Genomic DNA, 50,625 nt, shown 5'->3' with positions numbered 1-50,625 from the left:
GTAATAAAACCAAAAATCGTACGCGCTGTCAATCAATATGTCTATGAACTTCTTTAGATTCAAATGCCACTATTAATAGCATCCTAAAACTTCGTTATTACTAAGGGAATCGAACCCTATCTCAGCTAGCAAAAACTAACCCTAAACCATTGTAATCTTTCTTATGAACTTCGCTTCTCTCTCAAAGCGGGTGCAAATATACAACCCCTTTTTTATCCACCAAAACTTTTTTGAAATATTTTTAAAAAGTTTTTCCGAAGCTGTCAATGAACATTGCTAAACCACATCTACCCTCAATTCTCTTCCCCGTTTAGCGGCTGCAAACCTAAGCATACTTTCTTAATCAACAATGAATTTTTTGAAGATTTTTTTAAAGAAATTTCGAACAGGCTGATTTTAAAAAAGATAGAAAGCGAAGATAATAAAATTTATGAAAACGGAGATGTATTTTTTTAGAATTTTCGAACTTCTTAAAAACTCAAAGGGTAAGAATTGTACACTACTTTCTTAGATTATTGTTTTGCAGTCTTACTATCGCCGGGATCAGACCATTTATTCCTCAAATCATAAAAACTAAAATCCAGCGCTGTTTTTTGCTCCTTTAGTACATTAGCTTGAAAGCTTCGCTGTAAAATATCCTCAATCCAATAGTCTTCTTCTACATTTATAGGGTCATAGACTTCCTTGAGTGATATATCAAAAAGACGAGCAGTATTATTATACCAAAAGGCTCTCCAACCACTTCGGTATTCTTTGATCAACTCAAACATAGTCTTACCTGTTTGTCGATTAACCAACTTTACCAAAATCTGACCTTCTGTACGCGTAAGTTTTTTTAATTCTTTGGTAAACTCCTCCTCCATATATTTCTGAAGTCTTTTTACATATTTTTTACGTGCTCTTTTGGAATCAATTGACTCTAATCGCTCATTGAGTGTTGTTAGTCGATCTGCGGCCAACTTTGCGTAAGGATATACCTTTCTGGTTTTACGTCGTAAAATCAAATACTTTCTTCTGGACAGATTATCTTTAAACTTTAACCGACCAAGAATTACTACTTCATCCAGATCTATGGCTTCATGAGGAATGGTATCTCCTTCTATAAAATAGTACTGTATGTATCGCGTAGAATCAATTTTGGAAGAATCAATAGGCGTCTTTCCCTTCTCTTGAGAAAAGAGCATACTAGTGGTACAAACCATCAATATAAAGCACAAATGTCTTAACATAGTAAATTTAGGTCTTCCAAAATTATTCCAAAATTAGTAATTAACATATTCTATAGCGTAAAATATATGTGAATATTATTAAATTCGTGAAAACTAAATTAGATTATACATAACTATGGCTAAAAAAAGCAGCATATTAAACAAAAAGTCATTGACTTTTCTTGAAAAATACTTGAACAATCCTGCTCCGACAGGATATGAATGGGAAGGACAAAAGATATGGATGGACTATCTAAAACCTTATGTAGATGATTTCATAACGGATACTTATGGAACTGCTGTAGGTGTTATCAATCCGAAAGCAAAATATAAGGTAGTTATCGAAGGTCATGCTGACGAGATTTCATGGTATGTCAATTACATTACCGACAACGGATTAATTTATGTCATTAGAAATGGAGGAAGTGATCATCAAATTGCTACTTCAAAAAGAGTCAACATACATACCAAAAAAGGGATTGTAAAAGGTGTATTTGGATGGCCGGCGATACACACCAGAAACAGAGCAAAAGAAGAACCGCCAAAATTAGACAACATTTGCATTGATGTAGGTTGCTCTACAAAAGAAGAAGTACTAAAACTGGGAGTGCATGTTGGATGTGTAATCACCTATCCCGACGAGTTTTTTATCCTTAATAAAGACAAATTTGTTTGTCGCGCGCTAGACAATCGTATGGGAGGTTTTATGATTGCTGAAGTGGCCCGACTCTTAAAAGAAAACAAAAAGAAACTTCCTTTTGGGCTTTATATCACTAACTCGGTGCAGGAAGAAATTGGATTACGCGGTGCAGAAATGATTACTCATACCATACAACCAGATGTGGCTATTGTAACCGATGTTTGTCATGACACCACTACCCCAATGATCGAGAAAAAGACTCAAGGGGAAACCAAAATTGGTGATGGTCCTGTAATCTCATATGCTCCAGCGGTACAAAACAGACTGAGAGAATTATTAATCCAAACGGCAGAAGATAAAAAAATCCCATTTCAACGAATGGCTTCTAGCAGAATGACTGGAACAGATACAGATGCTTTTGCCTACAGTAACGGAGGTGTTGCTTCAGCATTAATCTCCCTGCCATTGCGATATATGCATACTACGGTAGAGATGGTACATAAAAATGATGTAGAAAATGTAATAAAGTTGATCTATGAAAGTCTTTTGAATATAAAAGCAGGAGAAACTTTTAGTTATTTTGGAAAATAATAAGCATATAATCTAAAAATAAAAGGGTGTTTGACTGCAAATGCCCTTTTTTATTTTAATGCAAATATAATGGCTGATGAACTGATCGACATATTAAATGAGCATGGTGAAGCTACAGAAGACGTACGGCTTAAATCTGAAGCACATCGATTAGGCCTATATCATGCGAGTGTGCATATTTGGTTTTACACGCAACACAAAGAATTGTTGTTTCAAAAACGGGCGGAAAATAAGGATACCTATCCTGGTCTTTGGGATATTTCTGTAGCTGGACATATTAGCGCTGGTGAAAACCCAAAAACATCTGCTATTCGTGAAATACAAGAAGAAATAGGATTGTCAATCATGGATCACGAATTGGATTTTTTGAAAATCTATCCATCTCAAAAGAGACCCGCCCCTGGAATTATTGATAATGAATTTCATCATATCTATTTATCAGAATTAAAAACACCGATTACTGAACTTACATTACAAAAAGAAGAAGTTTCGGACATACAATTATTAAGAATTGAGGAATTCGAAGAAATTAGGAAAAGACCATTACAAAATCAAGGGTACGTACCTCACGATTCTGAGTATCTGGACTTAATTCTTAAAGAAATCACAAATCGAATTGAATAATCTTATTATCATTATTAACTATTATAAATTTGAGATAAGCAGTTGAACTATAATAATTTTGTATTGATTTTAAATAATAAATAGATAAAAACTATGGAAAATTCAAATACAATTAGCGCGCTTAACAAGCTACTAGCCGATTATCATATGCATTATCAAAAACTGAGAAACTTTCATTGGAATATTACAGGTCCTCATTTCTTTGAGCTTCATCAAAAATTTGAAGAGCTTTATGAAGATGCAAAATTAAAAATTGATGAGATTGCAGAACGAATTTTAACCCTACGAGGTAAGCCTATAAGTAACTTTACCGACTACCTTGACACCTCAAACATTAAGGAGTCAAATACAAATCTTGTTGATCAGGAAATGGTATCTGCTGTTTTGGCTGATTATCAAGTATTGCTACAACAACTTAAAGAAGTAACTGCTGCTGCAGAAAACAGTAAAGATGACGGAACGTTGGACATTACCGGAACCTATATTGGAGACCTTGAAAAATCAAGCTGGATGCTCAATGCCTGGAATCAAAGAAACTAAAATATTATTCGCATTTTATCTTATTGTTCTGGCAACTTGCACCATGAGTTGCCAGAACAATACATCTACGGATTTAATAAAAATCAATACCCTGTCTAATACTGTTCATGAAGTTTCGGGGATTACTAATTTAGGCAAGGATCATCTTTATGTTATCAATGATTCTGGTAACAAAAACATCTTATATCGATTAGACGAAAAAGGAACTATTTTGGACAAAATTAAACTTCCTGACACCCAAAATGTGGACTGGGAAGATCTTGCCTACGATACCCAAAACAATATCTATGTAGGAGATTTTGGAAATAATAACAATAAACGTAAAGACCTTGTAATCTATCGTGTCGGGGGTGTATTAAAAAAAGATATCTCTATTGAAAAAATTTGGTTTGCTCTGGAAGATCAAAAGAAATTTCCTCCTAAAAAGAAGAATTTCAATTATGACATTGAGGCTTTTATTCATCTCAATAATCACCTTTATCTTTTTACAAAAAATAGAAGCTCTAAGTTTGAAGGGACTACCAAATTATATAAGCTTCCTGCATCGCCAGGAAAACATGTGGCTAAACTTATAGGTACTTACCGCACGTGTAAAGATAATGCCGATTGTTTTGTCACAGGGGCCACTGTAAACCGAAGTGGGGACACCATTGTTTTACTCACCTACAATAAACTGTTTGTACTTTCGGACTTTAAGGGAGATGACTTATTTGGTGGATCGATTCAAAAGATAAAACTAAATCACTATTCTCAAAAGGAAGGAGTGTGTTTTAAAAATGATTCTACACTCTATATCACCAACGAAAAAACCAAGCATCACAAAGCTACGTTGTATGAATACCCTTTAAATAAGTAGTGTCTTAAAAGTCTAGCCCGAAACCAAAAGTAAATCGAAGTCCATCATCACTATTAAATAATCCGAGCTGCCCTCCTACTGCATCTACTGCATTCACCCAAAATCCACCACCAAAAGAATCATGCCATCGGTCAGAATCCTCACCATCTAACCAGACTCTTCCGATATCATATCCACCGAAAATTCCTATCTGTAATGGTAATAGGCCTGTTTTAAAACGATCAAAGCTGTATCGTAGATCTCCGCTAAATGCCAAAGCACTTTCTCCTGTAAAACGTTCTTCTCGAAACCCTCGTAATCCTTTGGTTCCTCCCAAAGTTGCAGCTTGATAAAACTCAAAATCATCTCCAATATTAACCTGCGCAAGCACATCCGTTTTAAGTACCAATTTTCTATTTCGAGAGATAGCACTATAAAAACCGAGATTGGTATTGATATATCCAAAAGTAAGATCGGTATCTTCTACATTGGTTGTTGTTCCTGTTTGTAGATCAAACTTCATTCCTCGAGTAGGATTGACTTTATTATCATAACTCTCATAAGTATAATGAAGATCAAGATTTGCAAAAAACTTACGTTCAAAAAAGTCCGGATCTCCAATAATAAATCCTAATCCTGAAGTAATAAATCTTCCTGGAGTATCCTGCACTTCTATCCCTGTGTAGTTGGCATTAATCGCAAAACGACTTCCGTAATTATTTCGTCTAGACATTCCTAAACCAAAGGACCATATACTAGTTTTTACACGATTGAAATCCAACCCAAGATCATCATCAAAGTTGGGAGTATTGTTTCCGAAACCAAAAAAGTTCTGTGCAAAATTTTCGCTGGTATATACTCCATTGATCAAAATATTCCAATTCCCAATGGCGTTCATAAACTCTCCAGAATAAGTAATATCATAACCTTCAGTAGCAAAATAGTATCCTGCATGCAATCTATGTTTACTATGATAGGGGTTGTTTTTGAAACCATTGACAGTATACACGTCTGAAATACTTACGCTCAATCCATCATCTGGGTTAAATCCAACGAGCGGTGTTATTGTATTGTTGGCACTACGCACCTTATTGTAATCGTAAATATTGTAATTATAAATATCAGTCAATCGTATTCGGGCTCCACTCTTTTTGTTTACCGTATTTGGTTTTGATCGATGATCATAAACTTTGATCTTTCTGCCATTCTCTATAGTATATTGATCATTATTTTGTCCTCCTACAATTCTAATTTTTATTGGATTACTCCCTTTTCCATTTACTACAAACTGATCATCATCATCTAAACCATAAATCCAAATTTCTTTGGTCTCTTTAGAACTGAACGTTTGCTCTAAGTACGGGGATTGAATTTCACCCTTTTTGATTCTGGAAACCTTTATGGTAGTTGCTTTATTTTTTCTTGTAATTTCGAAATAATCGTCTTTATCTGTCCCTGTAATAATTGCATGTTTTGCCAGGTACTCATGATAACGAATAGCAATATCTTCTATATTATCTCTACGACTCTTTAAAAATCGTTTTATATTTTGAATCGTTTCATCTTGTAATTCGGAAGGAATATCTTCAAATGCTTTTTCGATAGCTTCATCGGTAAGCAGGTTTTTGATATGATTTGCCTGATCGATCCAAATCTTCTCATCTGACTTTTGAATTAACGCTCGGTCTAATCGCAAGCCAGATAAATTGATCCACCTTACCTTTTTCAGTTCCTCGTCATAAGATTGAAATTTTCTTGATAATGGAGACACAAATTTGACCAATCCTAAAATGAGGCCATCATAATTACAGAACACCTGATCTCTATCTCTTGGTATAGGTCTGTATATCTTTCCGTTTTCGGTGTCAAACTCGGCCCATCTCCATTGATCAGGATGCCTATCCCAATCTCCTAAAATCATATCAAAAAGTCTAGCTCTGATATAACTTTCTTCATCCAAAGTGTACTTTTCATCTTTTCTGAGTTTCTTCAACATATCATCAGTACTCTCGATATCATCTGGGTTTCCAAAGGAAGCTACATCTTTAAACTCTTTTCCCGGACGCTCTTCCAAAAAGTACAATTCATCCCCAAAGCTTTCATTATACTTACCCAAAGCAGGGTGTTTAGGAATATAATATACCTCTGGATTTGTATGATAAACTCCTACCGCTTCTGCCAAATCATCTACCGCTAAAAAAGCATATGGATAACTTGAAGTAAAAAAGTCAGCCAATACATCTACCGTATATGTATCTTCAAAGCCATCGTCTAGATAGGTGTTTCTAAAAGCTCCTTTTTGCAAAAATTGAGTCACACTTTTTCTCAGTGCTCTTAAGCTATATTGCTTACCTTCTTTATCTATTAATCTAAGAGATCTGGTTTGCTGCCCTCCTCCTTGTCTATCAATAAGGAAACCTCCCATTAATGTATCTAAAGTTGCTACAGGAACTTTAATATCAGTACCAAATACATAACGATAGTGATCTCCCCAAAATGATTTATAGAATTTTGATTTCTTTACTTCTTCCTTATTATATATCGAAGCGGTTTTTTCTTGAGGAAAAGAAGTATCCAAACCACTAGTATCATACTCCTGGTCTTTTTCAAATACTTTTGTTTGAAATACCAGTTCTGGTTGTTCTGTTTCTCCTCCATAAAAACGAACATTGGATGAACCGTCTGTAAAAACATCCAAAATTGCAAACCCCTGACCCGGATAAGAAAACAAACCGTCTTTTCCTAGTGCCGCTGCTGATACTTTGGAACCAGAACCTGATACAATTTGCTTTAAGCCCTCCCCTTCTAAATACTGTAGTGAATGTTCATGTCCAGAAACAAAAACTACCTTATCCAATCCTTTGGCCATAGTAGCCAGTCTACGCATAAATTTATTGTACAATTCGTTTGAGGCATCTTGTGGAGAAACTCCTCCTTGTGATCTCATCATTGCAACCAAAGACGCCAGACCTGGCAGAGGTATTTTCTTTTTGGAAGGAAAAATGTGCTTATCAAAACTAAACTTCCCTCCATGTGGTCCATTGGTATACATAGGATGATGCATCGCAACGACAATCGTTTTTTCGTTATGCTTTTTAAATTCCCCTTCTAGTTCTGTAAAAAACTTTTCTCTGGTTTTAATTTCACAATCATCGTTGATGGTTGGGTTTTTATCCCAATTTGCCAAGTACCATTGCGTATCCAAAATTAGAAGATGTACATCATCATTAATTTTTATGCTTTCTAGAGGACAACCTTGATTTGGTAAGAAAGTTTTATCGTTTTTGAGTTGACCAATCACATATTTTTCTTGCCTTCTTAAACCTTCTACTCCTTTATTATACCAATCGTGATTTCCTGGTATGATAATAGACTTGCCTTGAAATTTTTTGACCACATCTATTTGCACATTAATCTTATGTTCCGCCTCATCTCTATCCTCTTCTCCTTTTTTGGGCATTCCTTTTTGGTAAATATTGTCACCCAGAAAAAGTAAGAAATCATTTTTGGTATCAGTAGTATCCAATACTTTTTCGAGAAGGGCTAAGCCTTGAGTAGTTTCACCCAATTGAGCGTTCCCAGCATCCCCAATGAGATAAAATCTCTTTTCCAGAGATTTTTGCGGTAATTTTTTTGGAAAATTTTCGACTTTATACTGAGGAGAATATGTTGCACAAGAACTGAATAACGCAACGGTATAAATAATGAGAATCTTAGTATATTTATTCATTGTTTGGAGTACAATCTCTTTTTTTTAATTATTTTGGTGATCGAAAATCTACATGTATGTCTTCTCTTTTAGAAAAAACAGATAAATTCGTTTTGGAACTTTTTGAAAAAGAACTTCCGAATTCTTGCATATATCATAATTATGATCATACCAAAAGAGTATTTAAAAGTACAAAAGAAATCCTTGATAATACCAATTTACCGAAGGAAGATCAAGAAGTTTTGTTATTAACTGCTTTGTTGCACGATACTGGATATTCTAAAAGCACAGATAATCATGAAGAACACAGTGTTACTATTGCTAAGTCTTTTTTAGGTCAACAAAATGTATCTCAGGTCGTTATCCAAAAGGTATCTGACCAAATTATGGCCACAAAAATGGAACATCATCCTACTAATTTTATGGAGGAAATCATAAGAGACGCGGATGCTTCCCATTTTGCTAAAGACTATTACGGAGAAACAAGTGAGTTGTTACGTAGAGAATTTAAGCTAAATAATGTAAAAAACCTTAGTTCTTCGGAGTGGTTAAAAGCCAATATTGAGCTATTTCAAAACAAACATCACTATTATACGGACTATGCCAAAGAACACTGGCAACCTAGAAAAGAGGCGAACCTGGCCAAAATGCTAACAGAACAGGAACGCCTAAGAAAGCAGAAAAAAAAAGAAAAAGACAAACTAAAGAAGCTTCTTAAAGAAGAAAGCCCAGAAAAAGGGATACAGACCGCATTCAGGGTAACGCTTAGAAACCATCTTAAACTTAGTGATATTGCAGATACCAAAGCCAATATTCTGCTTTCGGTGAACGCAATTATTATATCGCTGGCGTTATCTAACCTTATTCCGAAATTAGACAATCCTTCTAATCAATATCTGATTTACCCTACCTTAATTTTCTTGTTTTTCAGTATCGTCTCGATTGTTCTTTCTGTTCTAGCTACGCGACCTAATATCACTAGCGGAGAGTTTACTCAAAAAGAAATTGAGGAAAAGAAAGTGAACCTATTATTCTTTGGTAATTTCCATAAGATGCCATTGACCGATTACAAAAACGCAATGCATCAACTTATGGAAGATAAAGACTACATCTATGACACCATGATCAAGGATTTGTACTTTTTAGGCAAGGTATTGCACCGAAAATATAAAATACTTCGGGTGACGTATACCGTATTTATCATTGGAATTGTAACCTCGGTATTGAGCTTCTTTATCGCATTCAATACCCTGCAGTAAAACAAAAAGATTTTTTTATTTACTGATTTCCTTCATTAAATCTTCGTAGGTGTAATACTCTTTATCATTTTCTTTTTTATGATATAGTATATTAACTCGTAGCGCTTTCAAACCTGTAACTCCCTGAAGATCGTCTAACTCTACAATTTCGATCTCATCTTCCAGATAGTTTTTAGATTGTAAGAAATTGATATACTTGATATATTCTCTCTCGTCTGTTTTTTGCGAATAGATAACTACAAGCTTTCCTTTTTCGGTAACACGTTGATCGGTCCCTTTTATTTTGGATTTATCTACACGTTTTTTCACTACTTCATAGCGTGCATTGTAGGTGCCATCTACATCAAATCGTTTTTCGTCCATTCTAAATCTCACGGATAAAGACGTATTAAAGACAAGAACCATAGAGGCTACATCTAATGCAACTGGAAGATCTTTTTGCATTTGATAATAAGCGTTTTCCATTTCGCACATTACCTGTAACTGCCAAAGTCTTAAGTTATAGAGATAGATCTTATTAAAACTCTTTTGCTTAGTAATAGACTCGCCGATATACATATTATGCTCTACCCCATCCGATTTAAATCGTTCAAAATAATGAGGATACATTCCTTGAGCTTCATCTTGCTTCTGATCTAATAAGGATGCCATTTTTTTGTTGATCAACATCACAGATTCATCATATGCTTTACGATGTTTGTATACCGTTTTTAAGCTTCTATCCAACAGATTATCATACTCATCAATAAGATCTGACAGATCCGAATTTTTCTTTTTCAGATGCTTGAATAACGGAGTTATTTCTTTCTTAATAAAGTTGATAATGGTTTGCTCACTATCTACCTGTAATTGTTCTTGAACAACACTGATATAGCTATTTGCTCTATATTTTAACTGCTCATAGATAGGTAACGGATCCATTTCTATTACCCTATTGATTACCTTAGAGATTCCTCTTAATTGCAATACTAAATCTTTTTGTATTGCATGATTACGAGCGTCAGAAGAACCTTTGATATCAATTTGACCATACAAAGGATACACATCTTCAAAGACTACCTCTCTAAATGAAACTGGATTTTCTTCTACAATCGCACGCATAAAACGTTTTGCTTCTTGTCTAAACTTCCAGTGCACACTAGGATGGATCGACGTACATTCTTGTTGGATTACCAACTCCAATTCATTCTCAGCTTTCGACTTTGATCTCAATACAGAATCCACCAGGTATGGCATCACATCCTGTAATTTATTCGCGTTGATACTATTCAATTCATGTACGTTCGGAGATACGATTTCCAAAATCCCTAGTAATTTGCCTTCGCTTTTGATCGGAGCAATAATAGCGCTATTAATTCCTTGTGCTACCAGATTCTTATACATCTTCTCTTTGGGAGTAGACAGCTGAAATTTCTTTACATCCGAAATGGCGAAATAGGTAGACTTTTCGAACATATAGTAATAGGTACCTTTGCATAAAGCCGACTTACAACTGTCAGAAAACTTATCGTACAACACATAACTATCTATATTCTTAAAAGGTACACGTTCAAAAACTTCGTCCTCATGATTATAATTAGAAAAACCAACTTTGATTTCTTTCAGGTTAAAGATAGATCTGAAAATATCCTGAAAACTTCCAACAAAATCACCCTGGGTTTTATCGTATTTGATTAAGCTAGTTTTGAAATCAGATAAAGAAACATCTGTGGTAACATCGAACATATTCGCAATTACGATTCCTTTAAATACCCAACTACTTGGTGGAAACTTCTCTTTCCAAATTTCGATGTTATCGAAGTTATCTAACAATTCGGCCACATCGGCATCGGTGATTTCTTTGGCTTTATCAGTTTTAATAATTTCAATAAAATCTCCGTTATACATGATTCTATAATGTCTCATGATGCCTAACGCATCAGGAATATCATAAAAGAACGGTCTTCTGAAATCGATTTTATATCCGTAATAATTGTTCAAAATAATACTACAACCCATGATGTAATAATGATCCTCATCCAAATTCTTGATCTGAGGTTCAAAATCTTCTCCTGCAGTTGCTATAATATTTTGAAAGCGCTTAGTAGATTTAAGCACCGTATTATGAAAAGGAATAGTTGCGATTTTGATTTCATTCTGTTGAAGCACCTGCGCAAACGAATCCTCAAGGATCATATCGATCTGCGGAAGCAGTTCTAATACATTTTCTTCTTCCTTAATCCCCTCATCTAATTCAGGATATGCTTCTGCTAACTTCAGGATATGAGAAGCCCTCTCCCTAAGGAGTACGCTATCGCTATTCAAAAAATTTCGATATTGTTCAAAAAATTTCGAAAAGCTAATCCATATGTCTAAAGGAAAATCCTGCTCTAACACCCTCATAATTCACCAATTACGATATTTTTAACAAAAATACTACAAACTTAGCTCACTAAACAGATATTAACAATTAATTAAAATTATTCTATCCTTAAAGTTACGCTTATTTACTATATCAAACACAAAAAATTAAAAACACCCTAATTATACCTATTTCAGGCACAATTAAACGCTTTTGTTTTTATCAAGACGATCATAGTTATAAAACTTGGACTCAAAATCCAGATTTTTACTTATTGTTGATTATAGTTCAAATTTATAATGGGGTTACCCATTAGACTCTATTTATAGGCATTTTGTTACACCCTAACCTCGTTTTTTTATTAAAAAAAGACAAAAAAGACTATATGTTTTTATATCAAAAAGTTAATTTTTGGTGTTTATAGGTAGTATTCTTTATTTTTATCACCTGTAAATTAACACGTAATGAAAAGAATCGCTCTATTTGCTGCTATACTCCTACTTGTAGCTTGCCAAACCAAAGAAAAAGGATATTCAATAACTGCTGAAACGCAGGGTTTTGAAGATGGTACCGAGGTATACATCAATTCTATTAGTCAATCCGGAAGACCACTTGTGATCGATACCGCAACTATCCAAAAAGGACAATTTAAAATCGACTTACCCGCTCCTGAAGCTAATGACTTCAACTATTTGACTTTTCAAAACTTGAGAAGTAATGTATTGTATATTGCTGAAAACCATCCTTTTCATATGACAATATACAAGGATAGTTTACGATCTTCTATCATCAAAGGAGGTCCAGAGAATGAATTATTATTTAAATATATCAATAGTATCAAGACGTTTGGAGAAGAGCGTATTAATCTGAACACACAATATCAGATCGCTTCAAAATTGAAAGAAGCTGATAAAGCACTAAGAATTGCTACAAAACAGGAAGAGTTGAAAGAAAAAGAAATTCAGTTCCGTCAGGATTTTGCAGATAATAATCCAAACTCCCTAATTGGTGTAATGGCGCTTACAGATTTATTGAACCTTAAATCATTATCTGCCAAAGATGCTAAAGCCAAATTCACCAATTTACCAGATACGTTAAAAACTTCACGATTAGGTAAAAACTTAGATCGACTTATTAATAATGCTGTTGCTGTATCCATGCAAAAAAGAATAGATATCGGTACTATGGTAGATGATTTTTCTGCTCCGAATCCACAAGGAAAAACGCTCTCCTTAAAAGAGTCTATGGGTAAAATTACCATTATCGATTTTTGGGCATCCTGGTGTAAACCTTGTCGATTAGAAAACCCTAATGTAGTGCGTGTTTATAATAAGTATCATGACAAGGGCCTAAACATCATCGGAGTTTCCCTAGATAAAAAACAAGAATCATGGACGAAGGCTATTGCTGATGACAATCTGGATTGGAACCACGTATCCAACCTTAAATTCTGGCAAGATCCTATTGCAAGAGCATATGGAGTTCGATCTATACCTGCTACGTTTATTATAGACGAACAAGGACAGGTAATTGCTAAAAATTTAAGAGGTCCTGCTTTAGAACAAAAGATATCTGAACTGTTAGGAGAAAAAGCCCTATAAAGAGGTTTGGAAAATGACCGTATAAATTTAAGAGATGCCTAAAAAACTTAGGCATCTCTTATTATATTGTATCCTAAACAAACCTATTTCTAGATGCTACAATAACTATTTTTATCACTAGAGGCCAGGTTTATTGACATTTTTTTGACCTTTATTACTTTCAGCACTATTTCTTCTTGGTCTACTATTTCTAGTGTTTTCCCTTCTTACATTATCTGTAACTTTCACTTCTGCAAAAGCTCGGTAATCTACCTTTTGATTGGTATCAAGTACAGGTAATTCTTCATTTTTTTGAGGTATTTCTGATGCTTTATGTTCGGAAAAAAGTTCCTCAAAACTCTTCCCCTTCACTTCCTTTCTTAATTCTTCAGATTTAATCTCTTTTTCTGTATACTTTTCTTTTATCTTAAGATTTTCTTCTTTGGTTATAGCCTCCACTAGCTCTTGTCTATTATCAGCATTAACTTCCTTAAAGTCACTACGGCTTATATGAGGTAGGCCAAAATCATAAAATTCGGCATAAACGTTTTTAAACTCCACTACTTCTCCCGTCATCATATTTCTAAATTTATTCGGATTTTTTCTCAATCTATGGACATTTGTATTACTCTTGATTTCCTTCATGTATTGCCCCAGAGTCACATTTTTTCCTTTGATCTCTGCGGCATATGTATTGATAGCCTGATAATCAGATTCTGATCTCATTCTAACCAGCTCACGACCTTCATTTTTTGGGTCTCCGTGTTCTTGTGTAATACGGCCAAAAGTTACTTCGCCATTTTCTCTTTTCTCAAAATAGATAGTTGGGTTGTCACCAAGCTCACCTGTATACCCTATAATATTTTCTGGCACATAAAAATCGTTTCTATATCCACTCATAGTTTTTGTATTTAAATTATTAGAATTTTATTTACAACTAAAGTATATCGTAATAGTATAGGTTGTAAACACAAAGTAATAAGTGGTTCTATTCTAGTAACAAATGGTCATTTGTACAATTTTCAGCTATTCAAATAGTTAACTAAACATTGCCCAAGGATGTAAAAGATGAAATATAATCTAGATAGGCATTTACATAAACACACTAGATACTAATCATAAACTGCTTAGAAGATACAATCGGTAAATATAAGTGTATACGAAGCTTTATAGTTTCCCCAAACGCTGTAGCACAAAGAGTATGATAATCGGAATTGCCAAAAGACCAACCATCAACGTATTATCATATAATATCCAGGGAGCTAATATTAAAGTGATGACATATCCTCCAACGGCTCCTCCAAAATGGGCGTCGTGCCCAATATTACCAATTCTGTTTTTCATTCCGAATATAGAATACAACAAATATCCGATACCAAAAATATAGGCTGGTATAGGTATGGGGATAAACATCAGATACAAACTCATATCAGGTCTAAACAGTATTCCCGCATAAATGATCCCAGAAACTGCACCACTGGCCCCAACGGCACTATAGTGATATTCGTTTTTATGAAAAAACAAAGAAAACAAATTACCGAAAATAAGGCTTCCAAAGTAAACGATTAAGAACTTGACATTCCCCAAAAAACCAACCACAACCGGAGCGAAGAAATACAGCGTGAACATATTGAAGAACAAATGTGTCATGTCTACATGTAAAAAACCCGAAGTAAGCATTCTTACTTGTTCTCCTCTACGTACACCACCAATATTAAACTTATATTTTTCAAAAAAAGAAAAGTCATTAAATCCTTTTAATGACATTAATACATTTATCCCTATTATCGCTATTACTACAATATCCAGTTGCCCCATTCAATTCGAATTTTGTTCAAAGATACATATATTTTACCCTCTTTTTTAAAAGTGATCGCACATATGCTAATTGACAAAAGTTTATGATAATTTATTGCAATAATCATATCTTTGTGGGCTTTATGAATTAATTCTATGCAGTTAGTAGTCTATAGTATCGCCTACCCTTTTTTATGGATAATTTCAAAGTTACCATGGAGGTTATTTTATACCTTATCCACATTTATTTATCTTTTGGTATATCATGTTGTACGTTATAGAAGAAAGACGGTTCGTGAAAATTTGACTTTGGTTTTTCCTGAAAAAACAAATCAAGAGATTCAAAAAATTGAGAAACAGTTTTATAAGCACATGTGCGATATGTTTCTCGAGATGATTAAGACCTTATCTATCTCTGAAGAAGAATTGGTAAAACGCTTTAAAATTATAGATCCTCATACCGTTCAAGAGTTTGAAAAACGAGGACGAAGTATTATGGTGTTATTTGGTCACTATGCAAGTTACGAATGGTCTATTGCAGCCTATTTTACACTAAACCTCCCGATTGCTGGAGTGTACAAAAAGATCAAAAACAAATATTTTGATAGATTAGTACGTCGAATGAGAAACAGATTTGATGCTAAACTAATCACCAGTAGTAGAGCTATGAAAGAAATCACCCAAGATATAGAGAAAGGTAGAGTTTGCGCCTACGGTTTGGTTTCTGATCAGTCCCCAAAAATATACAATGCCACATATTGGACAGATTTTATGGGAATCAAAGTACCTGCATTTATGGGAGGAGAAGTATTGGCCAAAAGATTAGAGATGCCGGTAATGTTTTTGAAAGTAGAAAAAGTAAAGAGAGGTTATTATCAGGCTAAATTTGTCCCTATTACTGAAGATGCCTCTAAATGTGATGATTATTTTGTGATAAAAACCTATCTCAAAATGCTCGAAGAGCAAATCAAAGAACAACCAGAATACTATCTATGGACACACAAGCGTTGGAAACATAGAAACACTAAACCTCCAAAAGGAGCCACTATAGATTAATAAAAAAGCGAGATTTTTATCTAGCTTTTTTGTTGTTACTCAGGAACCTTTCTAGATTCCTGCAATTTCCTTTAATGTCTTTATAGTATCTTCAGCTAATTGATCGGCCTCGTCCTGACTTTTAGCTTCGGTATAGATTCTAATGATTGGCTCTGTATTACTTTTTCTTAAATGTACCCAGCAGTCAGCAAAATCAACTTTTACACCGTCTACGGTAGACACTTCTTCAGCTTCATGTTTTTTATGGAATCCTTTCAAAATACCGTCTACATCCAAGTCTGGAGTAAGTTGGATCTTATTTTTACTCATAAAATAAGAAGGGTAACTTTTCTTCAATTCACTAACGCTGCATTTCTTTTCTGCTAAGTGGGTTAAAAATAAAGCAATACCCACTAAGGAGTCTCTTCCGTAGTGTAGCTCTGGATAGATAATTCCACCATTTCCTTCTCCTCCGATAACAGCATTATTAGCTTTCATTTTCTCAACGACATTTACTTCTCCCACAGCACTAGCTTCATACGAACCATTAAGTTGTTCTGTAACATCTCTCAAAGCACGACTTGAAGATAAATTTGAAACCGTATTTCCCGGTGTTTTACCTAATACAAAGTCTGCACAAGCTACGAGTGTATATTCTTCTCCAAACATCTCTCCATCTTCACTCATAAAAGCTAAGCGATCTACATCTGGATCTACGGTTAATCCAAAATCAGCTTTTTCTTTTACCACCAAATCAGATAGATCTGTCAAGTGCTCTTTTAAAGGTTCTGGGTTATGCGGAAAATGTCCATTAGGCTCGCAATACAATTCGATTACATCTACTCCCATTTTTCTTAAAAGTTTAGGTACAGCAATCCCTCCTGTAGAGTTTACTGCATCTACTACTACTTTGAAGCCGGAAGCTTTAACCTTATCTGCATCCACCAAAGAAAGGTTCAACACCTCATCAATATGTTTATCGATGTAGGTATCATTTACCGTAATGCTTCCAAGATCATCAACCTCTGCAAATGTATAGTCATCGTTATCTGCAATTTCCAGTATTTTCTTTCCGTTTTCTGCATTTAGAAATTCTCCTTTCCCGTTCAGAAGCTTTAATGCATTCCATTGTTTGGGATTATGACTAGCTGTCAAAATGATTCCTCCATCTGCCTTTTCGATAGGTACTGCAACTTCGACTGTGGGGGTGGTAGAAAGCCCCAAATCAACTACATGAATACCAAGCCCAACCAAACTATTCATTACCAGTTGCTGAATCATGGATCCTGAAATACGTGCATCTCTTCCTACTACAACAATTGGGTGCTCTTTCTTGGTTTCCTTTTTTAACCAGCTCCCATATGCCGAAGCAAATTTTACAGCATCGATTGGGGTAAGATTATCACCTACTCCCCCTCCTATAGTACCACGTATTCCTGAAATTGATTTGATTAATGTCATAATGTTATATTAATTCTGTATTTGAGGGCAAATGTACATCCTAAGAAACATTACTACAACTATACTATTAAAGTTTACAAAAAAACAACACTACATTTCCAAAAAATTGTAAATTTCGATAATGAATTTCTTAGCTCATATTTATCTTTCTGGAGAAGACCCCGAACTTAAAATTGGTAATTTTATCGCTGACTCTGTCAAAGGCAAAAAATATTTAGAATATCCCGAGCAAATTAGCAAAGGTATCATCTTACATCGCAAAATCGATTCTTATACAGACACTCATCCTATTGTGAAGCAGAGCGCACAACGGTTATATCCAAAATACGGGCGTTATAGCCCCGTTATTGTTGACATTTTTTATGATCATTTTCTAGCAGCACGTTGGGGGGAGTATTCTGAAATTCCTTTGGAAACCTACACGCTTCAATTTTACGAACTACTACAAAACAACTATGACATACTACCGAAGAAAGTACAAAACTTCTTACCCTATATGATTGGTGATAACTGGTTATTAAGTTATGCTAGTATATCGGGCATTGGCAGTGTACTTTCGGGTATGAATCGCAGGACAAAAAATCGTTCTAAGATGAACCTTGCAGTCGTTGAGCTCGAGGCCTATTATGCTGATTTTGATCAAGAATTTCAAGCTTTTTTTAAAGAATTAGAGCTTTTCACCAAAAACGAAATGAAAACCTTATGAGACTACTCTTATCCTTTTGCCTTTTGATGGCGTGTTTTTCTTGCAAAGAAACACCAAAACCTATAGCTAAAAAACCCGTAAGAGGTGTAATCACTCAAAAAGCAATGGTAGTCTCGGCAAGAGAAGAAGCCTCAAAAATTGGAACCGCTATTATGCAAAAAGGAGGTAATGCTTTTGATGCCATGGTCGCTACAGAAATGGCATTGGCCGTGTCCTACCCTTATGCCGGAAATCTAGGAGGTGGAGGTTTTATGGTGTATCGTATGGCCAATGGAGATACTGGTGCTTTGGATTACAGAGAAAAAGCTCCTTTAACTTCTACAAAAGACATGTATCTTGACGAAAATGGAGATCATATTCCCGAAAAAAGCCAGCTAGGAGCATTAGCTGTTGGGGTTCCTGGTACTATAGCAGGGATTTTTGAAGTACATCAAAAGTTTGGGACACTGCCCATAAAGGATATTTTGACTCCTGTAGTAGAACTGGCAAATCAAGGATTTGTAGTGACAGAAAAACAGGAAAAACGATTTCAGCATTACAAAGAGCTATTCTTGAAAGCTAATAAAGATACCATACCTATTCTAAAAGGATATCAAGCTAACGACACCTTAAAGAATCCTGCTTTGGCAAATACCTTACAACGTATTATCGAGAATGGTAGAGATGAATTTTATAAAGGTGAAACCGGTCAGAAACTGGTTGATTTTATACAATCCTACGGAGGTATTATGACCATTGAAGATCTAAATAAATATGAAGCCAAATGGAGGGATCCGATCCAATTTAAATACAAAGATCTAGATATCATCTCGATGTCGCCTCCTTCTAGCGGTGGCATTTGTCTGGCTCAAATCATGAAAATGATAGCTCCATATGATTTAGCAGACTATGGCCATAACAGCCTAAAAGCAATACAAGTAATTACGGAAGCTGAGCGCAGAGCCTATGCAGATCGTAGTTTCTATTTGGGTGATCCAGATTTTGTAGACATACCGGTAGACACCCTTTTAGGTCCAGAATATCTAAAAAATCGAATGAGTGATTTTAGTTTTGATCGAGCGACCTCTTCGACAGCCATAAGTCACGGAGCAATCCCTGGTTATGAAAGCAGTGAAACTACGCATTACTCGATTGTGGATACTTTTGGAAATGCAATTTCTGTTACAACTACTCTAAATGGGGCCTATGGTTCTAAATTATATGTGGATGATTTAGGTTTCTTCCTCAATAATGAGATGGATGATTTTAGTGCTAAGCCTGGTGCTCCAAATATGTTTGGACTTATCGGTGCTGAAGCCAATGCCATTGCTCCCGAAAAGAGAATGCTAAGCTCTATGACACCAACTATTGTGGAGAAGGATGGAAAATTCTGGATGACCGTTGGAACTCCAGGTGGATCTACTATTATTACTTCGGTATTGCAAACTATTCTAAATGTAAAAGAATTTGGTATGACCATGCAAGATGCAGTTAATGCTCCTCGTTTTCATCATCAATGGTTACCAGATGTTGTAGTCTTTGAACCTAATTCATTTGATCCAGCTATACTGAAAAACTTAAATGCTAAAGGATATGAAATCAATGAAGAGGAATCTCGAATCATTGGTAAGGTTGATGGCATCCTGGCATTACCCGATGGAAGTTTGGAGGGCGGAGCCGATAAAAGAGGTGACGACACGGCAGTAGGGTTTTAAGCAACCTTTTGCTTTTGGAAGTATCTATAAACAAAAAGTATACTCATCACCTTTTTATCTATGAAAAAGATTATTCCAATAGTATGTGTTATTTTACTATCCAGTGTTTATGTTCATGGTTTTTCTAAAAATTCTGAATATAATCCTATATATAAATTCAACTCGGATAGCTTAGTCATTAAAAGAAATGGTTCCGATAAGGAAGTAATACTATTCCCCGGAAATACCTTAAAAGTCTGGAAATACGACGATCGTAAAAGTGTTAAAGGTGTCTTCAAAAAATTCGAGAATGGTTATTTGAGAATCGTAACTAAAGAACAAACTCCCGTATCAATACCTGTTCAGGACATCAAAAAGATCAAGTTGCTGAAGGAAAAGGGAAAAAGGATGATTCCTACCATAATAACTGTTATTGGTTATACTGCAATGATAGGAGGAATTGGTGCCGTAGGTATAGGAACCATAGCATTGTTGGTAGGGAATACAGCCATACTAGGCTATGGTGCTATGTCATATGGAGTGGGTACAATAATTACGATAACTGGTCATGCGCTATCCGGCAAAGTTTTGAATTTGGAAAAAAGATGGAGCATACAAACCGATTAAATTTACTATCATAATTTCTACATTGACCTGATTCTCCTATACCATAGAATGTGTATCTTGTTATCATGGATTTTTTGAGTACATTACAATCTAAACTACAAGAGCGATCCGATCCAAATAATGCTATTGCCATGAAAGCCTATATGAAAAACCGCTTTCGGTTTTATGGTGTAAAAGCTCCTATAAGAAAAGCGATACTGAAAGAAACACTTATCAGTTTTAAAGGATCGATAACCCCAGAAAATTGTTCGGAGTTGGTGCTACAGTTATATGCTATGGAAGAAAGAGAATTACATCTTTGTGCCATTGAACTCGTCGATCAAACGCTAAAGAAAAAATATCGAAAAGAAGATATTGTACTTATCGAGAAGCTAATTACGACCCATTCCTGGTGGGATACTGTGGATTTTATCGCAAAACATATTTTGGGGAATTATCTGCTGCAATTTCCTGATGAAATAGCCACTGTGATCCCAGAATTCGCCAGATCAGAACATATGTGGCTCAATCGAAGTGCTATTCTTTTTCAACTTGGGTATAAAGAACAAACGGATAAAACATTACTATTTTCTTTGTGTGAGGCTCATAAATCTTCGAATGAGTTTTTTATCAAAAAGGCTATTGGTTGGGCATTGCGAGAATATTCAAAAGTGAATCCAACCGATGTTCAGGATTTTGTATCCAAAACCGTATTAAAACCTTTGTCCACAAAAGAAGCACTAAGAAGAATACAGGGATAAAAAAACACGGCCGAAACCGTGCTTTTTATTTTATATGGATATTTCGATTAATAGAACTTATACCCCACTCCTAACTGGAACGTTCCTAAGTTGGTATCAAAACCATCTACATCAGAAAGATTAGCAATACCGGCATTATATCGTAGGTTGAATAACAAACCGATATCCGTTAGCTCGTAACCAGCTCCAAAAGACAATCCAAAATCAAACGATTTTGTAGTATCTTCGATTGCATTATCAGCAGAAACACGAATACCAAACTGTGGACCAGCTTCCAAACTAAAACCTTCAACTGGGTAATACTTTCCAATCCCTAATACTCTGATAAAATTCGCTTCGATATCCTCAGAACCTTCTGAAGAATACAAAAGCTCTGGTTGGATATGAAATTGTTCGTTGATGGTAAAATCGGCAAGACCTCCTATAAATAAGCTTGTTCTGCCATCGGCATCAGCATCCTTTCCAAACTTGGAAAAGTTAACCCCTGCTTTTACTCCAAAAACAACTTCTTGAGCATTCATTGTTGTTAATGCCCCCATTAAAAACAATACTAAAAAAACTTTTTTCATTTTCGATAATTTATATGATTAAGTAATATCAAAAGTAAAAAAGATCGCATGTTGGAGTACGGAGTAGCGCTGTTAAAAAAAGAATATTCTTTTGTTAATGAACTCCTAATAAAACAAAAAAAGAGAGCCAAAATAGGCTCTCTTTTTTGATATATGAATAGTTTACTATTCTTACTTTACTTCTTCGAAGTCTACATCTTCTACATCACTTCCTTCAGATCCACCTCCAGAAGAATCTCCTCCTGCACCAGCATCAGGACCAGGTTGCCCTTGTTGTGCTTCTGCTTGTGCTTTGTACATTTCTTCGCTAGCTACTTTCCAAGCTTCATTGATTGTATCAAGAGCCGGTTGGATTACCGCGATATCCTTAGACTCATACGCTTTCTTCAACTCTTCTAAAGCATCTTCAATTGGCTTCTTCTTATCATCAGATAATTTATCACCAAATTCACTAAGTTGTTTTTCAGTTTGGAAGATCATTCCATCAGCTTCGTTAAGCTTATCTGCTTTTTCTTTAGCTTCTTTATCCGCTTCAGCATTTGCTTCTGCTTCTTTCTTCATTCTTTCGATTTCTTCTTCGGTTAATCCTGAAGAAGCTTCAATACGAATATCCTGAGATTTATTAGTCGCTTTATCAGTAGCAGACACTTTGATAATACCATTGGCATCGATATCAAAAGTTACTTCAATCTGAGGTACTCCTCTAGGTGATGGTGGAATTCCATCCAGGTGGAAACGACCGATAGTTTTATTATCTGCTGCCATAGGACGCTCACCTTGTAACACATGGATTTCTACAGATGGCTGATTGTCTGCTGCTGTAGAGAACACTTGTGATTTTTTGGTAGGGATCGTTGTATTGGCATCGATTAACTTTGTCATTACATTACCCATAGTCTCAATACCAAGAGATAATGGAGTTACATCTAGTAATAATACATCTTTAACATCTCCAGTTAAAACTCCTCCTTGAATAGCCGCTCCAATAGCAACTACCTCATCTGGATTTACTCCTTTACTAGGCGCTTTTCCGAAGAATTTTTCTACTGCTTCCTGCACTGCTGGAATACGTGTAGATCCACCTACTAATATAATTTCGTCGATATCACTAGTCGATAAATCTGCATTTTTAAGTGCTGTACGACAAGGCTCAATCGTTCTCTTTACTAAATCGTCTATTAATTGATCAAACTTTGATTTTGTAAGCGAACGTACCAAGTGTTTAGGTCCACTTGCTGTTGCTGTAATATATGGAAGGTTGATTTCTGTCTGCGAAGAAGAAGATAATTCAATTTTAGCTTTTTCTGCAGCTTCTTTCAAACGTTGAAGTGCCATTGGGTCTTCACGAAGATCCATATTCTCTTCTCCTTTGAACTCTTCAGCTAACCAATCGATTATTTTTTGATCTACATCGTCTCCTCCTAAGTGTGTATCTCCATCTGTAGAAAGTACTTCAAATACACCATCACCTAATTCAAGGATAGAAACGTCATGTGTACCTCCACCAAAATCGAATACAACGATTTTTTGATCAGTACCTTTTTTATCCAAACCGTAAGCTAACGCAGCAGCTGTAGGCTCATTTATAATTCTTTCTACTTTAAGACCTGCAATCTCTCCTGCTTCTTTTGTTGCCTGACGTTGCGCATCATTAAAATATGCTGGTACAGTGATTACTGCTCTATACACATCTTGTCCTAAGTAATCCTCTGCAGTTTTCTTCATTTTCTGAAGTGTCATTGCTGATAACTCTTGCGGAGTATATAAACGTCCGTCGATATCTACTCTAGGAGTATCGTTATCACCTTTAACCACTTTATAAGCAGCTCTTTGAGCTTCTTTAGAAGACTCAGAGAACTTATTACCCATAAACCTTTTGATAGAAGAGATTGTTTTTGTTGGGTTAGTAACTGCCTGACGTTTTGCAGGATCACCTACTTTAATTTCTCCTCCTTCTACAAAAGCAATTACAGAAGGTGTTGTTCTTTTACCTTCAGCATTAGGGATTACTACAGGCTCATTACCTTCCATTACAGAAACACAAGAGTTGGTTGTCCCTAAGTCTATTCCTATTATTTTACTCATCTTTATACTAAATTGTTATACTGTTGTTCGTAATAATTCAAACCTGTAAGGTCAATCTTTGTGCCATTACGATTTATATGACAGGTTGTCACTAAACCTATATCTTGGTCCGCCAGAAGGATTTTTTAAGGATTCCAAAAACGGTATTAACTATTCTTCAAAAAACAAGTATTTTCTTTACCAAAAACCTATATTTACCCCTGTTAATATTTCAATAATTACGAATTATGGAATGCATCAGTATTTTCGACATGCTGAAAATAGGAGTTGGTCCCTCTAGTTCTCACACCTTAGGTCCATGGCGCGCTGGTCGTCGATGGATTGCAGAATTAAAAAAAGATGGTCATTTCGAAAATGTGACAGCCATCACTATTGATCTTTTTGGATCTCTATCACTTACTGGTAAAGGTCACGCTACCGATATTGCAGTGATGCTTGGACTTTGTGGATATGATCCACAGACTATAGATGTATCTTCGATACCAACCATTATCGGCCACATTAATACCGAGAAAAAAATTCATTTCAATACCGAGCTTTGGGTGACATTTGATCCTGAAACGCAAATTGTATTTAATAAAGAGTTTAAAGAGTTTCACCCCAACGCCATTACTTTTCATGCCCACTTTACTAATGGTCAAAAAATATCCTCTTCTTTTTATTCTATAGGTGGTGGTTTTGTCATCAAGGAAGAACGGAAAAGAAAAGAAAAGAAAATGGAAGAGTTCCAAGGCTTCCCATTACCCATTCAAAAAGCAACCGATCTTTTGGGGTATTGTCATGAAAAGGGCAAAAAGGTGTCTGAGATTGTATTAGAAAATGAGCGATCGCTACGAACTGACGAAGAAATCGATCAGAGAATACAAGCAGTATGGAATGTAATGCTAGAATCGATGTATACAGGTTGTCACACCGAAGGCACACTCCCTGGAGGACTTAATGTCAGACGTAGAGCTTTTGACACTCATAAAAAGCTTATCGGAGATACTAAGTATACCTCTCCTCAAGAATGGATTGAAGCTATTCGAGATACCGAAGTTAAATTTCGTCAGATATTAAAATGGGTTTCTTGTTTTGCTTTGGCAGTAAACGAAGTCAACGCTTCTTTGGGTCGTGTGGTAACAGCACCTACCAATGGAAGTGCTGGAGTAATTCCTGCAGTGATGATGTACTATATGGTGATTGAAAATCACGATGCCAATTTTGATGATGTAAAACAATTTATGCTGGTTGCAGGTGAGATCGGAAGCTTATTCAAAAAAGGAGCAACTATCTCTGCAGCTATGGGAGGGTGCCAAGCAGAAATCGGAGTTTCTTCGGCAATGGCTGCTGGTGCACTAACAGAGCTTATGGGAGGTACTCCCGAGCAAGTACTGATGGCTAGTGAAATTGCTATGGAGCATCATCTGGGACTTACCTGCGATCCAATCGCCGGATTAGTACAAGTTCCGTGCATCGAAAGAAACGCAATGGGTGCAGTAAAAGCCATTAATGCCTGCGAAATGGCATTGGATACCGATGCCGCAAATGCAAAAGTACCTCTAGACAAAGTGATAGAAACTATGTGGGAAACTGCCCAGGATATGCATACTAAATACAAAGAAACTAGTGAAGGAGGACTGGCGGTCAAAGTAAGTTTGAGTGACTGCTAATATATTTCGTTCAAAGCTTTCTTATTCCATAATCTTTTATGTATTAAATAACTAGTTGTTTTTTGTCTTCAAGTGTTTTAGCAAGACTATTTTAACGTATTTCTTGCTCTGGTTTTGTATATTCTAAGTTTAAAGACCTAAATTAGAAGAAATTATACAAACCAAAAAAGAGATAACAATAGTAAAACTTCGTTTAAACTATTGCTGACACTTATGAAAAAACCAGCCCCAAAAACCAGCCCCAAAAACACCAAACCTAAAAAAGTAACTCCTGAAAAAACAACTGTTAAAAAGTTAACTTCCAAAAAGACAAATCCTAAAAAAGCAACTCTTGAAAAAACAGCAGTTAAAAAAGCTACTCCTGAGAAATCAACTGCTAAAAACGTAGCTCCCGAAAAGGCAACCACTAAAAAGGTAACTCCTAAAAAAACAACTTTTAAAAAGTCTGTTCCTGAAAAAACATCTGCTAAAAAGATTGATCCTAAAAAAACAACCGCCAAAAAGGCAATTCCCGAAAAGACAACTGCAAAAAAGGTAGTTCCTAAAAAGACGAAAACAAGAACAACAACTAGAAAATCCGCTCAAAAAGAGTTAAATCCATCCAATAAAGCCCTTGGACTTAAAGTCAAACAACTTATTCTTTATAGCATTGTATTATTTGTTTTCACCATGTCTTGGGTGATTTTTCAAAAGATATTGAATGAGAATGTAGCAAGTATTGATTTCACGATCTATGAAAGCAAACAACAACAAAATGCTTTTCAAAAAAATCCGATCGAACTGTTTTTCTCTCTTGTACTAGTTATGCCTATTCTTGAAGAACTAGTATTCCGAACACTTATCAAACCCAATAAATCTGATCTACTATTGTTTCCATGTGGAGTTATTGGACTAGCATTGGTTCTAACATTGGGTTCGCAATTTACCTGGTATTACACGTATGCAGGAATTGGGATTTTGATGATTGGCCTATTCTTGCTATTAAAATCAAAACTGTTTGAAAAGAAGTTCTTATTACAAACCTCCAAATTTCTTCAAAAAAAGGGCATTATGATCACATTACTTATTGTCTCTTCCCTTTTATTTGGGGTATCGCATGCTTTGAATTACGGAACACTTTCAGAGATCAATTTGGTCATCCTCTTACTCACTATACCTCGTATATTTTCGGGCTCTATCTATGGAATCTTTAAGATAAAAAACGGTATTACATGGTCTATCGGCTTACATGCTCTAAGAAATCTAATCCCTTTTCTTATTAGCATCATCTAGTTGCACCCCTCTCGCTTTCTGGTATCGGCAATAGCAATAATGCGCCACGAGGAGCCATCGTGATATAGTTGAAAGACATTGACCCCACAATGACTAAAATTATCATTTAGATAAAATTCATAAGGTGTCCAGGCATTAGCAATACTACCATCAGCTTCAATGGTAAAAGAAAGTAAACGTTCATCCCATTTTTGCTCTGCAGGTCTGTTTTGAATAGCACCCAAAAATTTATCGATATCGGTTTGAGCAATCCTAATTTTTCCTACTTTATTCTTTACTACGGTTTTTAAAACCATTTGAGGATCTATGGTTTTCTTCATTTTTGCGGTATCACCTTTATGAAATCCATCAAAAAACTCTAAGATGGTTGCCTTTACCTCTTCTTTATAATCTTTAGCTTTTTTATCTTGTGCAAAGGACTGAATACTAATGAGTAAAACTGTAATAATACAAACCGTGAATTTATTCATAATGATCATTTTTTGATTCTCGTAAATGTAAGCTTTTATTCGTAGTCGGGTAAAAGATTAAGGCAGTCTTAACAAGACATTTGCCGCGATATCCCTAAATGATTACTTTTGCAGCACTAAACACACATAAATATGTCCACAGCAAAGAAAGATTATAAGAGAGTTACCGTAAAATCTCTTGTTGAGATGAAATCCAACCACGAAAAAATATCTATGCTTACCGCGTATGATTATACCATGGCCAAAATTGTTGATGGTGCCGGTGTAGATGTTATTCTAGTTGGAGACTCTGCATCTAATGTAATGGCAGGTCATGAGACGACACTTCCTATTACCTTGGATCAAATGATCTATCACGCTTCTTCGGTAATAAGAGCAATTACCAGAGCATTAATTGTTGTTGACATTCCTTTTGGTAGTTATCAAAGTGATCCAAAAGAAGCTTTACGATCTGCTATCAGAATTATGAAAGAGTCCGGAGCGCATGCAGTAAAAATGGAAGGTGGTAAAGAAGTAAAAGAATCTATCAAAAGAACATTGAATGCCGGAATTCCTGTAATGGGACATCTTGGATTGACTCCACAGTCTATCTACAAATTTGGGACCTACACGGTAAGAGCCAAAGAGGAAGAAGAAGCTAAAAAATTGAAAGAGGACGCCCTTATGCTTGAGAAAGTAGGTTGTTTTGCCGTTGTACTTGAAAAAGTTCCTGCAAAACTAGCTAAAGAAGTGGCAGAAAGTATCAGTATTCCTGTAATCGGGATTGGGGCCGGAAATGGTGTCGATGGTCAGGTACTGGTAACTCACGATATGTTAGGTATGACTCACGAGTTTAATCCTCGTTTTTTACGTCGTTATTTGGATATGTACACCGAGATGACCAATGCATTCAAACAATATGTGAGTGATGTAAAATCAGTGGATTTCCCTAACGAGAATGAGCAATACTAGTATTCGAAAAGATGACTCAGTATTCAAGTTTTAGTGACTCAGAATTAATTGAAGTTCTTCAACTATTAGATTCTCTATCTCATGTTGCCAAAGAACAGCTCTTAAAAGAAATACAGTCTAGAAAGAATCAGGAAATCCGTTCCTTCATTTCTGATTTATCAAAAATCATTTCCGAAGAGAAAGAAAATATTCAAAGCCTAACCTATATTAAAAACTTAGGCTTTGATGTTACATCTATTGATCAAAGTAATTATACCATAACGCGCTCAGGAAGGGCTATTTTAATTGACGTTATTGCGATTGTATTAGGAACCATATTATCGGTATTAGGAATTTTCGGTGTTATTTTTTTACTGAGTTTTTCATCTCCTATCAACGGAATTGTACTTTCAGTTTTTGGATATATTGGGATCAAAATGCTTATCAATGGTATCAACCGGATATTTGATTATTTTGGATTCATGCTACAAATCGAGAATAAAAATTTTACGTTCAAAAGAAAGTTTGATCTACCCTCTGGAGAACTAAAAGATAAAATCCAATCTTTAAAAATTAGCAAAAGTGAGGATCAAATCAGTTTGGTATACAAGGATACTGAAATTATAAAAGTGGGTGCCCCAAATGCTATTAATAGTAGTACACTCGAAGCCATTATATCGTTAAATTAATTACATTTCAATAGAAAATTTTGTCTAAAACGATCTCTACAAAGAACAACCTTCAGGTCTTATATGAAGACAACCATATTATAGCTATCAATAAACGGCCAGGTGACATCGTACAAGGAGATAAAACAGGTGATAAATCATTAAGTGAAGTTGTAAAAGAGTACATCGCTGAAAAATATAATAAACCTGGTAATGTGTATCTAGGGGTAGTGCATCGTTTGGATAGACCTACTAGTGGCATTGTTGTTTTTGCTAGAACCAGTAAAGCCCTTCCTAGATTAAATAAACTGTTTGCCAACAAAGAAGCGCAAAAAACATATTGGGCAGTGGTAAAAAATAAACCACCCAAAGACAGTGAAATGCTAATACATTGGCTAAAGCGTAATCCGAAGCAAAATAAATCCTATGCTCATATCAAAGAGGTTCCTGAAAGCAAAAAGGCTATTTTGGAATATCATGTACTAAAAGCGTTGGATAATTATTATCTCTTAGAAGTGCTCTTGCATACAGGAAGACACCATCAAATTAGATCTCAGTTATCTTTTATTGGATCTGTAATCAAAGGAGATTTAAAGTATGGAGCTGATAGAAGTAATAAAGATGGCAGTATACATCTGCATGCTAGAAAACTTACTTTCGTACATCCTGTAAAAAAAGAACCGTTAACTATTATCGCCCCTCCCCCTTCAGATCCTATTTGGGATCATTGTGTTGTGTAAACATCTACACTATTACTTGTAAGTCCTAACACTTTCTATCACCACGGAGGTTAAAATCAAAAGCCCACCAATAATAGTGGATAACACGGGTATTTCCTTTAAAAAAATCATACCAATAATGATTCCATACACCGGTTGTACACTACTGATGATACTCGCCGTAGTGATTGAGAACCGTTTGAAACTCCCCAAAAACAGGGTATGTCCGATTGCTGTGGTTAACAATGCCAAAGTTAAGGTAGGCAGCCATTGTTCTTTGATTCCTGAACTATCCATTAAGAAAAGGAAAGGAGACAACGCAATACTCACCACTACCAACTGGTACCACATTAACATAGATCCATTATAACTCCCTACTTTGGTTTTCATAATCAGGTTACGCAACGAATAGCACAATGCGGATAACACCCCAAAGAATACCGCTTTGGTATATGAATTTTCAAAATTAAGATCGGGAACTAAAAAATAAATTCCCAACAAGACCAAAAGTGCTAATAGAAGATGTATTTTTTGAAATTTGGTTTTTAACAATACAGGTTCCAAAAGTGCCGTGATCACTGGATAAGTAAAGATGGACAACATTCCTACCGCTACATTCGAAAGTTTAAGTGCATAGAAGTAGGTTACCCAATGCAACCCCATCAATACACCACTCAATATAATCGTTGGACGGTCTTTGCTAGAAGTACTTAGTGAGATTCCTTTCCATTTACAAAAAACAAAAAGTAAAATGCCTGCGAGTATGGCTCTAAAACCAATAATTATGGGAACAGGCATCTCTATATACCGACCCAAAGCTCCCGAAGTACTAATCAAAAGCATCGCAAGATTGAGCTCTAATATATTTTTGAAGTGTTGATTATTCTGTGACAAATTTTATAATTATCTTAATAATGTAAAACTAGATTTAAATTCTTTAAAGACACCTTGTTCTGTATATAATACTTTAAACCAGTATTCACTAGATGGTAACTGACGCCCCTGAGACGTTCCATCCCAATTGCTTTGAGATCCAAGAGTTTTTAAAAGTCGCCCAAACCTATCAAAAATCAAAACCTGGTTAATGGTAACATTCCGCGTACTTTCTATATTCCACAAATCATGAAAACCATCTCCGTTAGGAGTAAAATATTCAGGATATCCAGATGTTACATTAATAATTGCTGATTCTTCCCCGCATCTTTCTATATCTCTTACCGTAATTGTATGTTCTCCAATAGTAACACCATTAAAAATGGAGGACGTTTGCCAGTCACTATCATCAATCTGAAATTCATAATTTCCATTTCCTTCTACAAAAGCTTCGACAGTAACATTATTAGAAAATGCTCCAGATATTGCCTCTGCCCTAACTCCCTCGGGCGGATATGAATCTTCAACATTAATACTTTTGAAAATAGAACATCCATTAATTATATGGGTAACTTCTACACTATATAGGCCAGAGGCTTCAGGTATAAAAGTAGCGTTGGTTTCCCCTGCAATTTCATTACCAGATACAGGTTGGTTTCCTAGATACCACTGAAAAGTATATTGAGCAGGATCAAGGTTTACCTCTATATCTTGGGGAAATATATTGATAAGGCTTCCATCAGCATTTAGACATCTAATATATCGTTCTTCCAAAATTATCGGTTCGACAGGAATACTTTCAATTGTAAAGGAGGTTACCTTGTAGCACGTTTGTGTGGACTCCGCGATTCTTAGCCAAATTGTTTGTATTGCCGAAGTGTTCATAAAGCTACTGGGGTTAGTAATGGTATTGGTTGAACTTACCCCTGTGTAGTTTTCTGCATCTTCTTGAGTAAGGTGGTACGAAACTTCATAAATTGCAGCATCTTGGCCTCCTAGTACTAAAGCAGTATTCGCGGTCAGGTCAAATAAAGAAATACCATCATTATCCAGATCACAAGAGTTAAGATCATTGGGTAAACTAGTAATCACCGGTGGGGTTGCAAATTCAATTTCTACGGAATCTGAAGATGAACAAAGACCAGAAACATCAATATCAACGCTGTACAATCCATCTTGAGTCACTTCAAGCCTTGCTCCTCCATCTAATATTGTGGTTCCATCTCCTGGTCCGACTGGAGTTCCGTCTTTGAACCAAAAATAGCTTGAACTGCTACCAACTGTTGCATTAAGTATTATAGGAGTACCCTCACATCCTGGATTACCATTAGCAATAGTTCTATCTTCACCTAGATCTCCGCCAATGTTAAAGCTTCCTGCTGCCAAAAAAACAGCAGAATCTAATCCTGGATCTAAATTATCCGCTATAACCATTTTTATGGTATATCGTTCATTGGGAATCACACTCCCTGAAGCTTTTAATACTTTTGTATATCCATTAAAATCGATTGGCGCATCTGTACCCGGGGTAATTACTCGACCAAAAAATTCTTGGTTTCTAGGCGGACACTCGTTCTGGTCGTCGATTACATCTTCAAAGTCTCCATCATTGTTTAGGTCTACACCAGCATTTACCGTAGTAACTTTGATTGCAGTTGGTGGATTCGTTCCTGGAACAACTGCCAAATTTCTAGAATTACCGGAAGAGTCTGTAAGAATAAAAGCAAAAACATCAGAAAAAATGCAAGGAAATACACCAACGTATTCTTCTGAAGCAAATAGAAAATCAAAAGTGATAAAATCAATACTCGGAATAAAATCAAATTGAATGAAGGTAGCGTTAAACAATGGACTCGTATTAGTGATTCGGCCCAAGTCATTATCTCCTCTCCAGGTTTCACCTCCTTCACTTAAAGGTTCTATTCCGTTTGGCCCCATTGCGCTTACCGCGTTACCCGTACTCAAAACAATACCCCTTTCAATTTGAAAGCCTGAACCGTTAGCTTCGAAGTAACCAATTCCGTTAACTCCTACCGAAGTTCCCGTGGATGATATTATATTTTCTACTCTTGCACATGGACTATCAATCAAAACGTCTTCGATAAGTTGTTGATCACTAAAAGAACTATCGTCAACCCTTATCTGTGCTGTTATAGAACCCAAAGAGGGTATGAAAATAAAAGGTAATATTTTTACCAGCACATATCTGTATTTCATATTCTGCAGCTACAAATATTTTGATTCATTAGTTTATTTGATGAGTTTATTTATTGATGCGGCTAAAATAACCTAATCCTTACTAATATCATTAATTATTGACTAACATATATCATATCTATACTATCACCGGACAAGACCTTTGGCTTTCTCTTTGATAATGTCTGCTACTGGTCTTCCTTCAATATTACTTTCTAACCAAGACAATATATCTAAGTAGAGGAATGCTCTTTTTTCATATGGATGATTCTCGTATTGCTTTAACCGTTTGTGAAGTTTTCTGAATTCATCTTTGATTTGATGCGGATAAATATCTCCTAAATTTCGTAAAAACTTGATCATTTCCTTTTGGACCTCATGCAAGTCATCCATTTTGATCAAGAAACGATATGTTTCTTTTAACTGGCTTTCCAAATGATAATCCATCCCTGCTTCATAATGTGCTACCAAGCTTAGAACTCTAGAGAAACACATTAAATCTTCTCTCATTTTTAAGGATCTGTTATTGATAATTTTGGCTAGATATTCTATGCATTTTTTATGTTGCCCCATACCAAAATATAGACAGCCTATTTTGTAGTAAAACACCATGATGTGATGATCGTCTAACCTATTCTTAAAACTTTCTACTCCTTCCAGAATTTCCTTGACCAGGTACTCCCCTTCTTCAAAGGAACCTTCTAAGAAATGAATATTAAGTTTGTTATTATATATAAATTGAAACGACAGCACTTCAATATTGTCATCACTAGGAAAACTGTCTTTTGCTATGGCTTCTTCAAACTGGGTCAGCATAGACTTCAATTGTGTCTTATCTTTTATGAGATATAAGGATTCTAATAAGTAATGATTGCCACGTAAGAAAAACACTGGATTTAATCCAATCATTTTGGGATGCTCATAAAACAAATCCACCCATTTCTTAGAGTATTTGTAGCAGGACAAAAAATCCTGAACAATAAAACTATACCAAAGATGTGCTTTATATAACCAAAGTTTTTCCCTAAAGCCCAACATACTCCATTCATACTTTGGTAATTTACCATGAAAATAATTGGTAATTACATTGTGCTCTTTATCATTACGAACATAACCACTTTTTAGCATCAAACCATACAACTGAAGAGAAAGATTAGATAATCGGCTGGTCAAGACATTTTTCATACTCAGCATCTTGGCCTCTACTGTTAGCTCATCTGCTCGGTTATTGATACTTCGGGTTATATATTGAGTTTCTATAATCTTTTCCAGCTCTACAATTTCATAGGCAATATTATGCTCCTCATTCTCTTTTGCCAACGCTTTCGCTTTATCAAGAATTTTCAAACTCTGTTTGTATAACCCTTTGTGATATAGTATCGAAGCAAAGTCCAATTGTTCTCTAATTTGAGATCGTATATTTTGATGAAGTGGACTTAATCTAAGGCTAATTAAAATCTGCTTATATAAATGTGCCTTGAGATTAGAAAGCTGTTGTTTTTTTACAATTCCTTTCTTCACAATCAAATCTTCATCAAGGGCATCACTTTTATCTAAATGATTAAATAAAGCCAAAAATTTTGAATCTGTATTGACTCCCAAACGCCCTACATACACTTTAAACTGTCGCTTTTCGGATTTGGAAAGTGACTTGATTAAAACAAACAAAGGATCTTTTTGATCATTAGTCATTGTAAGAAAATATATTGTAATTAATTGATTAAAAGAAAGTTAACTTTTTATTAAAACATTTTACCATTGTAAAACCATAATCCAAATACTTCCCTTTTGAATTCCCAAAATATAAATTCGTAAGAGATTAAAGAAACATCTTTTAAGAATATTTTAAAATGATGTTGTTTTTAAAACAAAGCACATAATTTATAATTCGCGCAATTCTTATGAGTAATAACAAAGTACAAATTTTCGATACTACCCTTCGAGATGGAGAACAGGTCCCTGGATGTAAGTTAAATACAAAACAAAAACTTATTATTGCAGAACAACTTGATTTACTCGGTGTAGATATTATCGAAGCCGGATTTCCAGTGTCTAGTCCTGGAGACTTTACTTCAGTCAATGAGATTGCAAAAGTAGTAAAGAACGCTACAGTATGTGGACTTACCCGAGCTGTAGAAAACGATATTAAAGTTGCAGCCGAAGCGCTTAAACATGCAGTAAGACCAAGAATTCATACCGGGATCGGAACCTCCGATTCTCATATTAAATACAAATTCAATTCTACACAAGAGAAAGTAATAGAAAGAGGTGTTGCGGCAGTAAAATATGCCAAATCATTTGTTGAAGATGTAGAATTTTATGCAGAAGATGCTGGTCGCACCGATAATGAGTTTTTAGCACGAGTTTGTGAAGCTATGATCAAAGCTGGTGCGACCGTTCTTAATATACCAGACACTACTGGTTATTGTTTGCCAGAAGAATATGGTGCCAAAATCAAATATTTAAAGGAAAATGTAAAAGGTATTGATAATGTGGTAATTTCTTGCCATTGTCATAATGACCTTGGGTTAGCAACTGCCAATTCGATTGCTGGAGCCATTAATGGAGCTAGACAAATCGAGTGTACTATTAATGGTATTGGAGAGCGTGCTGGGAATACCTCGTTAGAAGAAGTTGTTATGATCATGAAACAACACCCTTACCTGTCTTTAAACACCGATATCAACACAAAACTGTTGTATGAGAGCAGTCAAATGGTGTCTCATCATATGGGTATGGTAGTACAACCCAACAAAGCCATTGTTGGAGCCAATGCATTTGCACATAGTTCTGGAATTCATCAAGATGGTGTTATCAAAAACAGAGAGACTTACGAAATTATAGATCCAGCTGAAGTTGGAGTCACTGAATCAGCAATTGTTCTCACTGCCAGAAGTGGTAGAGCCGCTTTAGCGTATCGAGCCAAAAAAGTTGGATACGAATTAACTAAGCTCCAGCTGGATGATGTATATAAAGAGTTTCTAAACTTTGCTGACCATAAAAAAGAAGTATTGGATGATGACATCCATTTGATCATGAAAAATTCGAATATTGCTGCTGCCGCAGTTGTATAAAAAAATATTGATGAAAAAAACATTATTCGACAAAGTATGGGACGCCCATGTTGTCAAGGAAATTGAGAACGGACCTCAAATTTTATATATCGATAAACATCTAATTCATGAAGTTACCAGTCCACAAGCATTTTCAGAACTGGAACAACGTGAAATCCCAGTTTTTAGACCTAATCAGATTGTAGCTACTGCAGATCACAATACACCAACAGTAGATCAACATCTACCAGTCAAAGATGAATTATCCAGAAATCAATTGGCTCAACTTTCTAAAAATTGTGAGAAAAACAATATTACACTTTATGGCTTAGGACATAAGTACAATGGCATTGTGCATGTTATGGCTCCTGAACTTGGGATTACTCAACCGGGAATGACTATGGTATGTGGCGATAGTCATACCTCTACTCATGGTGCTTTTGGTACCATTGCTTTTGGTATAGGAACTAGCCAGGTAGCTCAAGTATTTGCTAGTCAGTGTTTGTTACTTCAAAAACCAAAAAGTTTACGAGTAAATGTAAACGGTACCTTGAAAGCAGGTGTGCTTCCCAAAGATGTGATTTTATATGTCATTTCAAAATTAGGGACCAACGCAGGTACTGGATATTTTTGTGAATATGCAGGTAATGTTTTCGAAGAAATGTCTATGGAAGGTCGTATGACCGTTTGCAATATGAGTATAGAAATGGGAGCTCGTGGTGGAATGATTGCACCAGATCAAACTACATTTGATTACATTCAAGGAAAAGAATTTGCTCCAAAAGGAGAAGAATTTGATAAAAAAGTAGCGTATTGGAAAACATTACCTACCGATCAAGGAGCTGTATTTGATAAAGAATATCATTTTGATGCTGCAGATATTGAGCCTATGGTGACTTACGGAACCAATCCAGGAATGGGAATCAAAATATCAGAAACTATCCCTGTGCAAGACAGTGCTTCTTTCGAAAAATCATTAAATTATATGAATTTTGAAAAAGGGCAATCTCTATTGGATCAAAAAGTGAACTATGTATTCATAGGAAGCTGCACAAACAGTAGAATTGAAGATTTTAGAGTAGCTGCCAGTTATATCAAAGGAAAACAAAAAGCAGATAATGTAACTGCCTGGTTTGTTCCTGGATCGCAACAAGTAGCACAACAAATTGTAGACGAAGGATTGAATGAGATTTTTGAGGATGCTGGTTTCAAACTTCGTCAACCCGGATGTTCGGCTTGTTTGGCTATGAATGATGATAAAATTCCGGAAGGAGAATATTGTGTATCTACTTCCAATAGAAATTTTGAAGGAAGACAAGGACAAGGAGCCAGAACTATTTTGGCTAGTCCGCTGGTAGCAGCAGCAACCGCGATTGAAGGAAAGATAATTGATATTACTAAACAATTGAATTAAGATGGATAAGTTTACCAAACTAACTTCGGCGGCTATCCCATTACCTATAGAAAATATAGATACGGATCAAATTATACCAGCCCGTTTTTTGAAAGCTACTAGTCGTGATGGATTTGGAGAAAATCTATTTAGAGACTGGCGTTTTCATAAAGATGGTAGTGCCAATACAGATTTTGTACTTAACAACCCTACATACAAAGGTAGTATCCTAGTAGCAGGAGACAATTTTGGCTGTGGTTCTAGTAGAGAACATGCAGCATGGGCCATTCATGATTATGGGATTAAAGTAGTAGTATCCAGTTTTTTTGCAGATATTTTTAAAGGAAATGCATTAAATAACGGAGTATTACCCGTTCAGGTCACTCCAGAGTTTTTGCAATCCTTATTGCAGACCATTGAAAAAAATCCTGAGACTCAAATTGAAGTAGATCTTAAAGCACAAAAAATCACAGAAATCAACTCAGGAAATTCTGCAAGCTTTGAGATTAACAGTTATAAAAAAACATGCCTGATGAATGGGTATGATGATATTGATTTTTTAATTAGTAATAAATCCGAAATAGAAGCTTTTGAAGCTGCAAGAGTATTAATTTAAAGGAATAGTACACCTGTCCAAAAGACAAAACAACAGAAAAGATGAAATTAGATATTGCTGTATTATCGGGAGATGGTATTGGACCAGAAGTAACAGCTCAAGCTATCAAAGCGCTTGAGGCGGTTGCACATAGTTTTGATCATACGTTTATATTCAAAGATGCTTTGGTGGGTGCCATTGCTATCGACAAAACTGGTAATCCCCTACCCGAGGAAACTTTACAATTATGTGTGGATACAGATGCCGTATTGTTTGGGGCCATTGGAGATCCAAAATACGACAATAACCCAAGTGCTCCTGTTCGCCCAGAGCAAGGATTATTAAAGCTAAGAAAAGAACTAGGTCTGTATGCTAATATCAGACCGGTAAAAGCATATGATACTTTAATCGATAAATCTCCCTTAAAACCTGAGATTATTACAGGTACAGATATTTCTATATACAGAGAGTTAACTGGAGGAATTTATTTCGGAAAAAAAGAACTAAATGACGAGGGTACCGTTGCCTCTGATTTGTGCGAATACTCAAAAGAAGAAATTGAGCGTATTACCCACCTGGCCTTTAAGGCTGCTCAAAAAAGAAGAAATAAATTGACTTTGGTGGACAAAGCCAATGTATTAGAATCGTCCAGGTTATGGAGAAAAGTAGTGACTGAAGTTGCCAAAACATATCCGGATGTAGCGCTAGACTTTTTGTTTGTTGATAATGCTGCTATGCAAATGATACTTAATCCAAGTCAATTTGATGTCATCCTTACCGAAAACATGTTTGGAGATATCATTTCTGACGAAGCCAGTGTAATTGGCGGTTCTATCGGTTTATTAGCCTCTGCTTCTGTCGGGGATACCTGTTGTATGTTTGAGCCTATCCATGGTTCTTATCCACAAGCTACAGGAAAAGGAATTGCAAATCCAATAGCTGCTATCTTATCAGCTGCTATGCTATTAGAACATTTTGATTTATTAGGTGAGGCCAATGCCATAAGAGATGCTGTAGAAAAAGCACTAGAGCTGAATTTGACCACACCTGATCTAAATAAGGTTAATCCACTTACTACTGAAAAAGTGGGTGATTTTATTGCCGATTACATCCTGAATCCGGAAGATTCGAACATCAATTTTGAAAATATTCATGTAGGACAATCTACGATTATCTAGTTTTTAGATACTAATTTCTGTTTGTAAAGAAGCAACTACTTAAGGTAGTTGCTTTTTTTATTTAATACCAATTCTAAGGAATAATCCCAAAGTAGAAATTGCTTATAAAGCACAGAATATCAAGCTTATAAAAAAACTTAAAAAAAACTAAAAATACTATAGTAACATTTTGATTACTAAAGACACTATCTATTAGATCCCTGTTTTAAAAACAAATCTCATTCAGCAACATCCAATTACAAATCAATGAAAAAAATATCATTCGCGGTCTTCATATTGTTTACGACCATTACTTCTGCTCAAAACACCTATCCAACAACTGGAAACGTTACTATAGGTTCTAATTTTGGAGCAAGTATATCCGGCACAATGGGGGGAAATGCTGTATTCGGCACAAATTTGGCATTACAGCAAGGAGGAACCAATCATAATAAATTATATACTCCTTTTTATCATTCAAATAATTATGGATATGCAGGAGTAAGAGCAAGTTGGAGCAGAATTTTATTTTATACTGAAAAAACAAATACTACAGCGGATCAAATTATAAATCCTAGTCCAAGAATGATCATTAATGAATTAGGGAATGTGGGTATTGGAACAGAAAACCCAAAACAAAAATTAGAACTAAAAGGTAAAATTTTTTTAAATTCTGGACCCGATGATGATGGAATTTACTGGGCAAGACATAATATGACAATGGGAACTATCCCTGGTAGTTATAATCACAATAATTTTAAACTAAAGCCAGGGGGTGCTTCGCAAGGTGTATTACAATCAGTTTTGCAAATGTACACCGCTAATTCAGAAAGTAGTCATACCGAAAAAATAAGGCTACATTCCTCAGGTAATTCTTTTCTTAATGGAGGAAACATTGGTATAGGAACTACTAATCCAGTGTCAAAACTACAGGTACATGGAGACTTTTATTTATACAGTAACGATGCATATGATTCTGGATGGGGCAAAACCAATTTTTACTGGAGACGTCATTCGTTGATCATGGGTACACCTGTTGGAGCTTATGCTCACAATAAAATTGAAATGAAACCAGGAGGTTCTTCACGTGGAGAATTAATATCCACATTAGAGTTATATCAGGCATTGGGAGAAAACAATCATGAAGAGAGAGTAAGAATAACTTCGAGCAAAACACATCCTACGTATTTTAATGCCGGAAATGTAGGTATTGGAACCAATACTCCGGATGCCAAACTTACCGTAAAAGGAAAAATCCACACCCAAGAGGTAAAAGTTGACTTGGCTGGAGCAGTAGCTCCAGATTATGTATTCTTGGACGATTATAATCTTAAAACCTTGGATGAAGTCTCTCAACACATCCAAGAAAAAGGACACTTACCTAATATTCCTTCTGCCAAACAAATGGAAAAGGAAGGAGTAAATCTTAAGGAAATGAATTTAAAACTGCTGGAGAAGATTGAAGAACTCACCCTCTATACGATTGCCCAAGAAAAACGAATACAGGCCCTCGAGAAAAAATTAGAAAACCAATAGAACATTTGATCACATTCAATCACACAAATCAATGAAAAAATATCTGACACTCCTCGGGTTTTTAGTATCCGTTGTTACCTATTCACAACAACAATATTCCGAACAAGAACCCACTGCCAATATGGAAGGTGGGATTTATTATCAAACCGGACCTGGAAGTAACAACTCTGTTTTGAATTGGGAATATCCCTATGGTACAAAACTTACCGTAAGTGGTTCTGCATGCTGTAGAAATTTCGAGCTACTTTCTACTTCTTACCCTTATGGTGAATTTAAATTAAGGCAATGGGATCCCACTGGTAATCAATGGACACAATGGCGATCCATTCTAATGGAAAATAAGGATGCTATTGTTGAAGTTGGTAACTTGATAGGTTTCAAAAGGGCTGATAATAAACTTGTTTACGGTATTGGTCACTCTAACAACGAATTCACTATTGGTCGTTTAGATAATATTGGCCCTACTGCAGGAACACCTTTGCATATTGCTACCGGTGGTTACGAAATACGCTTCTCTGTAGCAACTGAAGAACAAATGCGTATCAGTAGACAGGGTAATGTTGGAATAGGCACTACCACCCCCGCATACAAATTGGATGTAGCTAGTACGGTAAGAGTTGGAGATGACAACTGGGGAGGTTTAATCGTAAACGGAAAAGCTAAAAACGATTGGCTTTTTAATGCTCATAATGATGGAAATACTTTTGGCATACGTACGCAACGAGATAATGGCGAAGCCAGTTGGGCATATCAAGTAATGACATTTCAACGATCTACAGGAAATGTAGGAATTGGCACCACAGCACCGGACTCTAAACTCACCGTAAAAGGGAAAATACACACACAAGAAGTAAAAGTAGATTTAGCAGGAGCTTTAGCTCCAGATTATGTATTTCTAGAGGATTATGATCTAAGAACCCTAGACGAAGTCTCTCAACATATCCAAGAAAAAGGGCACTTACCCAATATTCCTTCTGCAAAGCAAATGGAAAAAGAAGGAATAAATCTTAAGGAAATGAATTTAAAATTGCTGGAGAAGATTGAGGAGCTTACCCTCTACACTATTGCTCAAGAAGAAAAAATAAAGGAACACGAGGAGCAAAACAATAATCTAAAAACTGAATTAAAATCAGAAAAACAAAGAATCAATTTATTAGAAGAAAAAATCGATCGCATCCTAAACCAATTACAAAACTGATATGAAAAGAGCATTATACCTAGCAATATTTCTAACCTCAATCCTGATACATGGACAAACTGAAATTAAAAAAACCGTAGTAGTGGATGGTCCAGGATGGAAACGTGTAGCACGGCTTGATGGCGCATACGGAAGAGGTTATAACGAGATCACTATACACACCGAAGGTGGTGCCACATCTCCCAGAGTAAGCAAAATCTCATGGATGAAAGGTTGGTCTGCCTATGGCGGGTTAAATATTTCATCTGTAAGTGATGCAGATCATTGGTCTGATGCACGAATTACCTATGATGATACAAAAGCGTATTTAGAAATCAATTTTAAAGTAGCCATTGCAGGGCTAAAGGTATATCTCAATCAATCTGCTTGGACAGGTGGGGATATATTTGACGGGACTTTACCTAATGGAGGAGGCTCAGTATTACTTAGTGCTCAATTTGGACGATTAAACTATGGTGAGAACGATTTGTTATTATTACATAATGGAAATTTAGGATTGGGAGCACCAAATCCAGCTGCCAGATTAGATATCCTTTCTACAAGTGGTCAAACCGAAAGTTTAACCCGCTATAGAATTGCCGATGCTCCCAATGATTATTTGCAAATTGCAAATTCTACGGGCTCACCTAATCAGTTTATACCTGTTATTAAAGGACATCATCAGTCCGACAACAGATACTCGATTCAATTTATGGGTACCACTTCTGAAGGGAATGACGTTGGTGGGAATGCTGTAGTAAATTTTGATGCTCGTAGAACCAATGGTCCGATTTCAAACCGACCATTATTCTTATGGACCAGCTATACCACAAAGATGATGACCATGACCGCCAATGGGAACTTAGGAATTGGTACTACTACTCCGGATTCAAAACTCACCGTCAAAGGAAAAATCCATACACAAGAGGTGAAAGTTGATCTTGCCGGAGCCGTAGCTCCCGATTATGTATTCCTAGAAGATTATAATCTAAAAACATTAGAAGAAGTTTCTCTTCATATTCAAGAAAAAGGACACTTACCTAATATTCCTTCTGCAAAGCAGATGGAAAAAGAAGGTGTGAATCTTAAGGAAATGAATTTGAAATTGCTGGAAAAGATTGAAGAGCTTACACTCTACACCATAGAGCAGGACAAAAAACTAAAAGAACAAAAAATAATTAATGAGCACTTATTGAATTCAAACAATGAATTAGAAAAGCGCTTGATCAAATTAGAACAGTTAATCATAAAAAAATAATTGAAACAAAAAAGAGTACGAAATGAATAAACTAGCCTTACCCATAGCCATCTTGGCATTAATAGCCACTGTTGGATCTTTTTTCTATCTGCAATCTTCATCAGAATTGGTTTACGTAGATGTAAATAAGCTATTAGATGGATACAAAAGAACCAAAATTGTTAAATCAGAGTTTGACGAAAAAGCAAAAACAATGAAAGCTAATGTAGATAGCTTGATTACAGGGTGGCAGGATGAATTAAAAACCTACGAAAAAGAACGTAGTTCAATGAGTAAAAAGGAGATAGAACTGAAACAGGAATTATTGGCCAATAAGCAACAACAAATCAATAATTATCAACAAGCAGTACAAAAACAATTGATGGAGGAAGATAAAAAAGTAACTCAAACTGTAATCAATGACATCAATGACTTTGTTAAAGAATATGGAAAGACCAAGGGATACAAAGTGATCTTTGGAGCAACTGGAAATGGTACAATAATGTATGGTGAAACATCTGCTGATCTAACAGAGGATGTATTGAAAGAGTTGAACGCAGAATTTGAAGGAAAGTAATGTTCAAAGTAAAAGTTTTTATTGTAATACTCACGTTATTTTTTATTGCTTGTAATAAAAAGTCTTTTGAATCATCAGAAGAACTATTAGAATACCTTCAACAACCCGAAAATGGTTATTTATATTCCAAAACGATAAATGATGTTGATTTTTCAATTCTATACAAACCAACTGATTTACTAGTTGATCAAACTTTATCCCGAGTAGTTACAAAATCCAAGGTAGACAGTTTACGTACGAAATACAATGAATATCTGTATTTCTCATTATCGATGTCCAAAAACAATCAGGAGTTATTGAGCAATGTAGTGGGTAATAAACAACGATTTGGTGCTATGGTCAATGAATTAGCATTTGGAATGGAACAGAAAGTACATTTATATACAAAACAGAAGGATACTATCGCCATGGCCGATTATATCTATCCAAGAGTATATGGTATGAGTGGGGCCACAACAATTTTATTTGTTTATCCAAGAGATGAAAGGTTAACAAATACAGAAGTAATGACACTTACTATTGAAGATCTAGGATTTTATACCGGTGAAGTGAAATTTAAAATTCCAACAAAAATTATCAATAATGAACCGGGAATTAAATTCTAGTTTTTCAATTCCCTTTTATTCAGTTGTAGGAAACTGTATATAAAAATTAATAATAAATCTAAGAGTCGACCACCAAAGAGTAAGTATAAAACCAAAATCAGCTACTCCGGGTGTAATATTAAAACAAAAGTAGTTTTATGAAAACCAAAAACGAATCCAACTCGATTTACAAATGTTTGATGATAAGCTTGATAAGTTTATTTATTTTAACATCTAACAGCACTTTCGCCCAAGGGCCAAATGCCCCAGAAGCAGGTGCTTTTGAACCAGTAGATGCCACTGATATGGTAAGTTTACTTACTGGAGACTTTACTTATGTCTTACCTCTTCTTACGGTTCCAAGTCCAGAAGGAGGATATCCATTGGCATTGTCCTACCATGCTGGAATTGCTATGGATCAAGAAGCATCATGGGTTGGATTAGGTTGGTCTGTGAATCCAGGAGCCATTAATCGTGGAGTTAATGGATATCCAGATGACTGGAAAAATGGAATGCTACAAGAAAGTTTTTATGACGTTGGAGGATCTGATGTTTCAACATCTGTTGGCGTTTCTTATACTTCTATTGCTGGTGCCTGGAGTGTTGGAGTCGGTATTTCTCATAATTCAAACAAAGGTTTTGGTGGGTACGTAAGTGCTGGTTATGGAATTCCAGGAACACCACTATTTGCAGGTGCTACGGTTGGAGTAAGTCCTGGAGGTCAGTTTTATGGTTCTGGTAGCATTGGGTATACCTTTCCCGCAGGAGGCTCAATAGGTCTAAACATTGGAAGCCAAGGAATTGGAATTAACGGGGGTTACAACTGGGGAGAAGGTGAAGATGGTAACTTCAACAGTGGCTTTAATATAGGACTAAACATGAGTTATGAAGGAGAATCTTCGTTGTCTATTTCTTATGCAGAAGGAGAAAAAGGAAAGAAAAATAGCATCGGATTATCATTATCATCAAGAGGACTTTCTGTTTCCGGAGGTGTTGGGGGAGTTGGAATGGGTACGCAAATATCTTTTGCCAACTCAATTTCAATGAATGATTATAATGTTGACACAGATTCTGATTTCTTTGCTTTAGCCATTCCTACACCGATAGGTTCTTTTAACCTAGGATATAGCAAACAAAAGGTAAAATGGTATTTAAATTCACACAAAACCAGTAATGTAAGCGGTGCTTTATACCTTGGAGACGCCATCAAATATGAATGTGAAGTAAAATCAAGATTCAACACTTATGTTGGACAAGGGACCGTATATACATCTGTTGTGTATGTAGATTCTCCTTCAGATTGTAATTGTAATGCATTGTCTAATAATCCTGTTAGCAATTTATTCACTTGCGTTAGCGCTACGTTAATATCATCAGATCCAACCAACGGAGGAAAATACTTTATGGACGTTAATGAAGTCGGAATTACTAGTGGAGCACGTGAATTAAACAAAAACAATGCGATGTTTCCTGCATTTGATTCATTCAACGTATCTGCACAGGGATTATCTGGATCTATGACTCCAAGAGTATCCCGAACAGGGGCTCTTTTGGGCTTACACAGGACATTTGCAAATTCAACAACTTTTGAATCGAACTACAATTTATCCAGATATTCTGGATTTCAAAACGGAGCAGGAGGATCTACAGATGTATATTTCTATTTCAACAATCAATATTCTTCTTCTTTACAAATAAACAAAGCTAGTTTCAATACTAATACCAATAGCAGTAATATCTATGATTATTATAATTCTGGTTCAGGAACTACTTGGAGTCCAAGAAAAAAAGATGGACGCTTTGTTCAGTATTACACTTTACAAGACATGGAAGATGGAACCGCAGAAAATGACGGGCTACTAATGCCCATAGGTTTCGAACCTGCTAATGCTCCAGATGGTGTTCCAATTCCAGAAAATTTAGCCTCTTTCTTAGGCAATGGTATAAAAACTAGTATTGGAGGATTCAAAATAGTTGCTCCAGATGGAAAAACTTACCATTACTCACTCCCAGTATATAACCTAAAAACAAGCACGAGAACTTTTGGTGTTATCCAAAACAAACCAGAGAGAGAATCTTATTTTGAAACTAATCAAGGGGCCTATGCAACGCATTGGCTATTAACGGCGATAACCGGGCCTGATTATTATAATGTTGCCTCAAATACCAGAAATTACCCAGACGAAGGAGATTATGGATATTGGGTTCGTTTCGACTATGGAAAATGGACTAATAATTCTGTATGGAAATCTCCATATGCTGAGGAATATGATGTTTCAGAAGATAACCCTAACATCAAAACGAAAACATATGGAAAAAAACAACTGTATTATCTGGATAGAATCAAAACTAGAACACATACAGCTGTATTTGTTAAAAACATACGATTTGACAATGTAAGTCCAGAATGGAAAAGACGCAACTTCCAGGCTCCGGGTGTCCAGCCAACCTCGTCATATTTTGATGAAGTTAGATACACTATACCAAAACAAAGACCTTTACGATTAGAAAAAATAATCTTGGTAAAAAACGAAGATGATCTTGTAAATAAAGCTCATGGTAGTTCATTGGCAAATACTGGCACCCTTTTCCCTCCGATTAGCGGTGATCCAATTCCAGATTACAACATTCAAGATAATGTTATAGACGTAAAAGATAATATAGCTGGGACTTTGGCCAAAGCAGTAAAAGTAATTGATTTTGGTTCTCATTATTCTTATAGTCTGGTAACAAATTCTCCAAATACTTCAAGCGGAAGATTGACTTTGAATGGAATATCTTTTCAAGGAAAAGGAGGAACTCAACTAGTCCCCCCTTATAAATTTGAATATTTAAACAATCGCAGCTTTAACTATGACATGAAAGATCTATGGGGATACTATGAAAATAATCCTGCCGTATGGTCTATGAACAAAATAACTACTCCAACCGGAGGAAGCATCAATATTAATTATGAGTCCGATGATTATGACATTGCAGTAGCGGAAACAGGTAGAGTTTTCAACAAACATTTAAAGTTTACCTTTTTTGCAAACCAACTTCCTCCTGTTAATGGTTCTTCTGGAAGAGCACAAATCAAAGTAGAAGTAGACGATCAAGATTCGGCAACAGAAAACTTCTTGTTATCTGATTATTTTGTGGCGAATCGAAAAGTTCATTTTGACCTATGGTACTCTGCCGCAAGATTACAAGGTTCATATCCTGCTCCTTTTACAGCTTGGTCCTCTATAGATGTTTTACCTCAGGAAGCCAATATCATATCTATCAATCAAGCAGACAACTCTATGATTGTTGAAGTTAATGCTAGTTACAAAGCATATGCTCCAAGTGTTTCACCTGCATTAGAGGTTGATCCAGTTTCTGTAGTTACTTCCACAAATGGTAATTGGCAAAACCAGAAAAAGCCTAGACCTTTGGTAGCTTCATTGAATTCATATTCTTTAATACATTCTATCATTTCTAACAAAACACCAGACGGTAAAAACGGAGGTGGATTAAGAGTAAAAGAGTTGAGTATTACCGATGGAACCAAAACCTACAAAACCAGATATTCATATAATAAACCTAATTCTAATCAAAATCAGTCTGATTCAAACTATGTTTCTTCTGGAGTTATTAGTTATTTACCATTCCCGGATAATTCTGATCAACCTATTGCGTATGGGTCTCAATTACCGGCTCCAACTCCAATGTATGAATATGTTACTGTAAATACTGGTTTTGATACAAATACGAATTCCTATTCAAATAGATCCGTATTTAAATTTAAAGTTTTAGATGAAAAGGATCCTAACAGCATTAAATTTGGAGAACTGTTTGAGATTTCAGAGCAAACTGTTCTAAATCAGTACAACAGTAATCAGAGTAAAAATGTAAATATCAAAAACTATGAATTAACCAATAATTTTGCTTGTTTAGGACAAATTCTGGAAATAGAACAGTTCAATGGTAAAAACCAACTTATTTCTAAGACTATTAATAATTATGCTTCTAATGGTGAAATTACACAAGGAGTAATTCAAGAGTCTTTCCAATCTTATAAAGAAGTAAATTATAAGAGTTCTGACGTAACGGATGAATGGTTGATCAATACTTCGACCAGAACAATTTATCCTTCTGTATTAAAAAGCACGACTACTATTATTGGCGGCCATAGTTCTACCACTAATTTTGACAAACATGATAACATTTCGGGTCAATTGTTAGAAACTACAACGGTAGACAGCCACGGAAACAGATTTAGGACCAAAACAACACCTGCTTACACTATTCCAGAATATTCTACAGGATTGTATAACATGGGTGCAGTGGTGAATGGAGCAACAAACAAAAACATGCTTACGCAAACAGCTGCTAATTTCACCTATCTTGATGTAAACGGTAACTGGAAACCTATATCAGCTACGATCAATACCTGGTCTAATCAGTGGAAAAATTTCTACATCTTGAATAACACCTATTCAGAACTCTTACCGAACCAAAAGGCTAGAATGTGGCGTAAACATAAAACTTATGTTTGGAATGGAGATATTAATCCCGATGGATCTTATCAAGGATTTAATGGTAACTATGATAATTTCAACTGGGAAATTGATGGTAATCAAACGAATTCTAAATGGATAAACACTTCAACTATAACAAGGTATGACAACTTTTCTATGCCTTTGGAAGTAAAAGATATCAACGATAGTTATGTTGCCACCAAAATGTGTGATCATAATACTAAAGTTTTAGCAGTAGGAAATTCCCGTCTTACCGAAATGTTTGCTTCTGGCTCAGAGTATTATGTTACTTATAATGCTGGGGTAAATGGGCTGTATGAGGGATCTGTACTGACTAATGCACAACAATCTACAGAAATGTTCCATACGGGTAAATACTCTTCTAAAACCCTTGCCGGCAAAGAAGGATTTAAAGTAGAATTATATGGGCCCCATAACTCAGAGAAATATAAAATTTCTGTATGGGCCAATAAAGCAAATTATACTAATGCTAAAGTCAATATTGGGGGTGGTAATATCTCATTTAACGGTGAAATTGTGACAGCTGGGAACTGGGTTCAATTGAATCATTATTTTGATGTTCCTGCCCAAGGAATAACCGTTTATGTTACATCAGCATCAGGAACCATCTATTTTGATGATTTTAGAATGCATCCAACTAATTCGAACCTTACAAGTTATGTGTATAATGACTGGGATGAATTAACACATATCATTGGAACAAATAATTTAGCAACACGATATGAATATGATCAAACAGGAAAATTAATACGAACTTTTGAAGAAATAATTGATGCTTCTCCATCTGTTACTGGTGGGTTTAAACTAATAAAGGAAATTGATTACAACTATAAAGGAGTAGCTATTTCAGATTCAAATGGAGATGGAATTGTTGACCCAATAGGAGATAACACACCTCAATTATATCTTAGTTTAGGTGTAGCAAATCACAATGTCACTACGACGACACTAACCGCATATACCAATGGTGGTAGTGGAGATTATGAATATCGTTGGGCAATCAGTAGCAGCTCTTCTAATCTAAACTATGGTTCATGGGGAACTTCGAATACCAGAAGCCTCACTACTTATTGTGATCCGTTAACTGGACGAAGATATTACAAGTGCCAAGTAAGAGATAAAGTTACTGGTCAAACTACAGAACGGTCGGGTAGTCATCAAAGAGGAAATTGTAACGGCGGCGGCGGTCCCATTGAAATACTAGATCAACAAAGATAATCCTATCAAAAGCTTAAAAAATGAAGAACATTCAAACATATACCTATTATCTGTTTTTTGCTTTACTTTTTATTGGTAAGGTTATATATGCACAACTTGGACCTGTGCCCATACTAGATGATCAATGTGTAGACGCACAACCAGGATCTCAGTGGTATTGGTACGATAACGACAGAGATGGTTGGGGTGGCCCTAATGGATCTTGTCGAACTTCTCCTGGTACAGGGTATGTACTAAGAGGAGGTGACTGTAATGACAACAACCCTAATATCAAGGGACCTTCTATTTGGTATTATGATGATGATAATGATGGGTTTGGTGCCGCTACAGGACCTACGATAAGAAGTTGCTCCAAACCTGCTAATTATGTAGATAACAATAAGGATTGTAATGATAACAATCCCAATATCAAAGATCCATCCAGATGGTATGCCGATATCGATGAAGATGGTGCTGGAAACCCTTCCGATTGGGTGCTCAGTTGTACTCAACCAGCAGGAAGAGTAGCCAATACCTCTGACTGTGATGATAACGATCCCGATATTCAACAAATCACATGGTATCGTGATGAAGATGGTGATGGGTTTGGAGAAAACACCTATACTCTTATCAGATGTACTAGACCTGGTGATAATTTCTATCCACAAAATACAGACCTATGTCCTGGGGTTAATGGACCTACCAATGGATGTCCTGCAAGTGGAAGTGATACTGCCGAACATTGGAATACGGTAAAAGTAACATCCTACGATATTACTGAAAATGAAATCGCTAA

At 35.7% G+C, this 50,625-nt stretch carries 38 protein-coding genes and 1 pseudogene; 27 read left to right on the top strand and 12 right to left on the bottom strand.

What is annotated here, in order from left to right; all coding sequences use genetic code 11:
• Window positions 1-512: 512 nt before the first annotated feature.
• Window positions 513-1,184 (bottom strand): DUF4294 domain-containing protein, encoded by a 672-nt coding sequence (locus BUE24_RS23000; RefSeq protein ID WP_244548198.1) that lies wholly within the window; start codon window positions 1,182-1,184, stop codon window positions 513-515.
• A 160-nt stretch (window positions 1,185-1,344) separates the two neighbouring features.
• Here BUE24_RS23000 and BUE24_RS22995 point away from each other — a divergent pair, with 160 nt between their 5' ends.
• The 4 genes from BUE24_RS22995 (at window position 1,345) to BUE24_RS22980 (ending at window position 4,459) form a co-directional block, all read left to right on the top strand.
• The gene (locus BUE24_RS22995; RefSeq protein ID WP_073321937.1) at window positions 1,345-2,439 is read left to right on the top strand and encodes a M42 family metallopeptidase; all 1,095 of its coding nucleotides are present in this window, start codon (window positions 1,345-1,347) and stop codon (window positions 2,437-2,439) included.
• Between the two features lie 69 nt (window positions 2,440-2,508).
• Window positions 2,509-3,063 (top strand): NUDIX hydrolase, encoded by a 555-nt coding sequence (locus tag BUE24_RS22990; RefSeq protein ID WP_073321975.1) that lies wholly within the window; start codon window positions 2,509-2,511, stop codon window positions 3,061-3,063.
• 93 nt (window positions 3,064-3,156) lie between these two features.
• Window positions 3,157-3,603, top strand: a complete 447-nt coding sequence (locus BUE24_RS22985) for a Dps family protein (protein WP_073321934.1) — start codon at window positions 3,157-3,159, stop codon at window positions 3,601-3,603.
• Window positions 3,581-4,459, top strand: a complete 879-nt coding sequence (locus BUE24_RS22980) for a hypothetical protein (RefSeq protein ID WP_084549674.1) — start codon at window positions 3,581-3,583, stop codon at window positions 4,457-4,459. Before BUE24_RS22985 ends, BUE24_RS22980 begins: the two co-directional genes overlap by 23 nt.
• A 4-nt stretch (window positions 4,460-4,463) precedes the next feature.
• Here BUE24_RS22980 and BUE24_RS22975 read toward each other — a convergent pair whose 3' ends face one another.
• Window positions 4,464-8,168, bottom strand: a complete 3,705-nt coding sequence (locus tag BUE24_RS22975; protein ID WP_073321931.1) for a metallophosphoesterase — start codon at window positions 8,166-8,168, stop codon at window positions 4,464-4,466.
• A 56-nt stretch (window positions 8,169-8,224) separates the two neighbouring features.
• Between BUE24_RS22975 and BUE24_RS22970 the strand changes: the two genes are divergently transcribed.
• A complete protein-coding gene (locus tag BUE24_RS22970; RefSeq protein WP_073321946.1) occupies window positions 8,225-9,406 on the top strand; it encodes a Pycsar system effector family protein in 1,182 nt (393 codons plus the stop codon).
• A 15-nt stretch (window positions 9,407-9,421) separates the two neighbouring features.
• On the opposite strand, the gene BUE24_RS22965 is transcribed toward BUE24_RS22970, so the two are convergent.
• A complete protein-coding gene (locus tag BUE24_RS22965; RefSeq protein ID WP_073321929.1) occupies window positions 9,422-11,788 on the bottom strand; it encodes a GAF domain-containing protein in 2,367 nt (788 codons plus the stop codon).
• A gap of 423 nt (window positions 11,789-12,211) precedes the next feature.
• Between BUE24_RS22965 and BUE24_RS22960 the strand changes: the two genes are divergently transcribed.
• Window positions 12,212-13,348: a TlpA disulfide reductase family protein gene (locus tag BUE24_RS22960; protein ID WP_073321926.1), complete on the top strand. Its 1,137-nt coding sequence runs from the start codon at window positions 12,212-12,214 to the stop codon at window positions 13,346-13,348.
• Between the two features lie 117 nt (window positions 13,349-13,465).
• On the opposite strand, the gene BUE24_RS22955 is transcribed toward BUE24_RS22960, so the two are convergent.
• Together BUE24_RS22955 and BUE24_RS22950 are read right to left on the bottom strand one after the other, a co-directional pair.
• On the bottom strand, window positions 13,466-14,227 hold the full coding sequence (locus tag BUE24_RS22955) for a hypothetical protein (protein WP_073321923.1): 762 nt from the start codon (window positions 14,225-14,227) through the stop codon (window positions 13,466-13,468).
• Between the two features lie 267 nt (window positions 14,228-14,494).
• Window positions 14,495-15,145: a rhomboid family intramembrane serine protease gene (locus BUE24_RS22950; protein ID WP_073321920.1), complete on the bottom strand. Its 651-nt coding sequence runs from the start codon at window positions 15,143-15,145 to the stop codon at window positions 14,495-14,497.
• A 135-nt stretch (window positions 15,146-15,280) separates the two neighbouring features.
• On the opposite strand from BUE24_RS22950, the gene BUE24_RS22945 reads away from it, so the two are divergent.
• Window positions 15,281-16,180 (top strand): lysophospholipid acyltransferase family protein, encoded by a 900-nt coding sequence (locus BUE24_RS22945; RefSeq protein WP_073321917.1) that lies wholly within the window; start codon window positions 15,281-15,283, stop codon window positions 16,178-16,180.
• Window positions 16,181-16,231: 51 nt separating this feature from the next.
• Here BUE24_RS22945 and glmM read toward each other — a convergent pair whose 3' ends face one another.
• Entirely contained in the window at window positions 16,232-17,620 is a 1,389-nt protein-coding gene (glmM, locus tag BUE24_RS22940) for a phosphoglucosamine mutase (protein WP_073321915.1), read from the bottom strand.
• A 121-nt stretch (window positions 17,621-17,741) separates the two neighbouring features.
• Between glmM and BUE24_RS22935 the strand changes: the two genes are divergently transcribed.
• The 4 genes from BUE24_RS22935 to BUE24_RS22920 all read left to right on the top strand — a co-directional run bounded on the left by BUE24_RS22935 (window position 17,742) and on the right by BUE24_RS22920 (window position 21,366).
• The gene (locus BUE24_RS22935) at window positions 17,742-18,326 is read left to right on the top strand and encodes an acyl carrier protein phosphodiesterase (RefSeq protein ID WP_073321912.1); all 585 of its coding nucleotides are present in this window, start codon (window positions 17,742-17,744) and stop codon (window positions 18,324-18,326) included.
• Window positions 18,323-20,020 carry a gamma-glutamyltransferase gene (gene ggt / locus BUE24_RS22930; RefSeq protein WP_073321909.1) on the top strand — a complete coding sequence of 566 codons (1,698 nt, stop codon included), beginning with the start codon at window positions 18,323-18,325 and terminating at the stop codon, window positions 20,018-20,020. Before BUE24_RS22935 ends, ggt begins: the two co-directional genes overlap by 4 nt.
• 60 nt (window positions 20,021-20,080) lie before the next feature.
• Complete coding sequence (locus BUE24_RS22925) at window positions 20,081-20,626, top strand: hypothetical protein (RefSeq protein ID WP_073321906.1); 546 nt, start codon at window positions 20,081-20,083, stop codon at window positions 20,624-20,626.
• Between the two features lie 74 nt (window positions 20,627-20,700).
• Window positions 20,701-21,366 (top strand): DNA alkylation repair protein, encoded by a 666-nt coding sequence (locus BUE24_RS22920; protein ID WP_170864658.1) that lies wholly within the window; start codon window positions 20,701-20,703, stop codon window positions 21,364-21,366.
• A gap of 47 nt (window positions 21,367-21,413) precedes the next feature.
• Here BUE24_RS22920 and BUE24_RS22915 read toward each other — a convergent pair whose 3' ends face one another.
• Window positions 21,414-21,935 carry an outer membrane beta-barrel protein gene (locus tag BUE24_RS22915; RefSeq protein WP_073321900.1) on the bottom strand — a complete coding sequence of 174 codons (522 nt, stop codon included), beginning with the start codon at window positions 21,933-21,935 and terminating at the stop codon, window positions 21,414-21,416.
• Between the two features lie 171 nt (window positions 21,936-22,106).
• Window positions 22,107-24,020, bottom strand: coding sequence for a molecular chaperone DnaK (gene dnaK / locus BUE24_RS22910; protein WP_073321897.1), 1,914 nt, complete (start codon window positions 24,018-24,020; stop codon window positions 22,107-22,109).
• Window positions 24,021-24,247: 227 nt separating this feature from the next.
• Between dnaK and BUE24_RS22905 the strand changes: the two genes are divergently transcribed.
• Window positions 24,248-25,672 carry an L-serine ammonia-lyase gene (locus BUE24_RS22905; RefSeq protein ID WP_073321895.1) on the top strand — a complete coding sequence of 475 codons (1,425 nt, stop codon included), beginning with the start codon at window positions 24,248-24,250 and terminating at the stop codon, window positions 25,670-25,672.
• Window positions 25,673-25,885: 213 nt separating this feature from the next.
• On the top strand, window positions 25,886-26,944 hold the full coding sequence (locus tag BUE24_RS22900) for a CPBP family glutamic-type intramembrane protease (protein ID WP_073321892.1): 1,059 nt from the start codon (window positions 25,886-25,888) through the stop codon (window positions 26,942-26,944).
• On the opposite strand, the gene BUE24_RS22895 is transcribed toward BUE24_RS22900, so the two are convergent.
• Window positions 26,941-27,414, bottom strand: a complete 474-nt coding sequence (locus BUE24_RS22895) for a nuclear transport factor 2 family protein (RefSeq protein WP_073321889.1) — start codon at window positions 27,412-27,414, stop codon at window positions 26,941-26,943. The genes BUE24_RS22900 and BUE24_RS22895 overlap by 4 nt on opposite strands.
• 132 nt (window positions 27,415-27,546) lie before the next feature.
• Between BUE24_RS22895 and panB the strand changes: the two genes are divergently transcribed.
• Genes panB through BUE24_RS22880 form a run of 3 tightly spaced genes read left to right on the top strand, consistent with a single transcriptional unit; the run spans window position 27,547 to window position 29,752 of the window.
• Window positions 27,547-28,365 (top strand): 3-methyl-2-oxobutanoate hydroxymethyltransferase, encoded by an 819-nt coding sequence (gene panB, locus BUE24_RS22890; protein WP_073321886.1) that lies wholly within the window; start codon window positions 27,547-27,549, stop codon window positions 28,363-28,365.
• 11 nt (window positions 28,366-28,376) lie between these two features.
• The gene (locus BUE24_RS22885) at window positions 28,377-29,033 is read left to right on the top strand and encodes a hypothetical protein (protein ID WP_073321883.1); all 657 of its coding nucleotides are present in this window, start codon (window positions 28,377-28,379) and stop codon (window positions 29,031-29,033) included.
• 20 nt (window positions 29,034-29,053) lie between these two features.
• On the top strand, window positions 29,054-29,752 hold the full coding sequence (locus tag BUE24_RS22880) for an RluA family pseudouridine synthase (RefSeq protein WP_073321880.1): 699 nt from the start codon (window positions 29,054-29,056) through the stop codon (window positions 29,750-29,752).
• Between the two features lie 12 nt (window positions 29,753-29,764).
• Here the strand turns inward: BUE24_RS22880 and BUE24_RS22875 are convergent, their stop codons facing one another.
• The 3 genes from BUE24_RS22875 to BUE24_RS22865 form a co-directional block, all read right to left on the bottom strand.
• A complete protein-coding gene (locus tag BUE24_RS22875; protein ID WP_244548197.1) occupies window positions 29,765-30,625 on the bottom strand; it encodes a DMT family transporter in 861 nt (286 codons plus the stop codon).
• A gap of 9 nt (window positions 30,626-30,634) precedes the next feature.
• Window positions 30,635-32,821: a T9SS type B sorting domain-containing protein gene (locus BUE24_RS22870; protein WP_073321873.1), complete on the bottom strand. Its 2,187-nt coding sequence runs from the start codon at window positions 32,819-32,821 to the stop codon at window positions 30,635-30,637.
• A gap of 126 nt (window positions 32,822-32,947) precedes the next feature.
• A complete protein-coding gene (locus BUE24_RS22865; RefSeq protein WP_073321870.1) occupies window positions 32,948-34,492 on the bottom strand; it encodes a hypothetical protein in 1,545 nt (514 codons plus the stop codon).
• Between the two features lie 209 nt (window positions 34,493-34,701).
• Here BUE24_RS22865 and BUE24_RS22860 point away from each other — a divergent pair, with 209 nt between their 5' ends.
• The 11 genes and pseudogenes from BUE24_RS22860 to BUE24_RS22810 all read left to right on the top strand — a co-directional run.
• On the top strand, window positions 34,702-35,874 hold the full coding sequence (locus BUE24_RS22860) for a 2-isopropylmalate synthase (RefSeq protein ID WP_073321867.1): 1,173 nt from the start codon (window positions 34,702-34,704) through the stop codon (window positions 35,872-35,874).
• Window positions 35,875-35,884: 10 nt separating this feature from the next.
• A complete protein-coding gene (gene leuC / locus BUE24_RS22855) occupies window positions 35,885-37,267 on the top strand; it encodes a 3-isopropylmalate dehydratase large subunit (RefSeq protein ID WP_073321864.1) in 1,383 nt (460 codons plus the stop codon).
• A 1-nt stretch (window position 37,268) separates the two neighbouring features.
• Window positions 37,269-37,862: a 3-isopropylmalate dehydratase small subunit gene (gene leuD, locus BUE24_RS22850; RefSeq protein ID WP_073321861.1), complete on the top strand. Its 594-nt coding sequence runs from the start codon at window positions 37,269-37,271 to the stop codon at window positions 37,860-37,862.
• A gap of 41 nt (window positions 37,863-37,903) precedes the next feature.
• A complete protein-coding gene (leuB, locus tag BUE24_RS22845) occupies window positions 37,904-39,019 on the top strand; it encodes a 3-isopropylmalate dehydrogenase (RefSeq protein WP_073321858.1) in 1,116 nt (371 codons plus the stop codon).
• A 246-nt stretch (window positions 39,020-39,265) separates the two neighbouring features.
• Window positions 39,266-40,534 (top strand): tail fiber protein, encoded by a 1,269-nt coding sequence (locus BUE24_RS22840; RefSeq protein ID WP_073321855.1) that lies wholly within the window; start codon window positions 39,266-39,268, stop codon window positions 40,532-40,534.
• 31 nt (window positions 40,535-40,565) lie between these two features.
• Window positions 40,566-41,732, top strand: a complete 1,167-nt coding sequence (locus BUE24_RS22835) for a tail fiber protein (RefSeq protein WP_073321852.1) — start codon at window positions 40,566-40,568, stop codon at window positions 41,730-41,732.
• Between the two features lies 1 nt (window position 41,733).
• The gene (locus BUE24_RS22830) at window positions 41,734-42,969 is read left to right on the top strand and encodes a tail fiber protein (protein WP_073321849.1); all 1,236 of its coding nucleotides are present in this window, start codon (window positions 41,734-41,736) and stop codon (window positions 42,967-42,969) included.
• A gap of 22 nt (window positions 42,970-42,991) precedes the next feature.
• A complete protein-coding gene (locus tag BUE24_RS22825) occupies window positions 42,992-43,525 on the top strand; it encodes an OmpH/Skp family outer membrane protein (RefSeq protein WP_073321846.1) in 534 nt (177 codons plus the stop codon).
• The gene (locus BUE24_RS22820) at window positions 43,525-44,130 is read left to right on the top strand and encodes a hypothetical protein (RefSeq protein WP_073321843.1); all 606 of its coding nucleotides are present in this window, start codon (window positions 43,525-43,527) and stop codon (window positions 44,128-44,130) included. The genes BUE24_RS22825 and BUE24_RS22820 overlap by 1 nt, the downstream gene beginning before the upstream one ends.
• A gap of 137 nt (window positions 44,131-44,267) precedes the next feature.
• Window positions 44,268-49,850: a hypothetical protein gene (locus BUE24_RS22815; protein WP_073321840.1), complete on the top strand. Its 5,583-nt coding sequence runs from the start codon at window positions 44,268-44,270 to the stop codon at window positions 49,848-49,850.
• 20 nt (window positions 49,851-49,870) lie between these two features.
• A pseudogene (locus BUE24_RS22810) lies at window positions 49,871-50,625 on the top strand (hypothetical protein); the annotation flags it as partial.

It is taken from the genome of Aquimarina spongiae, assembly GCF_900141785.1.
GTDB classification, from domain to species: domain Bacteria; phylum Bacteroidota; class Bacteroidia; order Flavobacteriales; family Flavobacteriaceae; genus Aquimarina; species Aquimarina spongiae.
Note: the sequence above shows the minus strand (reverse complement) of the source record. Positions and strands in the feature narration are given on the sequence as shown.

Coding starts and splice junctions, on each gene's coding strand:
- BUE24_RS23000 (WP_244548198.1), bottom strand. CDS start 1,184: ATGCTCTTTTCTCAAGAGAAGGGAAAGACGCCTATTGATTCTTCCAAA.
- BUE24_RS22995 (WP_073321937.1), top strand. CDS start 1,345: ATGGCTAAAAAAAGCAGCATATTAAACAAAAAGTCATTGACTTTTCTT.
- BUE24_RS22990 (WP_073321975.1), top strand. CDS start 2,509: ATGGCTGATGAACTGATCGACATATTAAATGAGCATGGTGAAGCTACA.
- BUE24_RS22985 (WP_073321934.1), top strand. CDS start 3,157: ATGGAAAATTCAAATACAATTAGCGCGCTTAACAAGCTACTAGCCGAT.
- BUE24_RS22980 (WP_084549674.1), top strand. CDS start 3,581: ATGCCTGGAATCAAAGAAACTAAAATATTATTCGCATTTTATCTTATT.
- BUE24_RS22975 (WP_073321931.1), bottom strand. CDS start 8,168: ATGAATAAATATACTAAGATTCTCATTATTTATACCGTTGCGTTATTC.
- BUE24_RS22970 (WP_073321946.1), top strand. CDS start 8,225: ATGTCTTCTCTTTTAGAAAAAACAGATAAATTCGTTTTGGAACTTTTT.
- BUE24_RS22965 (WP_073321929.1), bottom strand. CDS start 11,788: ATGAGGGTGTTAGAGCAGGATTTTCCTTTAGACATATGGATTAGCTTT.
- BUE24_RS22960 (WP_073321926.1), top strand. CDS start 12,212: ATGAAAAGAATCGCTCTATTTGCTGCTATACTCCTACTTGTAGCTTGC.
- BUE24_RS22955 (WP_073321923.1), bottom strand. CDS start 14,227: ATGAGTGGATATAGAAACGATTTTTATGTGCCAGAAAATATTATAGGG.
- BUE24_RS22950 (WP_073321920.1), bottom strand. CDS start 15,145: ATGGGGCAACTGGATATTGTAGTAATAGCGATAATAGGGATAAATGTA.
- BUE24_RS22945 (WP_073321917.1), top strand. CDS start 15,281: ATGCAGTTAGTAGTCTATAGTATCGCCTACCCTTTTTTATGGATAATT.
- glmM (WP_073321915.1), bottom strand. CDS start 17,620: ATGACATTAATCAAATCAATTTCAGGAATACGTGGTACTATAGGAGGG.
- BUE24_RS22935 (WP_073321912.1), top strand. CDS start 17,742: ATGAATTTCTTAGCTCATATTTATCTTTCTGGAGAAGACCCCGAACTT.
- ggt (WP_073321909.1), top strand. CDS start 18,323: ATGAGACTACTCTTATCCTTTTGCCTTTTGATGGCGTGTTTTTCTTGC.
- BUE24_RS22925 (WP_073321906.1), top strand. CDS start 20,081: ATGAAAAAGATTATTCCAATAGTATGTGTTATTTTACTATCCAGTGTT.
- BUE24_RS22915 (WP_073321900.1), bottom strand. CDS start 21,935: ATGAAAAAAGTTTTTTTAGTATTGTTTTTAATGGGGGCATTAACAACA.
- dnaK (WP_073321897.1), bottom strand. CDS start 24,020: ATGAGTAAAATAATAGGAATAGACTTAGGGACAACCAACTCTTGTGTT.
- BUE24_RS22905 (WP_073321895.1), top strand. CDS start 24,248: ATGGAATGCATCAGTATTTTCGACATGCTGAAAATAGGAGTTGGTCCC.
- BUE24_RS22900 (WP_073321892.1), top strand. CDS start 25,886: ATGAAAAAACCAGCCCCAAAAACCAGCCCCAAAAACACCAAACCTAAA.
- BUE24_RS22895 (WP_073321889.1), bottom strand. CDS start 27,414: ATGAATAAATTCACGGTTTGTATTATTACAGTTTTACTCATTAGTATT.
- panB (WP_073321886.1), top strand. CDS start 27,547: ATGTCCACAGCAAAGAAAGATTATAAGAGAGTTACCGTAAAATCTCTT.
- BUE24_RS22885 (WP_073321883.1), top strand. CDS start 28,377: ATGACTCAGTATTCAAGTTTTAGTGACTCAGAATTAATTGAAGTTCTT.
- BUE24_RS22870 (WP_073321873.1), bottom strand. CDS start 32,821: ATGAAATACAGATATGTGCTGGTAAAAATATTACCTTTTATTTTCATA.
- BUE24_RS22865 (WP_073321870.1), bottom strand. CDS start 34,492: ATGACTAATGATCAAAAAGATCCTTTGTTTGTTTTAATCAAGTCACTT.
- BUE24_RS22860 (WP_073321867.1), top strand. CDS start 34,702: ATGAGTAATAACAAAGTACAAATTTTCGATACTACCCTTCGAGATGGA.
- leuC (WP_073321864.1), top strand. CDS start 35,885: ATGAAAAAAACATTATTCGACAAAGTATGGGACGCCCATGTTGTCAAG.
- leuD (WP_073321861.1), top strand. CDS start 37,269: ATGGATAAGTTTACCAAACTAACTTCGGCGGCTATCCCATTACCTATA.
- leuB (WP_073321858.1), top strand. CDS start 37,904: ATGAAATTAGATATTGCTGTATTATCGGGAGATGGTATTGGACCAGAA.
- BUE24_RS22840 (WP_073321855.1), top strand. CDS start 39,266: ATGAAAAAAATATCATTCGCGGTCTTCATATTGTTTACGACCATTACT.
- BUE24_RS22835 (WP_073321852.1), top strand. CDS start 40,566: ATGAAAAAATATCTGACACTCCTCGGGTTTTTAGTATCCGTTGTTACC.
- BUE24_RS22830 (WP_073321849.1), top strand. CDS start 41,734: ATGAAAAGAGCATTATACCTAGCAATATTTCTAACCTCAATCCTGATA.
- BUE24_RS22825 (WP_073321846.1), top strand. CDS start 42,992: ATGAATAAACTAGCCTTACCCATAGCCATCTTGGCATTAATAGCCACT.
- BUE24_RS22820 (WP_073321843.1), top strand. CDS start 43,525: ATGTTCAAAGTAAAAGTTTTTATTGTAATACTCACGTTATTTTTTATT.
- BUE24_RS22815 (WP_073321840.1), top strand. CDS start 44,268: ATGAAAACCAAAAACGAATCCAACTCGATTTACAAATGTTTGATGATA.